The organism is Pseudomonas syringae (genome assembly GCF_021606685.1).
Lineage (GTDB): Bacteria > Pseudomonadota > Gammaproteobacteria > Pseudomonadales > Pseudomonadaceae > Aquipseudomonas > Aquipseudomonas syringae_R.
Map to the genome: position 1 here is coordinate 1 of NZ_WKCB01000028.1, position 56223 is coordinate 56223.

At 61.2% G+C, this 56223-nt stretch carries 54 protein-coding genes and 1 pseudogene (1 of these 55 only partly in view); 30 read left to right on the forward strand and 25 right to left on the reverse strand.

What is annotated here, in order from left to right:
- Positions 1-94: 94 nt before the first annotated feature.
- Positions 95-1129, reverse strand: a complete 1035-nt coding sequence (locus GIW02_RS13005) for a type IV pilus twitching motility protein PilT (protein ID WP_236415244.1) — start codon at positions 1127-1129, stop codon at positions 95-97.
- A gap of 57 nt (positions 1130-1186) precedes the next feature.
- On the opposite strand from GIW02_RS13005, the gene GIW02_RS13010 reads away from it, so the two are divergent.
- From GIW02_RS13010 to GIW02_RS13050, 9 genes are all read left to right on the forward strand, one after another.
- The gene (locus GIW02_RS13010) at positions 1187-1873 is read left to right on the forward strand and encodes a YggS family pyridoxal phosphate-dependent enzyme (RefSeq protein WP_236415241.1); all 687 of its coding nucleotides are present in this window, start codon (positions 1187-1189) and stop codon (positions 1871-1873) included.
- A 33-nt stretch (positions 1874-1906) separates the two neighbouring features.
- On the forward strand, positions 1907-2725 hold the full coding sequence (proC, locus tag GIW02_RS13015; RefSeq protein WP_236415231.1) for a pyrroline-5-carboxylate reductase: 819 nt from the start codon (positions 1907-1909) through the stop codon (positions 2723-2725).
- Between the two features lie 39 nt (positions 2726-2764).
- Positions 2765-3352 carry a YggT family protein gene (locus GIW02_RS13020; protein WP_236415228.1) on the forward strand — a complete coding sequence of 196 codons (588 nt, stop codon included), beginning with the start codon at positions 2765-2767 and terminating at the stop codon, positions 3350-3352.
- A gap of 217 nt (positions 3353-3569) precedes the next feature.
- Positions 3570-4709 (forward strand): homoserine O-succinyltransferase MetX, encoded by a 1140-nt coding sequence (gene metX, locus GIW02_RS13025; protein ID WP_236415226.1) that lies wholly within the window; start codon positions 3570-3572, stop codon positions 4707-4709.
- A gap of 7 nt (positions 4710-4716) precedes the next feature.
- Positions 4717-5337: a methionine biosynthesis protein MetW gene (gene metW, locus GIW02_RS13030; protein ID WP_105521094.1), complete on the forward strand. Its 621-nt coding sequence runs from the start codon at positions 4717-4719 to the stop codon at positions 5335-5337.
- Positions 5338-5358: 21 nt separating this feature from the next.
- The gene (locus tag GIW02_RS13035) at positions 5359-5796 is read left to right on the forward strand and encodes a DUF4426 domain-containing protein (RefSeq protein ID WP_236415225.1); all 438 of its coding nucleotides are present in this window, start codon (positions 5359-5361) and stop codon (positions 5794-5796) included.
- Positions 5793-6386 (forward strand): RdgB/HAM1 family non-canonical purine NTP pyrophosphatase, encoded by a 594-nt coding sequence (gene rdgB, locus GIW02_RS13040; protein WP_017139457.1) that lies wholly within the window; start codon positions 5793-5795, stop codon positions 6384-6386. Before GIW02_RS13035 ends, rdgB begins: the two co-directional genes overlap by 4 nt.
- Complete coding sequence (gene hemW / locus GIW02_RS13045) at positions 6383-7585, forward strand: radical SAM family heme chaperone HemW (protein WP_236415222.1); 1203 nt, start codon at positions 6383-6385, stop codon at positions 7583-7585. The genes rdgB and hemW overlap by 4 nt, the downstream gene beginning before the upstream one ends.
- An 18-nt stretch (positions 7586-7603) precedes the next feature.
- Positions 7604-7927, forward strand: coding sequence for a DUF3392 domain-containing protein (locus tag GIW02_RS13050; RefSeq protein ID WP_015886351.1), 324 nt, complete (start codon positions 7604-7606; stop codon positions 7925-7927).
- A gap of 142 nt (positions 7928-8069) precedes the next feature.
- Here the strand turns inward: GIW02_RS13050 and trmB are convergent, their stop codons facing one another.
- The 4 genes from trmB to GIW02_RS13070 form a co-directional block, all read right to left on the reverse strand.
- The gene (trmB, locus tag GIW02_RS13055) at positions 8070-8795 is read right to left on the reverse strand and encodes a tRNA (guanosine(46)-N7)-methyltransferase TrmB (RefSeq protein WP_236415219.1); all 726 of its coding nucleotides are present in this window, start codon (positions 8793-8795) and stop codon (positions 8070-8072) included.
- Between the two features lie 9 nt (positions 8796-8804).
- Positions 8805-9599: a thiazole synthase gene (locus tag GIW02_RS13060; protein ID WP_236415217.1), complete on the reverse strand. Its 795-nt coding sequence runs from the start codon at positions 9597-9599 to the stop codon at positions 8805-8807.
- A gap of 49 nt (positions 9600-9648) precedes the next feature.
- Entirely contained in the window at positions 9649-9849 is a 201-nt protein-coding gene (gene thiS / locus GIW02_RS13065) for a sulfur carrier protein ThiS (RefSeq protein ID WP_010207247.1), read from the reverse strand.
- 71 nt (positions 9850-9920) lie between these two features.
- The gene (locus tag GIW02_RS13070; RefSeq protein ID WP_236415215.1) at positions 9921-10298 is read right to left on the reverse strand and encodes a DUF423 domain-containing protein; all 378 of its coding nucleotides are present in this window, start codon (positions 10296-10298) and stop codon (positions 9921-9923) included.
- Between the two features lie 74 nt (positions 10299-10372).
- Here GIW02_RS13070 and mtgA point away from each other — a divergent pair, with 74 nt between their 5' ends.
- Positions 10373-11095 (forward strand): monofunctional biosynthetic peptidoglycan transglycosylase, encoded by a 723-nt coding sequence (gene mtgA / locus GIW02_RS13075; RefSeq protein ID WP_236415213.1) that lies wholly within the window; start codon positions 10373-10375, stop codon positions 11093-11095.
- 132 nt (positions 11096-11227) lie between these two features.
- Here the strand turns inward: mtgA and rpoH are convergent, their stop codons facing one another.
- The 4 genes from rpoH to ftsY form a co-directional block, all read right to left on the reverse strand.
- Positions 11228-12082: an RNA polymerase sigma factor RpoH gene (rpoH, locus tag GIW02_RS13080; RefSeq protein WP_003176698.1), complete on the reverse strand. Its 855-nt coding sequence runs from the start codon at positions 12080-12082 to the stop codon at positions 11228-11230.
- A 129-nt stretch (positions 12083-12211) separates the two neighbouring features.
- Positions 12212-13237, reverse strand: a complete 1026-nt coding sequence (gene ftsX, locus GIW02_RS13085) for a permease-like cell division protein FtsX (RefSeq protein ID WP_236415211.1) — start codon at positions 13235-13237, stop codon at positions 12212-12214.
- Positions 13234-13905, reverse strand: a complete 672-nt coding sequence (gene ftsE / locus GIW02_RS13090; protein WP_017737950.1) for a cell division ATP-binding protein FtsE — start codon at positions 13903-13905, stop codon at positions 13234-13236. The genes ftsX and ftsE overlap by 4 nt, the downstream gene beginning before the upstream one ends.
- Positions 13902-15311 (reverse strand): signal recognition particle-docking protein FtsY, encoded by a 1410-nt coding sequence (gene ftsY, locus GIW02_RS13095; protein ID WP_236415209.1) that lies wholly within the window; start codon positions 15309-15311, stop codon positions 13902-13904. The genes ftsE and ftsY overlap by 4 nt, the downstream gene beginning before the upstream one ends.
- Before the next feature lie 231 nt (positions 15312-15542).
- Here ftsY and GIW02_RS13100 point away from each other — a divergent pair, with 231 nt between their 5' ends.
- From GIW02_RS13100 to GIW02_RS13120, 5 genes and pseudogenes are all read left to right on the forward strand, one after another.
- Positions 15543-16898, forward strand: coding sequence for a M16 family metallopeptidase (locus GIW02_RS13100; RefSeq protein ID WP_236415207.1), 1356 nt, complete (start codon positions 15543-15545; stop codon positions 16896-16898).
- Positions 16891-18381 carry a M16 family metallopeptidase gene (locus GIW02_RS13105; protein WP_236415205.1) on the forward strand — a complete coding sequence of 497 codons (1491 nt, stop codon included), beginning with the start codon at positions 16891-16893 and terminating at the stop codon, positions 18379-18381. Before GIW02_RS13100 ends, GIW02_RS13105 begins: the two co-directional genes overlap by 8 nt.
- Positions 18381-18998 carry a 16S rRNA (guanine(966)-N(2))-methyltransferase RsmD gene (gene rsmD, locus GIW02_RS13110; RefSeq protein ID WP_236415203.1) on the forward strand — a complete coding sequence of 206 codons (618 nt, stop codon included), beginning with the start codon at positions 18381-18383 and terminating at the stop codon, positions 18996-18998. Before GIW02_RS13105 ends, rsmD begins: the two co-directional genes overlap by 1 nt.
- A 312-nt stretch (positions 18999-19310) precedes the next feature.
- Complete coding sequence (locus GIW02_RS13115; RefSeq protein ID WP_236415193.1) at positions 19311-20306, forward strand: hydrolase; 996 nt, start codon at positions 19311-19313, stop codon at positions 20304-20306.
- A gap of 143 nt (positions 20307-20449) precedes the next feature.
- Positions 20450-20659: pseudogene (locus GIW02_RS13120) on the forward strand (hydrolase); the annotation flags it as partial.
- A 120-nt stretch (positions 20660-20779) separates the two neighbouring features.
- Here GIW02_RS13120 and GIW02_RS13125 read toward each other — a convergent pair.
- Both GIW02_RS13125 and GIW02_RS13130 read right to left on the reverse strand, forming a co-directional pair.
- The gene (locus GIW02_RS13125; RefSeq protein WP_236411018.1) at positions 20780-21634 is read right to left on the reverse strand and encodes a sulfurtransferase; all 855 of its coding nucleotides are present in this window, start codon (positions 21632-21634) and stop codon (positions 20780-20782) included.
- Between the two features lie 33 nt (positions 21635-21667).
- Positions 21668-22339, reverse strand: a complete 672-nt coding sequence (locus GIW02_RS13130) for a TetR/AcrR family transcriptional regulator (protein ID WP_236411019.1) — start codon at positions 22337-22339, stop codon at positions 21668-21670.
- A 131-nt stretch (positions 22340-22470) separates the two neighbouring features.
- On the opposite strand from GIW02_RS13130, the gene GIW02_RS13135 reads away from it, so the two are divergent.
- The 5 genes from GIW02_RS13135 (at position 22471) to GIW02_RS13155 (ending at position 27294) form a co-directional block, all read left to right on the forward strand.
- Positions 22471-23913 (forward strand): coniferyl aldehyde dehydrogenase, encoded by a 1443-nt coding sequence (locus GIW02_RS13135; RefSeq protein WP_456361639.1) that lies wholly within the window; start codon positions 22471-22473, stop codon positions 23911-23913.
- A 28-nt stretch (positions 23914-23941) separates the two neighbouring features.
- Positions 23942-24487: a twin-arginine translocation pathway signal protein gene (locus GIW02_RS13140; RefSeq protein WP_236411021.1), complete on the forward strand. Its 546-nt coding sequence runs from the start codon at positions 23942-23944 to the stop codon at positions 24485-24487.
- 59 nt (positions 24488-24546) lie between these two features.
- Positions 24547-26142, forward strand: a complete 1596-nt coding sequence (locus GIW02_RS13145; RefSeq protein ID WP_236411022.1) for a GMC family oxidoreductase — start codon at positions 24547-24549, stop codon at positions 26140-26142.
- A gap of 103 nt (positions 26143-26245) precedes the next feature.
- A complete protein-coding gene (gene coaD, locus GIW02_RS13150) occupies positions 26246-26725 on the forward strand; it encodes a pantetheine-phosphate adenylyltransferase (RefSeq protein ID WP_003176711.1) in 480 nt (159 codons plus the stop codon).
- 317 nt (positions 26726-27042) lie between these two features.
- Entirely contained in the window at positions 27043-27294 is a 252-nt protein-coding gene (locus GIW02_RS13155) for a YfhL family 4Fe-4S dicluster ferredoxin (protein WP_017734768.1), read from the forward strand.
- Positions 27295-27426: 132 nt separating this feature from the next.
- On the opposite strand, the gene mutM is transcribed toward GIW02_RS13155, so the two are convergent.
- Both mutM and GIW02_RS13165 read right to left on the reverse strand, forming a co-directional pair.
- On the reverse strand, positions 27427-28239 hold the full coding sequence (gene mutM / locus GIW02_RS13160) for a bifunctional DNA-formamidopyrimidine glycosylase/DNA-(apurinic or apyrimidinic site) lyase (RefSeq protein WP_236411023.1): 813 nt from the start codon (positions 28237-28239) through the stop codon (positions 27427-27429).
- Between the two features lie 21 nt (positions 28240-28260).
- Positions 28261-29073 (reverse strand): HDOD domain-containing protein, encoded by an 813-nt coding sequence (locus GIW02_RS13165; protein ID WP_177411949.1) that lies wholly within the window; start codon positions 29071-29073, stop codon positions 28261-28263.
- Between the two features lie 277 nt (positions 29074-29350).
- Between GIW02_RS13165 and GIW02_RS13170 the strand changes: the two genes are divergently transcribed.
- The 4 genes from GIW02_RS13170 to ilvD all read left to right on the forward strand — a co-directional run bounded on the left by GIW02_RS13170 (position 29351) and on the right by ilvD (position 35511).
- Positions 29351-30547 (forward strand): class I SAM-dependent rRNA methyltransferase, encoded by a 1197-nt coding sequence (locus tag GIW02_RS13170; protein ID WP_003195152.1) that lies wholly within the window; start codon positions 29351-29353, stop codon positions 30545-30547.
- 382 nt (positions 30548-30929) lie between these two features.
- The gene (locus GIW02_RS13175) at positions 30930-32012 is read left to right on the forward strand and encodes a SagB/ThcOx family dehydrogenase (RefSeq protein WP_236411024.1); all 1083 of its coding nucleotides are present in this window, start codon (positions 30930-30932) and stop codon (positions 32010-32012) included.
- Between the two features lie 141 nt (positions 32013-32153).
- Positions 32154-33353, forward strand: coding sequence for an MFS transporter (locus tag GIW02_RS13180; protein ID WP_236411025.1), 1200 nt, complete (start codon positions 32154-32156; stop codon positions 33351-33353).
- A gap of 316 nt (positions 33354-33669) precedes the next feature.
- Positions 33670-35511 carry a dihydroxy-acid dehydratase gene (gene ilvD / locus GIW02_RS13185; RefSeq protein ID WP_236411026.1) on the forward strand — a complete coding sequence of 614 codons (1842 nt, stop codon included), beginning with the start codon at positions 33670-33672 and terminating at the stop codon, positions 35509-35511.
- Between the two features lie 186 nt (positions 35512-35697).
- Here ilvD and GIW02_RS13190 read toward each other — a convergent pair whose 3' ends face one another.
- From GIW02_RS13190 to GIW02_RS13205, 4 genes are all read right to left on the reverse strand, one after another.
- Positions 35698-38139, reverse strand: a complete 2442-nt coding sequence (locus GIW02_RS13190) for a TonB-dependent siderophore receptor (protein ID WP_236411027.1) — start codon at positions 38137-38139, stop codon at positions 35698-35700.
- 131 nt (positions 38140-38270) lie between these two features.
- Complete coding sequence (locus GIW02_RS13195) at positions 38271-39227, reverse strand: FecR family protein (RefSeq protein WP_236411028.1); 957 nt, start codon at positions 39225-39227, stop codon at positions 38271-38273.
- Positions 39224-39757 carry an RNA polymerase sigma factor gene (locus tag GIW02_RS13200; protein ID WP_236411029.1) on the reverse strand — a complete coding sequence of 178 codons (534 nt, stop codon included), beginning with the start codon at positions 39755-39757 and terminating at the stop codon, positions 39224-39226. The genes GIW02_RS13195 and GIW02_RS13200 overlap by 4 nt, the downstream gene beginning before the upstream one ends.
- A gap of 205 nt (positions 39758-39962) precedes the next feature.
- Entirely contained in the window at positions 39963-41024 is a 1062-nt protein-coding gene (locus GIW02_RS13205; RefSeq protein WP_236411030.1) for a haloacid dehalogenase-like hydrolase, read from the reverse strand.
- 241 nt (positions 41025-41265) lie between these two features.
- On the opposite strand from GIW02_RS13205, the gene GIW02_RS13210 reads away from it, so the two are divergent.
- Entirely contained in the window at positions 41266-42657 is a 1392-nt protein-coding gene (locus GIW02_RS13210) for an L-cystine transporter (protein WP_236411031.1), read from the forward strand.
- A 107-nt stretch (positions 42658-42764) separates the two neighbouring features.
- Here the strand turns inward: GIW02_RS13210 and GIW02_RS13215 are convergent, their stop codons facing one another.
- A complete protein-coding gene (locus GIW02_RS13215) occupies positions 42765-43277 on the reverse strand; it encodes a dihydrofolate reductase (RefSeq protein WP_236411032.1) in 513 nt (170 codons plus the stop codon).
- Positions 43278-43346: 69 nt separating this feature from the next.
- On the opposite strand from GIW02_RS13215, the gene GIW02_RS13220 reads away from it, so the two are divergent.
- Both GIW02_RS13220 and GIW02_RS13225 read left to right on the forward strand, forming a co-directional pair.
- Complete coding sequence (locus GIW02_RS13220) at positions 43347-44726, forward strand: DUF2868 domain-containing protein (protein ID WP_236411033.1); 1380 nt, start codon at positions 43347-43349, stop codon at positions 44724-44726.
- Entirely contained in the window at positions 44719-46086 is a 1368-nt protein-coding gene (locus GIW02_RS13225) for a DUF3482 domain-containing protein (protein ID WP_236411034.1), read from the forward strand. Before GIW02_RS13220 ends, GIW02_RS13225 begins: the two co-directional genes overlap by 8 nt.
- Positions 46087-46091: 5 nt before the next feature.
- Here GIW02_RS13225 and GIW02_RS13230 read toward each other — a convergent pair whose 3' ends face one another.
- Both GIW02_RS13230 and GIW02_RS13235 read right to left on the reverse strand, forming a co-directional pair.
- A complete protein-coding gene (locus GIW02_RS13230; RefSeq protein WP_236411035.1) occupies positions 46092-46631 on the reverse strand; it encodes a hypothetical protein in 540 nt (179 codons plus the stop codon).
- A 138-nt stretch (positions 46632-46769) separates the two neighbouring features.
- Positions 46770-49019 carry a heavy metal translocating P-type ATPase gene (locus GIW02_RS13235; RefSeq protein ID WP_236411036.1) on the reverse strand — a complete coding sequence of 750 codons (2250 nt, stop codon included), beginning with the start codon at positions 49017-49019 and terminating at the stop codon, positions 46770-46772.
- Between the two features lie 85 nt (positions 49020-49104).
- Here GIW02_RS13235 and cadR point away from each other — a divergent pair, with 85 nt between their 5' ends.
- The gene (cadR, locus tag GIW02_RS13240) at positions 49105-49542 is read left to right on the forward strand and encodes a Cd(II)/Pb(II)-responsive transcriptional regulator (protein ID WP_236411037.1); all 438 of its coding nucleotides are present in this window, start codon (positions 49105-49107) and stop codon (positions 49540-49542) included.
- 145 nt (positions 49543-49687) lie between these two features.
- Here cadR and GIW02_RS13245 read toward each other — a convergent pair whose 3' ends face one another.
- The 3 genes from GIW02_RS13245 to GIW02_RS13255 all read right to left on the reverse strand — a co-directional run bounded on the left by GIW02_RS13245 (position 49688) and on the right by GIW02_RS13255 (position 52232).
- Positions 49688-50521 (reverse strand): thymidylate synthase, encoded by an 834-nt coding sequence (locus GIW02_RS13245; protein WP_236411038.1) that lies wholly within the window; start codon positions 50519-50521, stop codon positions 49688-49690.
- A gap of 51 nt (positions 50522-50572) precedes the next feature.
- Positions 50573-51385 (reverse strand): prolipoprotein diacylglyceryl transferase, encoded by an 813-nt coding sequence (gene lgt / locus GIW02_RS13250; protein ID WP_236411041.1) that lies wholly within the window; start codon positions 51383-51385, stop codon positions 50573-50575.
- A gap of 64 nt (positions 51386-51449) precedes the next feature.
- On the reverse strand, positions 51450-52232 hold the full coding sequence (locus GIW02_RS13255; protein ID WP_236411043.1) for a sulfite exporter TauE/SafE family protein: 783 nt from the start codon (positions 52230-52232) through the stop codon (positions 51450-51452).
- Between the two features lie 122 nt (positions 52233-52354).
- Here GIW02_RS13255 and GIW02_RS13260 point away from each other — a divergent pair, with 122 nt between their 5' ends.
- Complete coding sequence (locus tag GIW02_RS13260) at positions 52355-53101, forward strand: NRDE family protein (RefSeq protein ID WP_236411044.1); 747 nt, start codon at positions 52355-52357, stop codon at positions 53099-53101.
- A 125-nt stretch (positions 53102-53226) separates the two neighbouring features.
- Here GIW02_RS13260 and ptsP read toward each other — a convergent pair whose 3' ends face one another.
- Together ptsP and GIW02_RS13270 are read right to left on the reverse strand one after the other, a co-directional pair.
- Positions 53227-55506 carry a phosphoenolpyruvate--protein phosphotransferase gene (ptsP, locus tag GIW02_RS13265; RefSeq protein WP_236411045.1) on the reverse strand — a complete coding sequence of 760 codons (2280 nt, stop codon included), beginning with the start codon at positions 55504-55506 and terminating at the stop codon, positions 53227-53229.
- A 22-nt stretch (positions 55507-55528) separates the two neighbouring features.
- Positions 55529-56008 (reverse strand): RNA pyrophosphohydrolase, encoded by a 480-nt coding sequence (locus GIW02_RS13270; protein WP_003176750.1) that lies wholly within the window; start codon positions 56006-56008, stop codon positions 55529-55531.
- A 143-nt stretch (positions 56009-56151) separates the two neighbouring features.
- Here GIW02_RS13270 and GIW02_RS13275 point away from each other — a divergent pair, with 143 nt between their 5' ends.
- A protein-coding gene (locus GIW02_RS13275; RefSeq protein ID WP_236411046.1) for a histidinol-phosphatase crosses the window boundary here: on the forward strand, positions 56152-56223 show its start. Its footprint extends 585 nt past the window's final position; the window shows 72 of its 657 coding nt (coding positions 1-72); the start codon lies at positions 56152-56154; its stop codon lies off the right edge, out of view.

The following is a 56223-nucleotide window of genomic DNA, read 5'->3' on the forward strand; positions in this document are numbered from 1 at the left end:
CGATAGCGGTGGGTCAGCTACAGATAAGCTGACTGATCCACCGCCATCGGGGGCAAGCCCCCTCCCACATTTGATTTTTATTGTGTGAAAAATCTCATATGTCTGTAGGCACCCTCGCCTGCGCCCTCGCCTCTTCGTGGCTAACCACGCCCGCAACGACCAACGCCTTCAAACTCATATCCAACGTCTTCATCCCCAGCGCCCCACCGGTCTGAATCGCCGAAACCATCTGCGCCGCCTTGTCCTCGCGGATCAAATTGCGAATGGCCGGCGTGCCCAGCATGATTTCATGGGCCGCCACGCGCCCGCCGCCGAGCTTCTTCACCAGCACCTGAGACACCACCGCCTGCAGCGACTCCGACAACATCGTGCGCACCATGGCCTTTTCCCCCGCCGGGAACACGTCCACCAGCCGGTCCACGGTCTTTGCCGCCGACGTGGTGTGCAGTGTGCCTAGGACCAAGTGCCCCGTCTCCGCCGCGGTCAGCGCCAGGCGGATGGTTTCCAGGTCGCGCAGTTCGCCCACCAGAATCACGTCCGGGTCTTCGCGCAGCGCCGAGCGCAGGGCGGTGGAAAAACTATGGGTATCGCGGTGAACCTGGCGCTGGTTAATCAGCGCGGTTTTTGGCGTGTGGATAAATTCGATAGGGTCTTCCAGCGTGAGGATGTGCTGACGACGATGCTGATTGAGGTAGTCGATCATCGCCGCCAGGGTGGTGGACTTGCCGGAGCCGGTGGGCCCGGTGACCAGCACCAGGCCGCGCGGCAACTGCGCGATACGCCGGAACATCTCCCCCAGGCCGAGGCTTTCCAAGCTGCGGACCTGGGAGGGAATGGTGCGAAACACCGCGCCCATGCCGCGATCCTGCTGGAATACGTTGACGCGAAAGCGCGCAACACCGGGCAGCTCGAAGGCAAAATCCGTATCAAGAGATGTTTCGAAATCCTTTTGTTGGTGCTGGTTGAGCAGCGGGCTCAATAAGTCCACAACGTGCGAGGGTAAAAGTACCGGCCAATCCAGGGGCCAGACCTCGCCATCGATCCTCAGCATCGGCGCCACACCGGCGGACAAATGCAGGTCCGAGGCGCCACGGCGCACGCCGGCCACCAGCAGTTCAGTGATATCCATAGGGCTTTCCATTTCCAGTAGAATGCCGCGGACTCCATATCCACGGGCGCATCTTGAATGTCGACGATAGCAGACAACATCGGCCAGGTTAGCCAGCGCATCCGCGCCGCAGCCGACGCCGTGCAACGTGACGCAAGCAGCATCCACCTGCTGGCCGTGAGCAAGACCAAACCCGCGCAAGCCGTGCGCGAGGCCTACGCCGCCGGGATGCGCGACTTTGGCGAGAATTATCTGCAGGAAGCCCTGGGCAAACAGGCTGAATTAACCGACCTGCCCTTGAGTTGGCACTTCATTGGCCCCATTCAATCGAACAAGACTCGCGCGATCGCCGAGAACTTCGCCTGGGTGCATTCCGTGGACCGCCTGAAAATTGCACAACGCTTGTCCGAACAACGCCCGGCCGACCTGCCACCGTTGAATATCTGCATCCAGGTCAATGTCAGTGGCGAAGCCAGCAAGTCCGGCTGTACGCCCGCCGACCTGCCGGCCCTGGCCAATGCGATCAGTGCGCTGCCGCGTGTAAAGCTGCGCGGTCTGATGGCGATCCCTGAGCCGACGGACGATCGGGCCGCACAGGACGCAGCGTTCGCGACGGTACGTGACCTGCAAGCCGGTTTGAACCTGGCGCTCGACACACTTTCCATGGGCATGAGCCACGACCTCGAGTCGGCCATCGCCCAAGGCGCCACCTGGGTGCGCATCGGTACCGCCCTGTTTGGCGCCCGCGACTACGGCCAGCCGTGAAATGGCTGACTTCCATCTGAGTAAGGACCTGTCATGAGCAACACGCGTATTGCCTTTATCGGCGCCGGTAACATGGCGGCCAGCCTGATCGGAGGCCTGCGGGCCAAGGGCCTGGAAGCCGCGCAGATCCGCGCCAGCGACCCCGGCGCCGAGACCCGGACCCGCGTCGCAGCCGAGCACGGCATCGACACCTTCGCCGACAACGCCGAAGCCATCCAGGGCGTCGACGTGATTGTGCTGGCGGTCAAGCCGCAAGCCATGAAAGCCGTGTGCGAAAGCCTGCGCCCGAGCCTGCAGCCGCACCAACTGGTGGTATCCATCGCCGCCGGCATCACCTGCGCCAGCATGAACAACTGGCTCGGCACGCAGCCGATCGTGCGCTGCATGCCCAACACCCCGTCGCTGCTGCGCCAGGGCGTGAGCGGCCTGTACGCCACCGCCCAAGTGAGCGCCGAACAGCGCAGCCAGGCCCAGGAGCTGCTGTCCGCCGTGGGCATCGCCCTATGGCTGGAGCAGGAGCAGCAATTGGACGCGGTCACCGCCGTGTCCGGCAGCGGCCCGGCGTACTTCTTCCTGCTGATCGAGGCCATGACCGCCGCCGGCGTGAAACTGGGCCTGAGCCGCGAAATCGCCGAGCAACTGGCCGAGCAGACGGCCCTGGGCGCCGCGCACATGGCGGTCGGCAGTGACGTGGACGCCGCCGAACTGCGCCGTCGCGTGACCTCGCCGGGCGGCACCACGCAAGCAGCCATCGAATCGTTCCAAACCGGGGGCTTTGAAGCCCTGGTGGAAAAAGCGCTGGGTGCCGCGGCACACCGTTCGGCTGAAATGGCCGAGCAACTGGGCAAATAGTCGTCCCCTACCTGCAACCGGACTCGATAGGAAACAAACATGCTCGGAATCAATGACGCTGCCGTCTTTATCATCCAGACCCTGGGCAGCCTGTACCTGCTGATCGTGCTGATGCGCTTTATCCTGCAACTGGTGCGGGCGAACTTCTACAACCCGCTGTGCCAGTTCGTGGTCAAGGCCACTCAGCCGCTGCTCAAACCGCTGCGCCGGGTGATCCCCAGCCTGTTCGGCCTGGACATGTCGTCGCTGGTGCTGGCGCTGCTGCTGCAGATCCTGCTGTTCGTGGTGATCCTGATGCTCAACGGCTACCAGGCCTTCACGGTGCTGCTGTTGCCGTGGGCGCTGATCGGGATTTTCTCGCTGTTCCTGAAGATCATTTTCTGGTCGATGATCATCAGCGTGATCCTCTCGTGGGTCGCACCGGGCAGCCGCAGCCCGGGCGCCGAGCTGGTGTTCCAGATCACCGAGCCGGTGCTGGCGCCGTTCCGCCGCCTGATCCCCAACCTGGGCGGCCTGGATATCTCGCCGATCTTCGCGTTTATCGCGATCCAGCTGCTGCAAAGCTGGGTGATCCCGCGCCTGGCGTTCTATGCGTTCATGCCTAAGGAACTGTTCGGCCTGATCTGACACGCGGTAAAAAATGTGGGAGGGGCGGTGCGACGACTCGACTTGCTCCCGATTGTGGTGGATCAGTCAGCTCATCTGTAGCTGACCCACTGCAATCGGGAGCAAGCCCCCTCCCACATTTTATATCTGTGTATGAATTGAATCCGTGCAGGCCTTTGCTTGCCGCTAGGGTCCCCGCTCTTTAGACTTACGCCTCATTTAAACGAGAGCAGGGTCGATGCCAGCTGCCTTTCCCCCCGATTCTGTTGGACTGGTTGCGCCCCAAATGGCGCACTTCAGCGAACCCCTGGCCCTGGCCTGCGGCCGTTCGCTGCCTGCCTATGACCTGATCTATGAAACCTATGGCCAGCTGAACGCCACGGCGAGCAACGCCGTGCTGATCTGCCACGCCTTGTCCGGCCATCATCACGCTGCCGGTTTCCACTCGGTCGACGAGCGCAAGCCTGGCTGGTGGGACAGCTGCATCGGCCCCGGCAAGCCCATCGACACCAATAAGTTCTTTGTGGTCAGCCTGAACAACCTCGGCGGCTGCAACGGCTCCACCGGCCCCAGCAGCCTCAACCCGGAAACCGGCAAGCCGTTCGGCGCCGACTTCCCGGTGCTCACGGTGGAAGACTGGGTGCACAGCCAGGCGCGCCTCGCCGACCTGCTGGGCATCAACCAATGGGCCGCCGTGATCGGCGGCAGCCTCGGCGGTATGCAAGCCCTGCAATGGACCATCACCTACCCGGACCGCGTGCGCCATTGCCTGGCCATCGCCTCGGCGCCAAAACTGTCGGCGCAGAACATCGCCTTCAACGAAGTGGCGCGCCAGGCCATCCTCACCGACCCCGAGTTCCACGGCGGGTCGTTCCAGGAAGCCGGTGTGATCCCCAAGCGCGGGCTGATGCTGGCGCGGATGGTCGGGCATATCACCTACCTGTCCGATGACTCCATGGGCGAAAAATTCGGCCGTGGGCTCAAGAGCGAAAAGCTCAACTACGACTTCCACAGCGTCGAGTTCCAGGTGGAAAGCTACCTGCGTTATCAGGGCGAGGAGTTCTCCGGCCGTTTCGACGCCAACACCTACCTGCTGATGACCAAGGCCCTGGACTACTTCGACCCGGCCGCCAACCACGACGACGACCTGGCGAAAACCTTCGAGGGCGCCACGGCCAAGTTCTGCGTGATGTCGTTCACCACCGACTGGCGTTTCTCGCCAGCCCGCTCACGTGAGCTGGTGGACGCCTTGATGGCCGCCCGTAAAGACGTCTGCTACCTGGAGATCGATGCACCGCAAGGCCACGACGCCTTCCTGATCCCGATCCCGCGCTATCTGCAGGCCTTTGGCAACTACATGAACCGCATAACTCTGTGAGAACGCCATGAGAGCCGACCTGGACATCATCCAAGAATGGATACCCGCCGGCAGCCGCGTGCTCGATCTGGGCTGCGGCGATGGCGAACTGCTGAGCTGGCTGCGCGACAACAAGCAAGTCACCGGCTACGGCCTGGAAAACGACCCGGACAACATCGCCCAGTGCGTGGCCAAGGGCATCAACGTGATCGAGCAGGACCTGGACAAGGGCCTGGGCAACTTTGCCAGCAACAGCTTCGACATCGTGGTGATGACTCAGGCCCTGCAGGCGGTGCACTACCCGGACCGGATCCTCGACGAAATGCTGCGCGTCGGCCGCCAGTGCATCATCACGTTCCCCAACTTCGGGCACTGGCGCTGCCGCTGGTACCTGGCCACCAAGGGCCGCATGCCGGTGTCGGACTTCCTGCCCTACACCTGGTACAACACGCCGAACATCCACTTCTGCACCTTCGAAGACTTCGAAGCGCTGTGTGGCGAGCGTGAGGCCAAGGTGATCAACCGCCTTGCCGTCGATCAACAGCACCGCCATGGCTGGGCGAGTAAGCTATGGCCCAATCTGTTGGGCGAAATCGGTATTTACCGGGTCAGCAGTCCTGGCCTGACGGACCACAAGATTGCCGTCTAATCATTTTCAAGAGGGACGATCATGAGTCGCCTGGCTGTTTTTCTACTCACCGCCTGCCTGGGCGCCAGCGCCGTGGCCGCGGACGCTATCGACGGTAACCGCCAGAAAGAATTCGGCGATATCACCGTGCATTACAACACCTTCACTTCCAGCTTCCTGCAGCCGGAAACCGCCCAGGCCGTCGGCGTGGTGCGCAGCAAGAACAAAGGCTTGATCAATGTGTCGGTGGTCAAGGGGGTGACCCCGGTGGCCGCGCAGGTGACCGGCACCATCAAGGACTTGAGCGGCAAGAGCGAAATACTCACGTTCAAGCAGATCACCGAGAAAGGTGCGATCTATTACCTCGCGCCCTACTCCGTGCCGCAGCAGGAATACAGGACGTTCACCATCAATGTTGAAAGCGGGGGCAAGGCCCACGGTTTCAGTTTCGTCCAAGAACTTTTCCCGGCCGACAAATGAACCTGACACAACTCGTACTGGCCAGCCATAACGCCGGCAAACTCAAAGAACTCCAGGCCATGCTCGGCGACTCCGTGCAATTGCGCTCGATTGGCGAGTTCAGCCAGGTGGAGCCGGAAGAAACCGGCCTGTCGTTCGTCGAGAACGCCATCCTCAAGGCGCGCAATGCCGCACGCATTTCGGGCCTGCCGGCGCTGGCGGATGACTCGGGGCTGGCTGTGGATTTTCTCGGCGGCGCGCCCGGCATCTACTCGGCACGTTATGCCGACGGCAAAGGCGACGCGGCCAACAACGCCAAGCTGCTCGACGCGCTCAAGGACGTACCGGACGCGATGCGCGGCGCACAGTTCGTCTGCGTGCTGGCCCTGGTGCGCCATGCCGATGACCCGCTGCCGATCTTGTGCGAAGGCCTGTGGCACGGGCGCATCCTGCACGCGGCCAGTGGTGAGCACGGTTTTGGCTATGACCCGCTGTTCTGGGTGCCGGAACGTAACGTTTCCAGCGCCGAACTGAGCCCGGCCGACAAGAACCAGATCAGCCACCGCGCCCGCGCAATGGATTTGCTGCGCCAACGCCTGAGCCTGAAATGACCCAGAACACCTCTGCGCAGCCGCTGATCCACGGTGGCGCGCAAACACCTCGGGCGGCCCTGCCTGTGCTGCCGCCTCTGGCGCTGTATATCCATATCCCGTGGTGCGTGCGCAAATGCCCCTATTGCGACTTCAACTCCCACACCGCCAGTAAAGTGCTGCCGGAAGAAGAGTATGTGGACGCGTTGCTGGCGGACCTTGATCAAGACCTGCACGCGGTTTACGGGCGCGAGCTGAGTTCGATCTTCTTTGGCGGCGGTACGCCGAGCCTCTTCAGCGCGGCCGCGCTGGGCCGCTTGCTCAAGGGCGTGGAAGCGCGTATTGCGTTTGCAGCCGATATCGAAATCACCCTGGAAGCCAACCCCGGCACGTTCGAACAAGAGAAGTTCGTGGCGTACCGCGCTCTGGGGATCAATCGCCTGTCGATCGGCATCCAGAGTTTCCAGCAGCAAAAGCTTGAGGCCCTGGGCCGCATCCACAATGGCGACGAAGCCGTGCGTGCCGCCGGCATGGCCCGCCAGGCCGGGTTCGACAACTTCAACCTGGACCTCATGCATGGCCTGCCCGATCAGTCTCTGGAAGATGCCCTGAGCGACCTGCGCCAGGCCATCGCGCTCAAGCCCACGCACTTGTCCTGGTATCAGCTGACCCTGGAGCCCAACACCGTGTTCTGGAACCAGCCGCCCGCGCTGCCGGAGGACGACACCTTGTGGGATATCCAGGAAGCCGGCCAGGCACTGCTCGCCGAACACGGTTATGCGCAATATGAAGTGTCGGCTTATGCCCAACCGGGCCGCCCGGCGCGGCATAACCTGAACTACTGGGCCTTCGGTGACTTTATTGGCATCGGCGCCGGTGCACACGGCAAGCTCAGCCATCCGGACGGGCGCATTGTGCGCACCTGGAAAACCCGAGCGCCGAAGGACTACCTCAACCCAGCCAAAAGCTTTCAGGCGGGTGCGAAGGAGCTGACCAACGAGGAGCTGCCATTCGAGTTCCTGATGAACGCGTTGCGCCTCACCGAAGGCGTCGACGCGAGGCTCTACGCCGAGCGTACTGGCCTCGATCTGGCCAGCCTGGATGAAGGCCGTCGCGAGGCAGAACAAAGTGGCTTAATGCAGGTCGAACCGTCACGCCTGGCGGCGACCGACCGCGGGCAACTCTTTCTCAATGACCTGTTGCAGAAGTTTTTGAGCTGATCGCTCTAAGGAAATCGAATGGATTTGGTACTCGACCTGCTCGCCACCGTATCCCGCTGGAGCCGCAGCAACCTGTCGGAAATCTCCCTGGCCCTCGTCGGCTGCCTGCTGGTGCTGTTTGGCGCCGATATCAAAGGCTGGGTGGAAGCGCGCTTGGGCAGCATCGCAGGCGCATTGCGCGTCCCGTTAATGGCATTGGTGTGCATGATCGGCAGCGGCGCGGCGTTGATCTACGCCACGCCGTGGATTGTACGGGGGTTGAGCCAGTTCAATAACTACAGCCTGGCGCCGGTGTTGATCGTGGTACTGGTACTGATCGGTGTAGTCGCCGACCGCCGCTGATCCTGAGCAAAACGTCGATACAAATGTGGGAGGGGGCTTGCCCCCGATGGCGGTGGACCAGTCACTGTTTGTGGTGACTGACACTCCGCTATCGGGGGCAAGCCCCCTCCCACATTTGATTGCATTTCAAGCTAATGGTGAGTTACGCCAACTTCTCGAACTTCAGATCCCACACCCCATGCCCCAACCGCTCGCCACGGCGTTCGAACTTGGTGATAGGGCGTTCAGCCGGGCGTGGCACGCATTTGCCGTCTTCCGCCAGGTTGCGATAGCCGGGGGCGACGTTCATCACTTCCAGCATGTATTCCGCGTAGGGTTCCCAGTCGGTGGCCATGTGCAGGATACCGCCCACTTTCAGCTTGCTGCGCACCAGCTCCGCGAAGGAGGCCTGGACGATGCGGCGCTTGTGGTGGCGGGCTTTGTGCCAGGGGTCCGGGAAGAACAGCATCAGGCGGTCGAGGCTGTTGTCGGCGATGCAACGGTTGAGCACTTCGATCGCGTCGCAGTCATACACGCGCAGGTTGGTCAGGCCTTGGGTCAGCACACCGTTGAGCAGCGCGCCGACACCTGGGCGGTGAACTTCCACGCCGATAAAGTCCTGGTCCGGCGCAGCAGCCGCCATTTCCAGCAGGGAGTGGCCCATGCCGAAGCCGATTTCCAGGGAGCGCGGGGCCGAACGGCCGAACACCTGGTCGTAGTCCACCGGCGCATCCGCCAGCGGCAACACGAACAGCGGCGTACCTTGCTCCAGGCCTTTTTGCTGGCCTTCGGTCATGCGACCGGCGCGCATCACAAAGCTCTTGATGCGGCGGTGCTTGGACTCGTCACCTTCTTCCACGGTGTTCGGCGTTTCGTTTGATTCAGTCATCAATGGCTCTTACTTGATCAGACCATCCAGCGGCGAGGAGGCGCTGGCGTAGAGTTTTTTCGGCATGCGACCGGCGAGGTAGGCCAGGCGGCCTGCGACGATCGCGTGGTTCATGGCTTGCGCCATCAGAATCGGTTGCTGGGCGTGGGCGATGGCCGAGTTCATCAGCACCGCGTCGCAGCCCAGTTCCATGGCGATGGTGGCGTCGGAGGCAGTGCCCACGCCCGCGTCCACCAGCACAGGGATCTTGGCTTCTTCGAGGATGATCTGCAGGTTGTACGGGTTGCAGATGCCCAGGCCCGAGCCGATCAGACCGGCCAGCGGCATCACCGCGATGCAGCCGATTTCCGCCAGTTGACGGGCGATGATCGGGTCATCGCTGGTGTAGACCATCACGTCGAAGCCTTCCTTGACCAGTGTTTCAGCGGCCTTGAGGGTTTCGATCACGTTGGGGAACAGGGTTTTCTGGTCAGCCAGCACTTCCAGCTTCACCAGGTTGTGGCCGTCGAGCAGCTCACGGGCCAGGCGGCAGGTGCGCACGGCTTCGATGGCGTCGTAGCAACCGGCAGTGTTCGGAAGGAAGGTGTAGCGGTCCGGTGACAGCACTTCGAGCAGGTTCGGCTCGCCTTCAATCTGGCCAAGGTTGGTGCGGCGCACGGCAAAGGTGACGATCTCGGCACCCGAGGCTTCGATGGCCAGGCGGGTTTCTTCCATGTCGCGGTACTTGCCGGTGCCGACCAGCAGACGGGACTGGTAAGTACGACCGGCCAGGACGAAGGGCTTGTCGCTACGAACGATGCTCATGGGAAATCCTCGTAATGGGGTGAGGTTCTGCAGAATCCGGGGTAAGCGACTAGCCGCCGCCGATGGCGTGCACCACTTCGACCTGGTCACCTTCGGTGAGGGCGGTGTCGGCGTGCAGGCTACGCGGGACGATATCCAGATTGAGCTCTACTGCGACGCGACGCCCGGTCAAATCCAGACGGGTCAGCAGGGCCGCAACGGTTTCACCGTCGGGCAGTTCAAAGGATTCGCCGTTCAACTGAATGCGCATGCCACGGGCCGCCATCGTTTTTAGGGGCCCGCATTCTAGCCCGATTGAGGTTGTGGGCCCAAGCCCCCCGGTCAGATGGCTTGCAGGCGCCAGGCGGCCAAGCCAAGGAAGAACCAGCCGAGCAAGAACGCCAAGCCGCCAAAAGGCGTAATGATCCCAAGCTTGCTGATGCCGGTCATGGTCAACACATACAGGCTGCCGGAGAACAGCAGGATACCGACGACAAAGGAGATACCGGCCCAAGTGACCATTCGGCCAGGAATATGTGCCGCCAACAACGCCACGCCAAACAGCGCCAGGGTGTGCACCAGTTGGTAGGTTACGCCGGTGTGGAAAATCGCCAGGTACTCGGTGCTCAAGCGGTTTTTAAGGCCGTGGGCGGCAAAGGCGCCAAGGGCAACACCCGTGAAGCCAAAAAAGGCAGCCAGCATCAGAAAGCTACGCAGCATGAGGAACTCCAGTCAGACTCATTGGGCAGGGTCTGTATAATGGCCCGCTCAACGGGTTCGGCCAAGCCATCTCTATGCTGCGTCTCCTCTTCAAACGCTTTCTCAACGTCGTGAAATGGTTTGCCATCGGCAGTGTGCTGCTGGTGCTGCTGTTTCGTGTCATCCCGCCGCCGTTCACCGCATTGATGGTGGAACGCAAAGTCGAATCCTGGTTCGACGGCGAGCCCATTGACCTGCAACGCACCTGGGTGCCGTGGGACGAAATCTCCGACGACCTCAAAGTGGCGGTGATGGCCGGTGAAGACCAGCGCTTCCCGCAGCATTGGGGCTTTGACTTCGGTGCGATCCAGGCCGCCATCCTGCACAACGAGCGCGGCGGTTCGATTCGTGGCGCCAGCACGTTGAGCCAGCAGGTGTCGAAAAACCTGTTCCTGTGGGCCGGCCGTAGCTATCTGCGCAAGGGCCTGGAGGCGTGGTTTACCGGGTTGATCGAGGTGCTGTGGCCCAAGCAGAGAATTCTTGAGGTGTACCTCAACAGCGTGGAGTGGGATGACGGGGTGTTTGGCGCAGAAGCGGCGGCGCGGCATCACTTTGGGGTGAGTGCCAAGGGGCTTTCGCGGCAGCAGGCGAGTTATCTGGCGGCAGTATTGCCCAACCCTCGGGTATGGAGTGCGAGCCATCCAACCGCGTATGTGGCAAGGCGCGCGGCGTGGATTCGTCAACAGATGAGCCAGTTGGGTGGTGATGGTTACTTGGTCGAACTGAACAACTCCCGAAAAGCCCCCTGGTCCGACTGACACGACACAGAAACAACTGTGGGAGGGGGCTTGCTCCCGATAGCGGTGGATCAGTCACGTTGATGTCGACTGACACTCTGCTATCGGGAGCAAGCCCCCTCCCACATTTTTGACCCCGTGCTGCCTGCTGGATCAGGCGGCGATCGACAACTTCAGCTTGTTCATCGCGCTTTTCTCAAGCTGACGAATCCGCTCGGCCGACACGTTGTACTTCTGCGCCAGGTCGTGCAGCGTGGCTTTTTCTTCCGCCAGCCAACGCTGGTAGAGGATGTCACGGCTGCGATCGTCCAATACTTCCAGCGCTTCGTGCAGGTTGTGGTTGGAGTTGTCGCTCCAGTCGGCGTCTTCCAGTTGACGCGCCGGGTCGTACCGGTGGTCTTCCAGGTAGTTGGCCGGCGATTGGAAGGCGCTGTCGTCGTCCGCTTCCGCGGCCGGGTCGAAGGCCATGTCATGGCCGGTCAGGCGACTTTCCATCTCGCGCACTTCACGCGGTTCCACGCCGAGGCTTTCGGCCACGCGGTGGACTTCCTCGTTGTTCAGCCACGCCAAGCGTTTTTTCTGGCTGCGCAGGTTGAAGAACAGCTTGCGCTGGGCCTTGGTGGTCGCGACTTTCACGATGCGCCAGTTGCGCAAGATGAACTCGTGGATTTCCGCCTTGATCCAGTGCACGGCAAACGACACCAAGCGCACACCCATCTCAGGGTTGAAGCGCTTTACAGCCTTCATCAGGCCGACGTTGCCTTCCTGAATCAGGTCAGCCTGGGCCAGGCCGTAGCCGCTATAGCTACGGGCGATATGTACGACAAAACGCAGGTGGGCGAGCACCATCTGCCGAGCCGCCCCCAAATCCTGCTCATAGTAGAGACTCTCGGCCAGTTCACGCTCCTGCTCGGGCGTCAGCAATGGAATGCTGTTGACCGTGTGCACATAGGCTTCCAGGTTTGCACCCGGTACCAAGGCATAAGCAGGTTGCAAAGAAGTGGTCATACGAAAAAACCTCCGACTCACATAACTCGTGCAGTTCAGCACTGCGAAAATTGACCGGGAACCGTAGGACAAGTTCCCTAAACCACTGATACGGTCAATACAAACGAAACCACATTAATCTGACATTAACTACTTGGGCGCCAACTCACGTAAATGCCGTGCGACCGCAATCCAAGCACCGATATACCCCAACAAGACTGCGCCAAGCAAGAGTGACAGACCATCGGCAACCGGCACGCCGGCCAACGCGAAATCACTGCCGTACAAGCCGGCAAGCCCGACAACCGCGTCGTTCAGCCAGTCAAGGCCGAAAGCCAGTACGCCCCAGGACAAAATCCCGGCGCCAAAGCCATAAAGCGCGCCCATGTACAGAAAAGGCCGACGCACATAGCTGTCCGTGCCGCCGACGAGTTTAATCACTTCTATCTCGGTGCGGCGGTTTTCAATATGAAGACGAATGGTATTACCTATCACCAAAAGTAATGCAGACACCAACAGCACCGTCAGGCCGAACACAAAGCGGTCGCCCAGCTTGAGGATCGCCGCCAGGCGCTCTACCCAGACCAGATCAAGTTGCGCCTGCTGCACCTTGGGCATTTCTGCCAGTTTCTGTCGCAGGGCCTCAAGCGCCGGCTTGTCGACTTCATTGGGCGTGACTAACACCACGCCCGGCAGCGGGTTCTGCGGCAGCTCTTTAAGCGCCTCGCCCAGGCCGGACTGTTGCTGGAACTCTTCCAACGCCTGATCGCGACTGATGTACTCGGCCTCAGCAACGCCCGGCAGGTTCTTGATGTCATCGCGCAGGGCTTCGCCCTCTTTGGCGCTGGCATCGATGTTCAGGTACAGCGAAATCTGCGCCGCACGCTGCCAGGAGCCACCCAGACGCTCCACATTATTGAGCAATAGCGACAGGCCCATTGGCAGGCTCAGGGCCACGGCCATCACCAGGCAGGTGAAGAAGCTGCCAATCGGCTGCTTGCCCAGGCGACGCAGGCTGTCGAGCAGGCTGGCGCGGTGGCTTTCGATCCAGGCACGCAACAAGGTGCTGAAGTCCGGACCGTCGTCATCGTGATCGTGTTTTTTCTTCTGCGGTTGCGGGTCAGCCGGTTTCGGCGCCACGCGTTCAGAAACTTTGGGGCTGCGTGTGGCACTCATACGCCGGCCTCCCCGTCACCGATCAGGCGGCCGCGCTGCAGGGTCAGCATGCGATGGCGCATGCGTGCGATCAGCGCCAGGTCGTGACTGGCAATCAACACGCTGGTACCCAGGCGGTTGATGTCTTCGAACACGCCCATGATCTCGGCCGCCAGGCGCGGGTCGAGGTTACCGGTGGGTTCGTCCGCCAGCAGCAGGGCCGGGCGGTGGACGATGGCGCGGGCGATGCCTACACGCTGCTGCTGGCCGGTGGACAAGTCACCCGGGTACAGGTCGGTCTTGTCCGACAGCGCCACGCGCTCCAGGGCCGAATCCACGCGCTTGACGATCTCGGCCTTGGACAGCCCGAGAATCTGCAACGGCAAGGCGATGTTGTTGAACACGGTGCGATCGAACAGCAACTGATGGTTCTGGAACACCACGCCGATCTGGCGGCGCAGGTAGGGAATCTGCGCATTGCTGATGGTGGCCAAGTCTTGGCCGGCCAACAGCAATTTGCCGGTGGTTGGGCGCTCCATGGCCAGCAGCAAACGCAGCAAGGTGCTTTTGCCGGCGCCCGAATGGCCGGTTACAAACAAAAATTCGCCGCGACGCACTCGAAAGCTCAGCTCATGCAAGCCCACATGCCCGTTGGCATAGCGTTTACCGACCTGTTCGAATCGAATCATGAACGCTCCCGCTCGGCAAAGAGTGCCTGTACAAAGGGTTCGGCTTCAAAGGTGCGCAGGTCGTCGATGCCTTCACCGACACCGATGTAACGAATCGGCAACCCGAACTGTTTGGCCAGGGCGAAAATCACGCCACCCTTGGCCGTGCCGTCGAGCTTAGTCAATGCCAGGCCGGTCAGTTGCACGGTCTGGTTGAATTGTTTGGCCTGGCTGATAGCGTTCTGGCCAGTGCCCGCATCGAGCACCAGCAGCACTTCGTGCGGGGCGTCGGCGTCGAGCTTGCTGATCACGCGGCGCACTTTCTTGAGTTCTTCCATCAAGTTATCTTTGGTGTGCAGGCGACCGGCGGTATCCGCGATCAGCACATCAATGTTGCGCGCCTTGGCAGCTTGCACGGCATCGAAGATCACCGAAGCCGAATCAGCGCCAGTGTGCTGGGCGATCACCGGGATCTTGTTGCGCTCCCCCCACACCTGCAATTGCTCCACGGCAGCGGCGCGGAAGGTATCACCGGCCGCGAGCATGACCTTCTTGCCTTCCGACTGCAGCTTCTTGGCGAGTTTGCCGATGGTGGTGGTCTTGCCGGCGCCGTTGACGCCCACCACCAGAATCACGAAGGGTTTGTTCGGCGTGATCACCAGTGGCGCTTCCACCGGATTGAGCATTGCGGCCAGCTCGGCCTGCAGGGATTTGTAGAGCGCGTCGGCGTCGGTCAGCTGCTTGCGCGCGACCTTCTGAGTGAGGCTCTGGATGATCACGGCAGTGGCTTCGACGCCCACGTCGGCGGTCAGCAGGCGGGTTTCGATGTCTTCCAGCAGTTCGTCATCGATGACCTTCTTGCCCAGGAACAGGCTAGCCATGCCTTCGCCGATACTGGCGCTGGTTTTGCTCAGGCCCTGCTTGAGGCGAGCAAAGAAGCCGGACTTGCTGGTTTCGGCGGCAACGGGGACCGGCTCCGGCTCGACAACGGCGGGAGCCGCGACCAGCGCAGGCGCAGGCACAACAACAGGCACTTGCTCGACGGGTGGCGCCTGGACCACCACTGCAACGGGCTCAACCACCGCTGGAATCGGCGGGGCCACGTGCTCGGCCTGTACATCTTCAACCAGTGCCACGGGCTCTTCAGCCACCGGCAGTTCCGGCCAGGGTTTGTGCTCTGGCTCTGGCTCTGGCTCGACCTCGACCTCGACCTCGGCCACCGGCTGCAGCACCGGCTCGGCCATGGGCAATACAACCGGGGCCGGGGCAACCGGTTCGGCTTCTACTATAGGCTCGGGGATAGGTTCAGCGTGAACCTGCGGCTCTTCGGCAACGGTTTCCTGCGGCTTTTTGCGCAGCCATCCGAACAGGCCTTTCTTCTCGCCAGCCGCAGCTGGGGTCTTCTTGTCGTCGTTGGAACCAAACATGGAGACGGCTATCTCAAGGTAGCGACGCGCCAAGGGGCGCGCCGGTAAATAAAATTCGATGCGTAACAGACTGTTTTTTAGCCAGCTCGTTCATGCGCAACATTTTGTAAGGCCAAATAGAGCCTTAACAAGACAGCCACAGTGGCCGTCCCTAGGTCGGATCAGTATCCTAGCACCTCCTCGCCCGCTGACGCTAAGACCAAGCGGGCAGCCCAACAGGTTTAAAAACGAATGAATGCTCTAGCCCGCCGCGCCGCAGGCCTGCTGTTCAGCACAGTTTGTCTGCCTCTCACAGCCTTGGCTGCCGACCCACAACCCACCCATGAATTCACCCTGGATAACGGCCTCAAGGTGGTCGTACGCGAAGACCATCGCGCGCCGGTGGTGGTTTCCCAGGTCTGGTACAAGGTCGGTTCGAGCTACGAAACCCCAGGCCAGACCGGTTTGTCCCATGCCCTGGAACACATGATGTTCAAGGGCAGCGCCAAGGTCGGCCCCGGCGAAGCCTCGCTGATCCTGCGCGACCTCGGCGCCGAAGAAAACGCCTTTACCAGCGACGACTACACCGCCTACTACCAGGTGCTGGCCCGCGACCGCCTGGGCGTGGCCTTCGAGCTCGAAGCCGACCGCATGGCCAGCCTGCGCCTGCCGGCAGACGAGTTCAGCCGCGAGATCGAGGTCATCAAGGAAGAACGCCGCCTGCGTACCGACGACAACCCGATGTCCAAGGCCTACGAGCGCTTCAAGGCCATGGCCTTCCCCGCCAGCGGCTACCACACGCCGACCATCGGCTGGATGGCCGACCTGGACCGTATGAAAGTCGAAGAGCTGCGCCATTGGTACCAGTCCTGGTACGTGCCGAACAATGCCACGCTGGTGGTGGTGGGCGACGTGACCCCGGACGAGGTTAAAACCCTGGCCCAGCGCTATTTCGGCCCGATTCCCAAGCGCGACGTACCACCGGCCAAGGTCCCGATGGAGCTGGCAGAACCCGGCGAGCGCCAGCTGACCCTGCATGTGCAGACCCAACTGCCGAGTGTGCTGCTGGGCTTCAACGTACCCGGCCTGGCCACCGCCGACGACAAACGCTCGGTTCAGGCTCTGCGCCTGATCTCTGCCTTGCTGGACGGCGGCTACAGCGCACGTATCTCCGAGCAGTTGGAACGCGGTGAAGAGCTGGTCTCTGCTGCGTCCACCAACTACGACGCCTATACCCGCGGTGACACTCTGTTCATGTTGAGCGCCACACCCAACCAGCAGAAAAAGAAAACCGTCGCCCAAGCCGAAGCCGGCCTGTGGCGCCTGCTGGACGAGCTGAAGGCCAAGCCGCCAACCGCCGAAGAGCTGGAACGCATCCGCGCCCAGGTCATCGCCGGCCTGGTCTACCAGCGTGACTCCATCACTAGCCAGGCCACGGCCATCGGCTCCCTGGAAACTGTCGGCCTGTCCTGGAAGCTCATGGACAGCGAGCTGGCCGACCTGCAAAGCGTGACGCCGGAAGATATCCAGAAGGCCGCGCGTACCTATTTCACCCGCGAGCGTCTGAGCGTCGCCCATGTTCTGCCTGAGGAGACCGCTCATGAGTAATCGCAACGGCAGCCGCCTGACCCTACTCCTGCTGACGATCATCGTCGTAATCGCGGGGAGTTGCGTGTACATCGTCCGCCCGGGCGAATCCGTCGCCAGCCAGGCGCTGGACAAGGCCGAATCAGCCAACAAACTGCAATCGCTGGCAGAGCTGGACGGCAAGGCGCCGACCAACCGCAAGCTCGACGTGCAAACCTGGACCACCGCCGAAGGCGCCAAGGTGCTGTTTGTCGAAGCCCATGAACTGCCGATGTTCGACGTGCGCATCCTGTTCGCCGCCGGCAGCAGCCAGGACGGCAACGTACCGGGCCTGGCGCTGATGACCAACGCCATGCTCAACGAAGGTGTGCCGGGCAAGGACGTTAGCCAGATCGCCCGCGAGTTCGAAGGCCTGGGTGCCGACTTTGGCAATGGCGCATACCGCGACATGGCGCTCGTGTCCCTGCGCAGCCTGAGCGACAGCGACAAACGCGACGCCGCGCTTTCCCTGTTTGATGACGTGATCGGCAAGCCGACCTTCCCCGCCGACTCCCTGGCGCGGATCAAGAACCAGATCCTGGCCGGCTTCGAATACCAGAAACAGAACCCCGGCAAGCTGGCGAGCCTTGAGCTGTTCAAGCGCCTGTACGGCGACCATCCTTACGCGCACCCGAGCGAAGGCACGCCAGAGAGCGTCCCCACGATTACCCTCGCGCAGCTGCAGGCGTTCCACGCCAAGGCTTACGCAGCAGGCAACGCGGTGATTGCGGTGGTCGGCGACCTGACCCGCGCCGAAGCCGAAGCCATGACGGCCAAGGTTTCCGCATCGCTGCCCAAGGGCCCGGCGCTGCCAAAAATCGCCCAGCCGACCGAACCCAAACCGGGCCTGAGCCGTATCGAGTTCCCGTCCAAGCAGACGCACTTGCTGTTCGCCCAACTGGGCATCGACCGTGCCGACCCGGACTACGCAGCCTTGTCGCTGGGTAACCAGATTCTCGGCGGCGGTGGCTTCGGCACCCGTTTAATGAGCGAAGTGCGCGAAAAACGCGGCCTGACCTACGGCGTGTACTCCGGCTTCTCGCCGATGCAGGTGCGCGGCCCGTTCATGATCAACCTGCAGACCCGCGCCGAAATGAGCGGCGGCACCCTGCGCCTGGTCGGGGATGTGGTGGCCGACTACCTCAAGACCGGCCCGACGCAAAAAGAGCTGGATGACGCCAAGCGCGAGTTGGCGGGCAGCTTCCCGCTGTCCACCGCGAGCAATGCGGATATCGTCGGGCAGCTGGGCGCCATGGGGTTCTATAACCTGCCGCTGAGCTATCTTGAGGATTTCATGAAACAATCCCAGGCCCTGACCGTAGAGCAGGTCAAGGCTGCCTTGAACAAACACTTGAGCGCCGACAAGATGGTCATCGTGACCGCCGGCCCGACGATTGCGCAAAAGCCACTACCGCCCCCCACTGATAAACCCGCCGAGCAGCCGCTCGGGGTTCCGGAGCATTAATGGCCAGTTCATCTCGCCCGAAAAAACCTGTCCACAACGTACACAACGGTGTGGGCCAACTGCGCATCATTGGTGGCGAATGGGGCAGCCGCAAGCTGAGTTTCCCCGACGTCGTAGGCCTGCGCCCAACGCCGGATCGCGTGCGTGAAACCCTGTTCAACTGGCTGGCGCCGTACATCGGCGGGGCCAAAGTGCTGGACCCGTTTGCCGGCAGCGGCGCGCTGTTCCTGGAGGCGCTGTCACGTGGTGCTTCCCAGGCCCAGGCACTGGACGCGAGCAATGTGGCGGTTTCCAGCCTCAAGGAACACCTGGGCACCCTGCGTTGCACCACGGGCCAGGTTCAAACGGCTGACGCGCTGCGCTACCTGGAAACCCAGCCAGCCAGCGAATACGACGTGGTCTTCCTCGACCCGCCGTTCAACCAGAACCTGCTGCCGACCGTGTGTACTTTGCTCGAAGAGCGCCAGTGGCTGGCACCCGACGCGTGGATCTACACTGAAAGCGAGACGGCGCCATCCACCCTCGGCTTGCCAGGCAGCTGGCGCTTGCACCGGGAGCAGAAGTCGGGTCGGGTGTATTACGCGCTGTGGCACCGCTTGGTCGAAAGCGCCGCTTAACCCTCTGCTCGCTGGGCCTCTGTGGCAACCAAGCTTTAGTGGCAAGCAGCCCTGTTGTAACAAACAGGCTTGCTGTGGCAGACAAGCCTGTTGTGGCAAGCAGGCTTAGATGTGGCAAGCAGGCTTGTTGTGGCGAGCGGGCTTGCCCGCGTTGGGCTGCGTAGCAGCCCCATCAAGACCGCCTCAGTGTGTCAGACCTACCGAGTCACCTGGTTTCAGGGCTGCTTCGCACCCCAACGCGGGCAAGCCCGCTCGCCACAAATCACAATAAGCTCGCTCGCCACAGCCATGTAACTCATCACCGAGATCTTCATGACCCCTTCCGCCGACCTGTTCACCCCCGCCTTCGGCCTCGGCAACCCCCACCTGCAAACGCTGTGGGGACCGCTGTGGCGCCCCACCACCCATATCGAACGCCAACGCGAACGACTGTGGTTGGAGGACGGCGACTTCCTCGACCTCGACTGGCATGGCCCGCATGACGCGCAAGCGCCGTTGGTGCTGGTGCTGCACGGGCTGACCGGCTCCTCCAACTCGCCCTATGTCGCCGGCCTGCAAAAAGCCCTCGCCGCGCAAGGGTGGGCCAGTGCAGCGTTGAACTGGCGTGGCTGCTCGGGCGAGCCGAACCTGTTGGCGCGCAGCTATCACTCGGGCGCCAGTGAAGACCTGGCGGCGGCCATTGCGCACCTGCGCGCGAAGCGGCCCTTGGCGCCGCTGTATGCGGTGGGCTACTCCCTGGGCGGCAATGTGCTGCTCAAACACCTGGGCGAAACCGGCGAGGCGTCGGGGTTGCAGGGCGCCGCGGCGGTGTCGGTGCCGTTTCGCCTCGACCAATGCGCCGATCGCATCGGGCTGGGCTTTTCGCGGGTGTATCAAAAGCACTTCATGCGCGAGATGGTGGCGTATATCCGCGTCAAACAGAGCCGCTTTGTACAGGATGGTCGCGCAGACGGGCTGAAAACCCTGGAATCACTGGGATCTCTGGAAAAAATGCGCACGTTCTGGGACTTCGACGGGCGAGTGACCGCACCGCTGCACGGTTTCCTCAGTGCCGAGGACTATTACCGCCGTGCATCCAGCCGTTATTACCTGGGCGCTATCCGCACACCGACCCTGATTATCCAGGCAGCCGATGACCCGTTTGTGTTCGCCCACAGCCTGCCCGAGGCCAGCGAACTCTCGGACTGCACCGAGTTCGAGTTACTGGCCAAGGGTGGGCATGTGGGCTTTGTAGAGGGTTCGCTCAAGCGCCCCGGATATTACCTGGAGCGCCGCATCCCCCAGTGGTTACTGGCACAACACGCTTAAACATGTGGGAGGGGGCTTGCTCCCGATAGCAGTAAGTCAGCCAATAATGTATCGACTGAGACTATGCCATCGGGAGCAAGCCCCCTCCCACATTTTGATTGGGTTTACAGGCCTGGCGCTCAATCGCCTGTCGCGATCTGCCGATACGCACACCAACCCTGATTATCCAGACAGCCGATGACCCGTTTGTGTTCGCCCACAGCCTGCCCGAGGCCAGCGAACTCTCGGACTGCACCGAGTTCGAGTTACTGGCCAAGGGTGGGCATGTGGGATTTGTAGAGGGTTCGCTCAAGCGCCCCGGATATTACCTGGAGCGCCGCATCCCCCAGTGGTTACTGGCACAACACGCTTAAACATGTGGGAGGGGGCTTGCTCCCGATAGCAGTAAGTCAGCCAATTATGTATCAACTGACACTATGCTATCGGGAGCAAGCCCCCTCCCACATTTTGATTGGGTTTACAGGTCTGGTGGCTCAGTCGCCGGTAGCAATTTCCCGCGCCGGGTCGGTAATCCACTCGCTCCACGACCCCGCATACAGCTTGCCCAACGGGTAGCCTGCCAGGCTCAAGGCGAACAGGTTATGGCACGCCGTCACGCCTGAACCGCAGTACGCCACCAGCTCATCCGGCGAACGCCCGCGCAACTGTGCGGCGAACCGCTGCTGAAGCTGATCTACCGGCAGAAAGCGGCCGTCACTGCCCAGGTTTTCGTTGAAGGCCGCGCACTGCGCGCCGGGAATGTGCCCCGCCACCGGGTCGATGGGCTCCACCTCGCCGCGAAAACGCGGTTGGGCGCGAGCATCGATCAGGGTCAGGCCGGGTTGACCCAGGCGTTTTTGCAGATGTTCGGCATCCAGCAACAGGCGGTTGTCCGGCGTACCGGCAAAGCTACCCGGTTCGATCACCGGCGCATCCAGGCTCAGCGGGAACCCGGCGGCGTGCCAGGCCTTGAGGCCACCGTCGAGGATAAACACACCTTCGCGCTTGCCCAGCCAGGTCAGCAGCCACCAGGCCCGAGCGGCATAGGCACCGGGGCCATCGTCGTAAAGCACGACGTCGGTATCAGCATTTACACCCCAGGCCCGCAATTGCGCGGCGAAGGTATGCGCCGCCGGCAGCGGGTGACGGCCGGTCACGCCCTTGGTCACCGGGCCACTGAGATGACGCTCCAGGTCAGCATATTGCGCCCCTTCGATATGCCCTTCGGCGTAACTGCAAAGCCCGTAATCCGGGTCTTCCAGGGCAAAACGACAATCAAGGATCACCAGCCCCGCCGACTGCTGGCGTTCGGCCAATTGCTGGGGGCTGATCAGTTGGGCAAGCGGCATGACGGACTCCTGTGAACAGATTCGGGAAAGGTCCTACTTCACTTCTTCCAGTGCCTGACTTAACGGCACGTAAAACTCTTTGAACAGCGCATCCACCGCCTCTTTCGCCTGCGGTGTGACAAACCCGGCCTCCAGCACCAGTACCTGATACACCCCGCGCTTGATCGCTTCGGCGCTCAAATGCGCGGAATTTTCATTGGTGGTGCACAGGAAGCGCACCCAAGAGGTGAGGATGATCCAGGCATTGAGGGTCAGGGCTTCGGTTTGCACCGGGTCCATGTTGAGAATGCCGGCATCGACAAACCCCTGGTAAATGGCGTTGCCCTGGGTCAGGCAGCGCTGGGAAAACCGCCGATAGCCGGTGGCCAGTTCCGGGTCGCTTTCCAGCAGGTGTTCGAGGTCGCGGTGCAGGAAGCGGTAGCGCCACATGCCGGCCAGTACCGCCTGCAGGTAGAAACGCTTGTCTTCGACGGTTACCGCGCGGCCTTGGGGCGGGCGCAGGAAACTGTCCACCAGCGCTTCGTATTCGCGAAACAGCACGGCGATGATCGCCTGCTTGTTGGGGAAGTGGTAGTACAGGTTGCCCGGCGAAATGTCCATGTGGGCGGCAATATGATTGGTGCTCACACTGCGCTCGCCCTGCTGGTTAAAAAGCTCCAGGCTGGTTTGCACAATGCGCTCGCTGGTCTTTACTCGTGGGGCCATAGGGGATCAGCTTCTGTACACGTGATGAGGCATCTTACGGCCTATCCTTGCCGGGTTAAAACCGGATGTTGCTGCAATGACATTTGACAATTTAGAGTAATGACTCTAAAAATTCACGCAGACCTATAACAATCGGGAACTGCGCCATGTCTGCCAACATTGCCTATCTGCAAGATTCCCAGGCGCTGGATCAACTCCAGGACCTGTTCGACGCCCAACGCCGCGCCTACGCCGCCAACCCGATGCCGCCGGCCGCGCAGCGCCAGCAATGGCTCAAAGCCTTGCGCGAACTGCTCAGCGACGAACGCCAAGCGCTGATCGAGGCGATCAGCCAGGACTTCAGCCACCGCAGCGCCGACGAAACCCTGTTCGCCGAACTGATGCCCAGCCTGCATGGCATTCATTACGCCAGCAAACACCTCAAGCGCTGGATGAAACCTTCCCGCCGAGCTGTAGGCATCGCCTTCCAACCGGCCTCAGCCAAAGTGATTTATCAGCCACTCGGCGTGGTCGGTGTGATCGTGCCCTGGAACTACCCGTTGTACCTGGCGATGGGTCCGTTGGTCGGCGCATTGGCTGCCGGCAACCGGGTGATGCTCAAGCTCAGCGAGTCCACCCCCACTACGGGCGAATTGCTCAAGACGCTGTTGGCGAAGATTTTCCCTGAGGACCTGGTGTGCGTGGTGCTCGGCGAGGCAGAAGTGGGCATGGCATTTTCCAAGCTGCGCTTCGATCACCTGTTGTTTACCGGCGCCACCAGCATCGGCAAGCACGTTATGCGCGCCGCGGCTGAACACCTCACGCCGGTGACCCTGGAGCTGGGCGGCAAGTCACCGGCCATCGTGTCTGCCGATGTGCCGCTGCAGGACGCCGCCGAACGCATTGCCTTCGGCAAAGCCTTGAATGCCGGGCAAACCTGTGTGGCGCCGGACTACGTGCTGGTGCCGGAGGATCGCGTCGAAGGTTTCGTCGAAGCCTACAGCAAGGCGGTGCGCGGGTTTTATCCGACGCTGGCCGACAACCCGGACTACACCGCAATCATCAACGAGCGGCAACTGGCCCGGCTGAATGCCTACGTCAAGGACGCCACCGACAAAGGCGCCACCCTCATTGCGCTGTACGACCAGGGCCAGGCTCGACGCATGGCCCACAGCGTGTTGCTGAATGTCAGCGACGAAATGACGGTGATGCAGGACGAAATCTTTGGCCCGGTGCTGCCGATCGTGCCTTATCGCGGCATTGACCAGGCCTTTGCCTACATTAACCAGCGCCCTCGCCCACTGGCCCTGTATTACTTCGGCTACAACAAAGGCGAGCAGAATCGCGTGCTCCACGAAACCCATTCGGGCGGCGTGTGCCTGAACGACACCCTGCTGCACGTGGCCCAGGACGACATGCCCTTTGGCGGCATAGGCCCATCCGGCATGGGCCACTACCACGGGCACGAAGGTTTCCTCACGTTCAGCAAAGCCAAGGGTGTGTTGGTGAAACAGCGCCTGAACGCGGCGAAGCTGATCTACCCGCCCTACGGCAAAACTATCCAGAAGTTGATCCAGAAGCTGTTCGTTCGCTGATACCGCCACCCACGGGATAACAATAACAATGAACCCTAGCCTCACGGATTCACCCGCGCTGTCACGGCGCGGTGTCTTGAAAATCGGCCTGTGCGCCAGTGCTTTCCTGGCCACCGCCGGGCTTGGCGCCAGCCTCAGCGGCTGTTCCAGCAGCACGCCGGCCAGCGGTTTTGCCATGTTGCGCAGCAGTGACCTGCCGTTCCTGCGCGCGGTCATTCCGGTTTTGCTGGAAGGTGTAGCCAGCACCCAGGCAGTGGTTGCCGGGATTGAAGACACCCTGAAGAAACTCGACTTCAGCCTGCAGCACCTGTCGCCGGAGATGTTCAAACTCACCCAGCAACTGTTCGACGTATTGGGCATGGGCATCACCCGTGGGCCATTGACGGGCATCTGGGGCAGCTGGGAAAACGCCAGCGCGGAGCAGATCCGCAACTTCCTGCAGCGCTGGGAAAACAGCTACCTCAACCTGCTGCGTATGGGTCAGGGCTCGCTGCTCAAGCTGGTGATCATGGCCTGGTATTTCCAACCGGCCGCCTGGGCCCAGTGCGGCTACCCCGGCCCGCCAAAAATCTAGGCCTTGGTAACCCTCCCACATTTGATTGCAACTTCATACAAAAATAAGAGTGCATTTCTATGCCCGTACCCGATCTGTTCCGCGAGGGCCTGGCCCGTGGCTGGAAAACCCACAATGGCGCCGCCCTCGACCATGACCTGACCCTGGAAGCCGACGTGGCCATCATCGGCAGCGGCGCCGGTGGCGGCACCACCGCCGAAATCCTCAGCGCCGCAGGCTACAAGGTGCTGCTGATCGAAGAAGGCCCGCTCAAGACCAGCAGCGACTTCAAACTGCTCGAAGACGAGGCCTACACCAGCCTGTACCAGGAAGGCATCGGCCGCATGAGCAAGGACGGCGCGATCACCATCCTGCAGGGCCGCGCGGTGGGCGGCACCACGCTGATCAACTGGACGTCGAGCTTTCGCACGCCGGACGCGACTCTTTCCCACTGGGCCAGTGAATACGCGGTAAAAGGCCACGGCAGCGCCGAAATGGCGCCGTGGTTCGAAAAAATGGAACAGCGCCTGGGCATCGCGCCCTGGGCCGTGCCGCCCAACGCCAACAACGATGTCATCCGCAAGGGCTGCGAACAGCTCGGCTACAGCTGGCACGTGATACCACGCAACGTACGCGGCTGTTTCAACCTGGGGTATTGCGGCATGGGCTGCCCGGTAAACGCCAAGCAGTCGATGCTGGTGACCACCATCCCCTCGACCCTCGAAAAAGGCGGCGAGCTGCTCTACCTGGCCCGCGCTGAACGCCTGGTCTACAACGGCGACAGCATCAGCAGCCTGGAATGCGTGGCCATGGATGAGCGCTGCGTAGCGCCGACCGGGCGCAAAATCACGGTGAAGGCCCGGCATTACGTGCTGTCTGGTGGCGGCATCAACAGCCCGGCGCTGCTGATGCGCTCGGACGCCCCGGACCCGCATTCGCGGCTGGGCAAGCGCACCTTTTTACACTTGGTGAATTTCTCCGCGGCCCTGTTCGACGAGGTGATCAATCCGTTCTACGGCGCGCCGCAGTCGATCTATTCCGACCATTTTCAATGGCAGGACGGCACCACCGGCAAAATGTCCTACAAACTCGAGGCGCCACCGCTGCACCCCGCACTGGCCAGTACGCTGCTCGGCGGCTACGGCACCCAGAATGCGCTGGATATGAGCCAACTGCCCAATACCCACGCCATGCTGGCCCTGCTGCGCGACGGCTTCCACCCCGACAGCCCCGGCGGCAACGTGGAACTGCGCGGCGATGGCACGCCGGTGCTCGACTATCAAGTGTCGGACTACGCCTGGGACGGCCTGCGCCGGGCCTTTCACAGCATGGCCGAGATCCAGTTCGCGGCGGGCGCCAAGTCGGTCAAGCCACTGCACCACGATGCTCGCTACGTGAAGACCCTGGCAGAAGCCCGCACGCTGATCGACGGTTTGAACCTGGAGCTGCACCGCACCTGCCTGGGCAGTGCCCATGTGATGGGCGGTTGCGCCATGGGCGAAGACCCGAAAAACGCAGTCGCCGACAGCCTCGGTCGCCATCATCAGTTGCGCAACCTGTCGATCCACGATGGCTCGTTATTCCCCACCAGCATTGGGGCCAACCCGCAATTGTCGGTGTATGGATTGACCGCGCAACTCGCGACCGCCTTGGCCGAACGTCTTAAAACGGCATGAAAAAACCGGGTAATCGCGGTATCTATCTACATAAGTCGACTTGGCCGACCGGGATGGCTGCGATACCATCCGGTTCCCCAACGGACTCCGCCAGGACGACGCGATGAACCGAGTGTTGTACCCAGGTACCTTCGACCCGATTACCAAAGGCCATGGCGATCTGGTCGAACGTGCCTCTCGCTTGTTCGACCATGTGATCATCGCGGTCGCGGCCAGCCCCAAGAAAAACCCGCTGTTTCCCCTGGAACAGCGCGTGGAGCTGGCGCGTGAGGTCACCAAGCACCTGCCCAACGTGGAAGTGGTGGGCTTTTCGACACTGCTGGCGCATTTCGCCAAGGAGCAGAACGCCAATGTGTTCCTGCGTGGCCTGCGCGCGGTGTCGGACTTCGAATACGAATTCCAATTGGCCAACATGAACCGCCAACTGGCGCCGGACGTGGAAAGCCTGTTTCTCACACCGTCGGAGCGTTATTCGTTCATTTCCTCGACGTTGGTGCGTGAAATCGCCGCTTTGGGCGGAGATATCACCAAGTTCGTGCACCCAGCCGTGGCCGATGCACTGACGCTGCGCTTCAAGAAGTAAGGCTGCTTCGCAAGCAGGGCGCGCTGGACCACCCTGCTTTTGTGGCGAGCGGGCTTGCCCGCGTTAGGCTGCAAAGCAGCCCCGATCAACACCCCGCGTAGTTTCAGGTAGGCCTGCAGCGCCTGGTTCTGGGGGCGCTACGCGCCCCAACGCGGGCAAGCCCGCTCGCCACAAAAAGCGTGCTCACTACAACTGGCCCGCTCGCCACATAATCAAAGGCCACAGGTCAGACCTGCTCGCACTGCGGGCGCCAATGCGGCACAATTGCGCGCATTCGTTTTCAGATGCCCTGGCTGACGGCCCTGGCAGGAGTTTCCATGTCCCTGATCATCACCGACGATTGCATCAACTGCGACGTCTGCGAACCCGAGTGCCCGAACGCTGCGATTTCCCAGGGCGAAGAGATCTACGTGATCGACCCCAACCTGTGCACCCAGTGTGTCGGCCACTACGACGAGCCCCAGTGCCAGCAAGTATGCCCGGTGGATTGCATCCCGCTGGATGAGGCGCACCCCGAAACTGAAGAGCAGTTGATGGATAAGTACCGGAAGATTACCGGTAAGGCCTGAAGCTCTGCAGCGTCTGTTCAGGCATCTTCGCGAGCAAGCCCGCTCCCACAGTTAACTGAGTTCCAACATGAGAATGCGGTCGAGGGTGGGAGCGGGCTTGCTCGCGAAGGCGGCGTCAGCCTTCACACAGAATCAGCGCTGACACTTGGGGCAAAACACACTCGCCCGCTGCCCCAGCACCACATTGCGCAACTCGCTCCCACAGACCTTGCACGCCTCGCCGCCTCGGCCATAGACGAACAGTTCCTGCTGGAAATACCCCGGCTGCCCATCGCCACCGATAAAGTCGCGCAAGGTGGTGCCGCCGCGCTCAATGGCGGCCGCCAGAATGCGCTTGATCTCAATCGCCAGCTTCAAATACCGCGCCCGTGAAATACCGCCCGCCTCGCGACGCGGGTCAATCCCGGCCGCAAACAGCGCTTCCGTCGCATAGATATTGCCCACGCCCACCACCACCGCGTTGTCCATGATGAACGGCTTCACCGCCATCGACTTGCCACGGGACAACTGGAACAAGCGTTCGCCGTCAAACAGGTCGGTCAGCGGCTCCGGCCCCAGGCGCAGCAGCAGCTCGTGGTTGTGCGGGTCCTGGCTCCAGAGCATCGCGCCGAAACGCCGAGGGTCGGTGTAGCGCAGGGCCAGGCCGGATTCGAGTTCGATGTCCACGTGCTCATGCTTGGCCGCTGGCATACCGACTTCCACCAGGCGAAGGTTGCCCGACATGCCCAGATGGCTGATCAAGGTGCCCACCTCGGCATTGATCAACAGGTATTTGGCCCGCCGCTCCACCAGCACGATGCGCTGCCCCGACAGGCGCACATCCAGGTCCTCTGGGATCGGCCAGCGCAGGCGCCGCTCACGCACCACCACGCGGCTGACCCGCTGGCCTTCCAGGTGCGGTGCAATACCGCGTCGGGTGGTTTCGACTTCTGGCAACTCGGGCATGTGTACCTCTTGAATAACGGGTCAGTGCGCGCCCAGTTCGCGGATCGACAACTTCATGCTTTCGAAGTCGTATTCCGACAAGCCTACGTAGTCCAGCACCAGGTGGCCTACGGCATTCCACTCATGGTCAACCGACTGATTGCCCAGTACCCGGTAGGACGAGCAGATATGCTCGGCCATCTTGAGGATCGCCAGCAGGTTTTTAAGTTGAGAATTGCGCGACGACTCATCGCTGAAAATCGCCAGGGCGTTGTGGTGGTTGGCGATGGCGTCGGTCACATGCTCCGGCAGGCGCCAGGACTTGGCCGTGTAGTAGCCGACCACGGCATGGTTGGTGTTGAACGCGTTGTTTTCGGTGTCGACCACGCGGCAGTCAGGGCCGGCGTTGGCGTAGGCCTGCTCGAGCACCGACATGTAGTTGGGGAAGCGCTTGAGCATCAGCGGCACGCCGCAATCGTGGAACAGCCCCAGGGCATACGCCTCGTCCACAGCCTGGGCGCCGGTGCGCTTGGCCAGGGTCAGGCAGGTCATGGCCACATCCTGGGCGGTGTCCCAGAAGCGATTGAGGGTAACGATGGTGTCGTCGCTCATCTCGCCCTTGATCGACAGGGCGTTGATCAAGTTGATGATCGAACGGCTGCCCAGCAGGTTCACCGCACGCTGGATCGAGGCAATCTTGTTGCTCAGCCCGTAATACGAGGAGTTGACGATCTTCAGCAATGCACCGGACAGGCCTGGATCCTGGGAGATCAACCGCGCGATCACCTCCAGGTCCGGGTCGGGCATGTACTGCTCCATCTGCAAATCCACCATGATTTGCGGCTGCGGCGGCACGCTGATGCCTTGCAGGGCCTGTTGGATCTGTTCGGCGGAAAGCTCTTGGGACATAAGTACACACTCTGGGCTAGGCGAGGATTCTAACCCCTAAGCAAAGATGACTGACACCCAAATGCCCGATTGAAATCGGACTAAATGTGGAAGGGGGCTGGCCCCCGATAGCATCACCGCCGTACGTCAGATACACCCCGTTGCCTGCATCGCGGGCAAGCCCCCTCCCACATGAACCGCGCCGCAACAGGTATACTCCCGCTCTTTTTTCCGGAGCGACGTCATGTCCCTGCCAAGCCTGCGTCTCAAAGCCAACGCCGATCGTCGTTTGCGCAACGGCCACCTGTGGGTCTACAGCAACGAAATCGACGTGGCCGCCACCCCACTTCACGGCTTTCAGGCGGGCGACCAGGCCATCCTGGAAGCGGCCGGCGGCAAGACCCTGGGCATCGTGGCCATGAGCCCGAACAACCTGATCTGCGCACGCCTGCTGTCGCGTGACATCAAGTTGCCGCTGGACAAGTCGCTGCTGGTGCACCGCTTGAACGTCGCCCTGTCGCTGCGTGACCGTCTGTTCGACAAGCCGTTCTACCGCCTGGTCTACGGCGATTCCGACCTGCTGCCGGGCCTGGTGGTCGACCGTTTTGGCGACATTCTGGTGGTACAGATCGCCTCGGCGACCATGGAAGCGCATAAAGAAGACGTGATCGCCGCCCTGACCCAAGTGCTCAAGCCGAGCGGCATCCTGTTCAAGAACGACTCCGCCGCACGCGACGCCGAAGGCCTCAACCGCTACGTCGAAACCGTGTTCGGCCTGGTGCCGGAGTGGGTCGCGCTGGAAGAAAACGGCGTGAAATTCGAAGCCCCGGTGATCCAGGGCCAGAAAACCGGCTGGTTTTACGACCACCGCATGAACCGCGCCCGCCTGGCCCCGTATGCCAAAGGCAAGCGCGTGCTGGACCTGTACAGCTACATCGGCGGCTGGGGCGTGCAAGCTGCAGCCTTCGGCGCCAGTGAAGTGTTCTGCGTCGACGCTTCGGCCTTCGCCCTCGACGGCGTTGAGCGCAACGCCGCGCTGAACGGCTTTGCCGAGAAAATGACCTGCATCGAAGGCGACGTGTTTGAAGCCCTCAAAGAGCTCAAAGCCAGCGAAGAACGTTTCGACGTGATCGTCGCCGACCCACCGGCCTTCATCAAACGCAAAAAAGACATGAAAAACGGCGAAGGCGCCTACCGCCGCCTGAACGAGCAAGCCATGCGCCTGCTCAGCAAAGACGGCATCCTGGTCAGCGCCTCGTGCTCCATGCACTTGCCGGAAGACGACCTGCAAAACATCCTGCTGACCAGCGCCCGCCACCTGGACCGCAATATCCAGATGCTCGAACGCGGCGGCCAGGGCCCGGACCACCCGGTGCACCCGGCGATTGCCGAGACGCGTTATATCAAGAGCATTACGTGCCGGTTGTTGCCCAATAGCTAACCCACTTCTCGAGTGGTACTGCACGACTTGTTTCGCGCAGTACCATCGTCCGAAAACACTTCATTCCAAATAGCAATAACCAGACAGACCCTCTTCATGAGTTCTAAAAAATAGAGGGCTTCAACGTTACAGCAAAAACAGACTACATCCCTTCCAGAACCCTCCTACAACTTTCGACTAGATTATTTAAAAGTCAACGCCTAGCCTAGTTCTGTCACGACCTTTTACGTGACAAAACTTAGCTTAATGGAGAGTTGATATGAAAACAGTAATCCTTGAGTCAAAAGAATTGGCAGCATTTTCCCTGATTGGAATGCCTAAGTAGGTCGTTGATAATGAACTGGGCTGCACGCCAGCTCAGTTCCAACACAGGGGATAAACAATGCGAATAAATCCAAACCTATTTTTCCTGTCAAAACCACCGTCCTTCGTTATCTGGAACTACCAAACGCACAAACAATTCGAGCTGGATCTGGCGCACTCACAGCGCTTGATAGAACTCATCCATGATATTTCCCGGTATAACCCTAATCTTGCAATTGACTCAACCCTTTTTACCAATGCCATTATCCAACATACGACCGAGAGTGACGGTCACGCTTGGGGCTGGGACGACCTATCAAGAATATTTCATATCGGCACAAAGGATCTCACTCACTCAGAACAGCCTAAGGGTAGCAAAGAGTGGGCCGCTCAATATTGGGTCCATTGCCAGGAGGTAATGAACACCGAGCCTCCAACGCCAAATCGGTTCGCCAACTTTCAGCAAGAAGACCTGATCAGCCTACCACCACCATTACCCAACAAGGCGCTTAACGAAGCCGCCTCGTTGGAGCAGGCACTGCTTAACAGAAAAACCTGTCGTTCTTACTCAAACAAAAGTATTACGTTAGAAAATATCAGCACATTACTATACTTATCACTCGGTCACCTTAAAGAGCGTGAATCAGATAGTGTTCACCTAACACCTCTCGCGTTCCGCGCCAGAAGAAGCAGTCCTTCGGGTGGCGGGTTAAGTTCAAGCGAAGGTTATTTGTACGCTTACAACATCAGAGAATTAAGCCCTGGACTTTACTACTACCATCCTGGCCTGCATGGACTCAGGCTAATTCGCAGAGCTAAAGAGCCACTAGGCGCTTTTTTGCAAGGGCAGCACTTTGTGGACAACCTTCCGTTCGGGATCTTCATCACATCACAATTCGACAAGCTTTGGTGGAAGTACCCACACTCCAGAGCTTATAGAGTTGCGTTATTGGAAGCAGGACATATTGCGCAAACAGTCCAACTTGTCGCGACAGCAATGGGACTAAATACATGGCTCTCCGCCGCAATTAATGACACCGAAGCCGAGAGAGCCCTTGGCATACAAGATCTGAGGGAGCAGCTGCTTCTTTTCGTCGGTGGTGGCTACAGCGATGGAAATGTCTTTTGCAATGAGTTCGAAGCCCTACTAATGGGGAATTAATATCGCGGAGAGGCGATTACAACTACGCTCCCAGAATAAGACTACGCGCGGCAGGAATTCAGCCTACTCCATTTTTTTATTGAATTTCCAAATTCGCAGACTAGTATCGGTTTCTGGTACAACTCCGGAAAAAAAACAACAATGTCTGAGTTCAACTGTTCGCCCCCACTCAATGACGAGATCAAACGTCAACACCTCTCTGGCTTCATCCTCATCACCTGCATTTCCCTGATCAGCTTCTTCCCGATCAATATCCTGCTGCCTTCGTTCCCCGCCCTGTCTGTGCAATTCGACGCGCCTAGCGCCGATATCGCCCTGTCCATCAGCCTGTTCACCCTGGTGTTCTCGATTTCCCAACTGGTCGCAGGGCCATTGTCGGATAAATGGGGTCGCAAGGAAGTGCTGCTCGGCTGCATCAGCCTGTCAATCCTGGGCGCGATAGGTTGCGCAATGGCGACTGACTACCTGACCTTCATGCTATTTCGTTGCATACAGGCCATGGGCTGCGGCTTTTTCGTGTTGGGTCATGCGCTGGTGGAAGACATGTTCGACGAACAGGACCGAGCCCGTGTTCGCCTGTTTTACATGACCCTGAGTGGTTCGTTTGTGGCGCTGTCACCGCTGATCGGCTCCTGGCTGCAAACCACCTTCGATTGGCAGGGCAGCTTTTACGGGTTCGCACTGATGGCGCTGGGCATGTTGATCCATGCGCTTTGCATCCTGCCGTCCAAGTCCGCCAGTTCGCCGCGTGCGCCGGTTTCGATTTTCGACACCCTTAAAGCCGTCGCACACAACCGGGACTTCCTGCGTTATTGGTGGATCGCCGCACTGGTCTTCGCCTGCTACTTCGCCTTGATCAGCGTGACGCCGCTGATTTTCATGGACGCGCTGAAGCTCTCCGAATACCAGTACGCGCTGGTGCTGATGGTGTACGGCGTGGCCTATCTGATGGGCGGGGTGGCAGCGTCATACCTGCAAAAACGCATTTCGCTGTCCCGACAAATCGATATCGGCCTCGGCCTGCTGCTTATCGCAGGCGTCCTTTTAGCACTGGTCATCAACCTTGAAGCCATCACGACCGTAACCTTGCTGATTCCGATGCTGATCAGCGCTCTGGCTGTGACGCTGGTGCGGCCGGCCGCGATTTCCGCAGCGATGCTGCTGTTTTCAAGCAGTGCCGGCACGGCAGCATCGGCGGGCAACAGCATCATGTTCCTCACCGCCGCCGTCAGCAGCGCCGCCCTCGCGCAAACTGGCAGCCACTTGCTGATGACCATCGCCGCAAGCTTCATCATTTTCAGTGTGTGGGGCAGGTGGACGAATACGCGAGTCGGGCGTTAGAGCCCTCCACTGTGGCAAGCAAGCTTGCTTGCGTTGGGGTGTGAAGCGCCCCCAAAGAAGTCGGCGCCTGCTTCGCCACTGAGCGGGAGCAAGCTCCCTCGCCACAGACGGCCATTCCCTCCAGCCGCCAGCGGTGTAGAATCGGCCTATTCATCGCCAGTCATCCCCCGGCGGGTTTATGAGCTCGAGGCCCAAGCAAGCGGCGATCCCGCGACGCAAGTGGCAACTTCCGGACACCACGGCCATTTTTCGGGTGTTCCAGACGTCAATAGAAGCTCACTCCCTTTTGATACCGATTAGCCGCCCGGAGTGCTCCATGCCAGATTACCGCTCGAAAACATCCACCCACGGCCGCAACATGGCCGGCGCGCGCGCGTTGTGGCGTGCCACGGGGATGAAAGATGACGACTTTAAAAAGCCGATCATCGCGATTGCCAACTCGTTCACCCAATTCGTACCGGGCCACGTCCACCTCAAAGACCTGGGCCAGCTGGTCGCCCGCGAGATCGAACGCGCCGGCGGCGTGGCCAAAGAATTCAACACTATTGCCGTGGATGACGGCATCGCCATGGGCCATGACGGCATGCTGTATTCCCTGCCGAGCCGCGAGATCATCGCTGACTCCGTGGAATACATGGTCAATGCTCACTGCGCCGACGCCATTGTGTGCATCTCGAACTGCGACAAGATCACCCCCGGTATGCTGATGGCCGCCCTGCGCCTCAACATCCCGGTGATCTTCGTGTCCGGCGGCCCGATGGAAGCCGGCAAGACCAAGCTCGCCTCCCACGGCCTCGACCTGGTCGACGCCATGGTCATCGCCGCCGATTCCAGCGCTTCTGACGAGAAGGTTGCGGAATACGAGCGCAGCGCCTGCCCGACCTGCGGTTCGTGCTCCGGCATGTTCACCGCCAACTCGATGAACTGCCTGGTCGAAGCCCTGGGCCTGGCCTTGCCGGGCAACGGTTCCACCCTGGCCACCCACAGCGACCGCGAGCAGCTGTTCCTGCAGGCCGGCCGCACCATCGTCGAGTTGTGCAAGCGTTACTACACCGAGAACGATGAGTCGGTGTTGCCGCGCAATATCGCCAACTTCAAGGCGTTCGAGAACGCCATGACCCTGGACATCGCCATGGGCGGTTCCACCAATACCATCCTGCACTTGCTGGCCGCGGCCCAGGAAGCCGAGATCGATTTCGACCTGCGCGACATCGACCGCCTGTCCCGCCACGTGCCGCAGTTGTGCAAAGTCGCGCCGAACATCCAGAAGTACCACATGGAAGACGTGCACCGCGCCGGCGGGATCTTCTCGATCTTAGGCTCGCTGGCCCGTGGCGGCCTGCTGCACACCGACCTGCCGACCGTGCACAGCGCGAGCATGGCCGAAGGCATCGCCAAATGGGACATCACCCAGACTGACGACGAAGCCGTGCACCACTTCTTCAAGGCCGGCCCGGCCGGCATCCCGACGCAAACCGCGTTCAGCCAGTCGACCCGTTGGGACACGCTCGACGACGACCGTGAAAACGGCTGCATCCGCAGTGTCGAGCACGCTTACTCGCAAGAAGGCGGCCTGGCCGTGCTGTACGGCAACATTGCCCTGGATGGCTGCGTGGTGAAAACCGCCGGTGTGGATGAGTCCATCCACGTCTTTGAAGGTCGCGCCAAGATCTACGAAAGCCAGGACAGCTCGGTTCGCGGCATCCTCGCCGACGAAGTGAAAGAAGGCGACATCGTGATCATCCGCTACGAAGGCCCGAAAGGCGGCCCGGGTATGCAGGAGATGCTCTACCCGACGTCCTACCTGAAATCCAAAGGCCTGGGCAAAGCCTGCGCACTGCTGACCGACGGCCGTTTCTCCGGCGGCACCTCGGGCCTGTCTATCGGCCACGCTTCACCCGAAGCTGCTGCCGGTGGCGCGATTGGCCTGGTGCAGGATGGCGACAAAGTGCTGATCGACATTCCGAACCGTTCGATCAACCTGTTGATCAGCGACGAAGAACTGGCCGCGCGCCGCGTTGAGCAGGACAAGAAAGGTTGGAAGCCGGTTGAGAAACGCCCACGTAAAGTGACCACCGCGCTGAAAGCCTATGCCCTGCTGGCCACCAGTGCCGACAAGGGTGCTGTGCGTAACAAAGCCATGCTCGACGGCCTGTAAGCCTCGCGCATAAAAAAGCCCCGCCTTGTGCGGGGCTTTTTTATGCCTGTCGAAAAGCTCCAAAACACTGGGATCAACTGTGGGAGGGGGCTTGCCCCCGATGAGGGAGCGTCAGTCGAAATCTATCTGACTGAGCCACCGCCATCGGGGGCAAGCCCCCTACCACAGGGGTCAGGTGTGAGGCCTTTAGAACTGTGGTGTGTAGGTCAGGGTAAACATCACGTTGCGCGGATCGCCATAGTAGTTACTGCCCCAGTTCGCGTTATACGCAGGGATGTAGTACTTCTTATCGAACATGTTGTACAGATTCGCCGCAACGGTGAATTCCTGGTTGATCTTGTAAGCCACGCGCGAATCCCACAGGGCATTGCCCGGTACGCTGAAGGTGCGGTCGTAGGCTTCGGTGCTGCTTTGCGCCGTCACGCCCGCGCCGACGCTGACTTTGTGCCAGTCGCCCGGCAACTGGTAATCACCCCAGACTTTGAGCAGGTGCTTGGGCGTCCAGGTGCTGAAAATTTTGCCCTCGTAGGTATCGTCCTTGAGGAATTTAGTGGTGTTGTAGGTATAGCTGGAAGCCAGCTGCAAGCCCGGCAGCACTTCACCGCTCAAGGTGGCTTCAAAGCCCTGGCTGCGAACCTTGCCCGAGGCCATCGAGCAGTACCAACCATCACACTCCTTGCCCCCGGCTACGTCCTGGACCGCGCGGTTTTGCTGGTCGTAACGGAAGATCGCGAACGAGGTATTGAGGCGACCGTCGGCCAGTTCGCCCTTGATGCCCAGCTCGTAGTTCTTACCTTCGATAGGCTTGAGGATGGCGTGGGAAGTGTCCTGGCTGGTTTGCGGTTCGAACGCATCGGCATAACTGGCGTAGGCCGACCACTGTTCATCAAGGGCATAGACCAGGCCCGCGTACGGCGTGACCTTGCCATTGGACTGGGTGGTGCTGCCCTCCGGTACACCATAGACGCCGTTGAAACCACTCTGGCCGATATAGGAGTAGTCATACCAACTGCTGCGTGCACCGACGATCAAGGTCAGGGGGTCCAGGACTTTCACGCGCCAGGTGCCGTAGATGCCTTTCTGACGGATGTCATACCAACTGTTCGAGGCGGCACCGTCCTTGAACAGTTGGTATTTGTCGCGCTGCGGGCGGTTGTGGTCGATGTTGAAGATATCCGCACCGGGATTGGAAGCCCGTGCCCACTGGTCATCGGTGGTGAGTTTGGAATAGTTGGCGCCCAGCACCATTTCCTGCTGGAAGCCCAGCCCCTCGAATTTGCCGTTTACATACACGTCCGCGCCACGGCTCTTGGTGTTGAAGTCGGTGACCCAATCGACATAGGGCACCGGGCCACCCCCGACGGGCACCGTGTCCCACGTCGCTTGGTAGGTAGCGTCGTTGTGCTCATCCATCGCCACCAGCGCGGCTTTAACCTTCCAGTCATCGTTGAAGCGATGCTCGATGTCGGCAAACACCTGGGTCTGGTTGTTGACGTTGCGGTTCCAACTGGCGCCGACGAACGTCGAGCGCGGCAGGCCGATATCGCTGCCGTCGGCGTAACGGGGCAGCGACATGAAGTTGGGGCGCGAATGGCCCTTCTGGTTGCTGACCCCTACGCCTACAGTGGTGTCGGGAGTGAAGTCGTAGTCGACCGCGCCATAAACCGTCTGATTCCAGCCGCCCACGTAGTCGACAAAGGAATCGGTGGTGTCGTAATCCACCACGAACCGACCGCGCAAAGTGCCTTGCTCGTTCAGCGGCCCCCCGGCGTCAACCTGGGTGCCGTAGTGGTCCCACGAGCCGGCCTTGGCGGTGATAGTCACGGTCGGCGCCTGTTGGCCACGCTTGCGCACCAGGTTCATGGTGCCACCCGGGCTGTTGGCGCCTTGCAGCAACGCAGCCGGGCCGCGCAGGGTTTCGACGCGATCGTAGATCGCCATGTTTTCGGTGAGGTAGCTGCCCAGCGTGTAGGTGTTACGCGGGATGCCCACGCCATCGTATTGCAGGGTGCCGACCTCGAAACCACGGGAGAAAATGAACATGCCCGGGCCCGGGGATTTGGTCGCGGTCAGGCCAGGCGTGCGCTTGACCACCTCGGAGAGTTTTGTGGTGTTTTGGTCATCCATTTGTTTGCGGGTCATGACGCTGACCGACTGCGGGATGTCCTTGAGCTTTTGTTCGCCCTTGCCCAAGGTGACTGCACCGGTGGTGTAGGAGCCTGTGCCTTCGGTCGTTACCCCCAGGTGCTCGGCGCTGATGGTCGTGGCGCCGACTTCGATGGCATTGCCGGTGTCCACGCGTTTTTCCAGGGTGACGGTATCGGCGTTGATAAACGCCGCGCTCAAGCCCGTGCCGCCGAGCAACTGCGCCAAGGCTTCACGCTGGCCTAGAGTGCCGGCCACGCCTGGCGACACCACGCCTTGGGTCAACTCACCACTCACCAACACCTGCACCCGCGTCACCGCCGAAAACGCCGCCAGTGCGCCATCCAGGCTTTGCCCCGGAATGTCGAAACGGTACGTTTGGGCCTGGCTGGTTTCGGCGGCCTGCAGGTACAGCGGCGCGGTGCTGCTGGCCAATGAAATAGCCAATGCCAGCAAGGGCCGTGCGGCGAATCGGTGTGCCATGGATGGTGCTCCCCGGTGCAAAAAGTCTGTGATCGGCGCCGCACTACTTGAGAGTGCTTACTATTTACGCCTCAGTGATCAAGGACGACCGCCCGTGGAGAAACCCTGAAAGTTTTTTCAAATAGTTGCGATTACGATGCCTTACCTTCGCGCAACACCAGCACATACGGGGTGTAGTGCTCGGCGCGCAGGTTGAGGGTGTACTCCAGCGCCTTGATCACCGCCTCGGGCTTGTCGATTTCGAACACGCCCGATACCACACGGTTACGCAGCGCATCGCCCAGCACCAGGGTCGTGCCCGGCCAATAGCGGTTCAGTTCGCTGACCACTTCCGACAGCGGCTGTTGGCGAAACACCAGTTGCCGCTGACGCCAGGCAAACCCGCTGGCCGGGTCAAAGCCGTGGACCTGCGCCAATTGCTGGCCCTGATATTCCACTGCCCGGCCCGGCTCCAGGTACACCGCTGCGCCGTTGCCCGCGCTCACCTGCACCTTGCCCTGCGCCACCTGTACCCGCGTTTGCGCATCCCGCCGCGCCACGCTGAACTGGGTGCCGACCACCTTGACCCAGCCGTCGCCCGACGCCACCACAAAGGGCCGCGCCGGGTCTTTGGTCACCTCGAAGAACCCTTCGCCACGCAACAACCGAATGTGCCGCTCACCCGCGCTCATGCGGATTTGCACCGCACTGTCGGTGTTGAGTTGCAGGTGGGAGCCGTCGGCCAGTTCGATGCTGCGCGATTCGCCGGTGCCGGTGGCATAGTCCGCACGCAAGCGGTCAAGCCAGGGGGTGTTGTGCACAGTGAGACCCACCGCCAGCAACACAGCAGCGACACACGCCCACCGTTGCCAACGACGTACCGGCTGGCGCCACGCCGCCTGCTCGGCGCGGCGAATAACCCGCGCCGGTTCGCGCAAGCCACCGAGCATCGCCTGCACTTCCTGCCAAGCGTCGTCGTGGGCCTGGCCCTGCCCCAGCCAGCTGGCGAAGGCGTCCATTTCGGCCGCCGTCACGTCCTCGGCCTGCAGACGGAAATACCAGCCGGACGCTTCTTCGAACAACACGTCGGCAGTGGGTATGGCAGTCATGACCGACGTCCTTGTTCATCGCAGGCAAGCCGCGTCTTGATGTAGGCGCGGCATTCAATCAAGGCGCGACGCAATTGGTATTCCACACTGCGCGGGGTAATCGACAGACGTTCACCAATCTCGCGGTAGGAAAGTTCGTCGACATGATAGAGCAGGAAGATCTGCCGAGTCGCCTCGGGCAGCGCCAGGATTGCGTCCTGCATCAGTTGCTCCTGCTGATAGGCGGCCAACTGTTCGTCGGCACCGGGGTTGCCGCAAGGCAGTTCTTCACTCGGCTCGCCGGCGTCCAGGCGCTCACGGCGGATGGCCTGGCGTTGATGGTCACGTACCAGGTTACTGGCGATGGTGAAGAGAAAGGCTGGCAGGTTGTCGATCTTCTCGCCGGAATCCAGGCGGGCCAGGCGCAGGAATGATTCCTGGGTCAGGTCGGCGGCCACCTGGGCGCTGCCGGTGCGGCGTGTGACGAAGGCTTCGAGGGCTTTCTTCTGCTCCGCGAACAGGCGCGCAATCTGCGAATTCCAGGAGGACACAGCACTACCTTGAGAAGAACGGAGGGTTCAGGAAGTGCGCACGCTAGCAGAGGATGAGATTGGTTCGCAATTGATATCTATTTTTGCACAGACCTTGTGGTGCTCTTGAGGCCGCCATCGGGGGCAAGCCCCCTCCCACACTTTGCAAGTATTCACAGATCAAAATGTGGGAGGGGGCTTGCCCCCGATTACAGGCGACTCGGTGTTACTGAATCTCCTCCGGCTTGACGATCACCCAGTTCTTGTCCGCCGTCACCGGCAAACCTTCCTTGGCCTGCGCCGCCGCATGTTTGGCCATCATGCCGTTGAGCTGGGTCATGTATTTGTCTTTGCGGTTGATCCACAGGTGGATGCCGCCCTTGGCCACGTCCACATCGTGGAACAGCATGTAACCGTCGCTGGTGGGCGTGTCGCCGCCGACGATCACCGGTTTTTTCCACTCGTCGATGTAGGTCAGGATCGCCGCGTGCTTGCCGGCCATCCAGGTCGCCGGGGTCCACAGGTAGGGGGTCAGTTCCAGGCCAAGGTTGGCTTTTTCGTCATACTTTCCGGCGGCGATCTGTTTGCGCGCGGTGGTCAGCTCGCCGGTCTTGCGGTCCTTGAGCAGGGTCGTCACGCCGATGACGTTCTCGGGTTTGACGTTGTAGCCGTACTTGGGATCAGCCGCGACCATGCGCACCAACTCCTCAGACGCGGCGGTCATCACGTACACCTCGATGCCGTTCTCCATCAGCTTGTTGTACAGCTCGGCCTGGCCGGTGAAGACCTTGGGGGGCTGCACCTCGGACTGCTTCACCACGTCGCCTTCGAAGTAGCTGACCGGCACCGGCTTGCCCGAGGCCATCAACTCGTCGACCTGGACCTTGAGTTCCTTGAGGGTGAAGCCTGAAAACACTTGAGCGACCCACGGGTAGCAGACCATGTCGTCCACTTCGCAAAGGCGATAGTAGTAACTGAACAGGCTTTCCTTGTGCTCGGCGGTGTCTTTGAACGGGATCAACTTGAGTGACGGGTCGAGGCTCTCGCGGGTGATCAGGCCCTTGTTTTCCATGAAGGGCAGCAGCGACTCTTCAAGGTCGTAGCGGTAGCTGGTGTTGTCCATGTCGAACACCGCGTAATTACCCTTGTTGGCGTTGGCGGCGATCATTGCGTTGAGTTGCTTGGCGGCAGGCGCCGGCCAATGCTTCAGCTCGGTGGCGGCAAACGCCTGGCTGGCGAGCCCGAGGCAAAATGCGGCGGACAGAAGAAATTTCGGCGCAAGCTTCATAGGCGTGTCTCCCTGGGTGAAAGACATCGACGCTAACAAATCCCTGTGACACTTCCCACATTGAGCACGACCGTGTGCGTCCTGATCCCGCCAACGGCATATGCCTGAGCGTCAAAAGCTTATTCCAAAAACGACAGTGACCATTCCATAACGGTATTAAATCAATATATTTCAAGCTGTTAGGATTTCCGGTTCGCAATCGCAGGCTCACGCGATTGGCTGCCTTCTCAACGGAGCTTCAATGAATCTGCCCCTGATTCTCAACGTACTGGTGTTCGTGGCCCTGCTGCTGGGCCTGGCACAAACCCGTCACACCCACTGGAGCCTCGCCAAGAAGGTGTTGTTCGCCTTGGTGCTGGGCGTGCTGTTTGGCGCGGCGCTGCACACGATTTACGGCGACGGCAACCCGGTGCTCAAAGCCTCCATCGGCTGGTTCGACCTGGTCGGTAATGGTTACGTACAACTGCTGCAAATGATCGTGATCCCGCTGGTATTCGCCTCGATCCTCAGCGCCGTGGCGCGCCTGCATAACGCCGCGTCCCTGGGCAAAATCAGCTTCCTGACCATCGGCACACTGTTGTTCACCACCGCGATTGCGGCGGTGATCGGCATCAGCCTGACCAACCTGTTCGGCCTCACCGCTGAAGGTTTGGTGGCTGGCACCCAGGAAATGGCGCGCCTGCAGGTGATCCAAAGTGATTACGCGGGCAAGGTTGCCGACCTGAATATCCCGCAGTTGCTGCTGTCATTCGTGCCGGCCAACCCGTTTGCCGACCTGGCCCGCGCCAAGCCGACGTCGATCATCAGCGTGGTGATCTTCGCCGCCTTCCTCGGGGTTGCCGCGCTGCAACTGCTCAAGGACGACGTGGAAAAAGGTCAGAAAGTACTCAACGCCATCGACACCCTGCAAGCCTGGGTGATGCGCCTGGTACGCCTGGTGATGAAGCTGACGCCGTACGGCGTGCTGGCACTGATGACTAAAGTGGTCGCCGGTTCCAACCTGCAAGACATCATCAAGCTCGGCAGTTTTGTGCTGGTGTCGTACCTGGCCCTGGGCCTGATGTTTGTGGTGCACGGCCTGCTGCTGTCGTTGGCGGGGATCAACCCGCTGCGGTTCTTCCGCAAGGTATGGCCGGTGCTGACCTTTGCCTTCACCAGCCGCTCCAGCGCGGCGGCGATCCCGCTGAGCATTGAAGCGCAGACCCGTCGCTTGGGGATTCCGCAATCCATCGCCGGTTTCGCCGCCTCGTTTGGCGCGACCATCGGCCAGAACGGTTGCGCGGGCCTCTACCCTGCGATGTTGGCCGTGATGGTAGCGCCGACCGTGGGCATCAACCCGCTGGACCCGCTGTGGATCGCGACCCTGGTGGCGATTGTGACCTTGAGTTCGGCCGGTGTGGCCGGCGTGGGTGGCGGCGCTACTTTCGCCGCGCTGATCGTACTGCCGGCCATGGGCTTGCCGGTGTCCCTGGTGGCGCTGCTGATTTCCGTGGAACCGCTGATCGACATGGGCCGCACGGCGCTGAACGTGAACGGTTCGATGACGGCGGGGGCGATTACCAGCCAGATCATGGGGCAGACGGATAAGGCGCTGTTGGATGCGGATGAGCATGCTGAGCTGGCGCAGGTTTAGCGGCGCCTGTTAGATCGCCTTCGCGAGCAAGCCCGCTCCCACATTTTGACCGCATTCTCATGTTGGAACGCGGTTGAAATGTGGGAGGGGGCTTGCCCCCGATGCTTTTAGGCTTTTTCCCAAACCTCAAAGTTGTAAGCCGGCTTATCCCCCTCAGCCGGATTCTCCAGATTTGACACCAGTTTCCACTGGCCCCGATCAAACTCCGGAAACCACGCATCCCCTTCCGGGCTCAGCGCCACGCGCGTGAGGTACAGGCGATCCGCCTGCTCCAGCCCCTGCGCGTACAGCTGCGCGCCGCCGATCAGCATCAGCTCATCCACGCCCTGCTCCAGCGCCCACGCCTCGGCGCGCTCGACCGCGGCTTCAAGTGACGGAAAAACTTGCGCACCTTCCAGCACCAGATCGGTCTGACGACTGACCACCAGGTTCAAGCGCCCCGGCAGCGGTCGGCCCAGTGAGTCCCAGGTCTTGCGCCCCATGATGATCGGCTTGCCGAGCGTGGTGGCCTTGAAATATTTGAAATCCCCCGGCAAATGCCAGGGCATGCTGTTGTCGACGCCGATCACACGGTTTTCACCGAGGGCTGCGATCAGGCTTAAAGGGAGAGTTTTTTTCATGGCGACGAGAATACCAGAGCAACGACCCAGCGGTTATGCTCCAGGCTCACTGATACGACAGGAAGGCGCGTGACTGCACTGACCCCGCTGCACAAACTCTGGCTGACCGAAACCGTGCGCCTGCGTGAAGAACACGCCGGCCCCCTGGAAGACCTGGAAGCCAACCGCCTGGCCCGCACCGCCGGCGGCGATTTGCCCGCGCGCATCCAGCACCGCTCCCTGCACCTGGCCGAGCGTGATGGCCTGACCGCCGCCCTCGCCCGCTGGCTGCAAGGTGCGCGCCTGGCGCTGGTGCTGCTGGCGATTGTCGCCGTTGTCAGCGGTGCCGGCCTGGCCTTCGCCGCGCTCGGCAACGGGTTGACGCCGGTCAATGTGTTCTGGGCCCTGGGCAGCCTGCTCGGCTTGAACCTGATCCTGCTGCTCAGTTGGGCCCTGGGCCTGCTGTTTGCCGGTGAGCACAGTGCCAGCCTTGGGCGCCTGTGGTTGTGGCTCAGCGAAAAACTCGCGCGTGACGCCAAAGCCGCCCAACTGGCGCCTGCTTTGCTGCTGCTGTTGCAGCGGCGCAAACTCAATCGCTGGGCCGTGGGGGTACTGGTCAACAGCCTGTGGCTGTTGGCCCTGCTCAGTGCCCTGGTGATTCTGTTGACCTTGCTCGCCACCCGTCGCTACGGTTTTGTGTGGGAAACCACCATTCTTGGCGCCGATACCTTCGTTGCCGTGACCCAGGCCCTGGGCACCCTGCCCGCCCTGCTCGGCTTCAATGTGCCGACGATCGAGATGATCCGCGCCAGCGGCGACTCTGCGCTGAATATCGAAAGCGCCCGCCAAGCCTGGGCCGCCTGGCTGGTAGGCGTGCTGCTGGTCTACGGCCTGCTGCCCCGCTTGATCCTCGCCGTGCTGTGCTTGTGGCGTTGGAAGCGCGGGCGCGCCGCCTTGCGCCTGAACCTCAACCTGCCCGGCTACAGCCAACTGCGCGAACGCCTGATGCCCAGCAGCGAACGGCTTGGGGTCAACGATGCCGCGCCGCAGCAACTGCATCAGGTCAGCGGCGGCATCAGTGAGTTGCAAAGCGACGGCGCCCTGCTGGTGGCCATCGAGCTGGACGACCAACACCCCTGGCCACCCAAGCTACCAGCGCAAGTGAAAAACGCCGGCATCCTCGACAGCCGCGAGTCACGCAACAAGCTGCTGGAACAACTCACGCGCTTCCCTCCCGCTCGGCTGGCCATCGCTTGCGACCCACGCCGCTCGCCCGACCGTGGCAGCCTGGCCCTGATCGCCGAACTCGCACGCAGCGCCACCGCCACCCGCGTATGGCTGCTGCAAGCGCCGTCCGGCCAGGCGCTGGACGCCGAGCGCCTGGGCGACTGGCACAGCGCGCTGCAACAGCTGGAGCTGCCCTTCGCCGATTGCGCGCCGCTGACGTGGCTGGAGACCGGTCATGACTAAACCGCTGAAACTCGCCGTGGTCGGCCATACCAATGTCGGCAAGACCTCGTTACTGCGCACGCTCACCCGTGACGTGGGCTTCGGCGAAGTGTCCCATCGCCCCAGCACCACGCGGCATGTGGAAGGCGCGCGCTTGTCGGTGGACGGCGAAGCCTTGCTGGAGCTGTACGACACGCCCGGCCTGGAAGACGCCATCGCCCTGCTCGACTACCTGGAACGCCTGGATCGCCCCGGCGAACGCCTCGACGGCCCAGCGCGCCTGGCGCGGTTCCTCGACGGCAGCGAGGCGCGCCAACGTTTCGAACAGGAAGCCAAGGTGCTGCGCCAACTGCTGGCCTCGGACGCCGGCCTGTATGTGATCGACGCCCGCGAGCCGGTCCTGGCCAAGTACCGTGACGAGCTGCAAGTGCTGGCCAGTTGCGGCAAACCGTTGCTGCCGGTGCTCAATTTTGTCAGCAGCAGCGATCACCGCGAGCCGGACTGGCGCGAAGCCCTGGCGCGCCTGGGACTGCATGCGCTGGTGCGTTTTGACAGCGTGGCGCCGCCGGAAGACGGCGAGCGCCGACTGTATGAAAGCCTCGCGCTGCTGCTGGAAAACGCGCGACCGCAACTGGAACGGCTGATCCTCGACCAGGCCGCCCAACGCCAGGCGCGCCAGCAAAGCGCCGCGCGCTTGATCGCCGAACTGTTGATCGACTGCGCTGCGTGCCGGCGCAGCGTGCTCACCGAAGATGAGCAGCAAGCCATCGGCGACTTGCGCAAGGCCGTGCGCCAGCGTGAACAAAAGTGTGTGGAAGCCCTGCTCAACTTGTTCGGCTTCCGCGCGCAGGATGCGGCCGCCAGCGACTTGCCCTTGCTGGACGGGCGCTGGGGCGATGACCTGTTCAACCCGGAAACCCTCAAGCAGCTGGGTGTGCGCGTCGGTGGCGGGATCGCTGCTGGCGCAGCCGCCGGAGCTGGTGTGGACTTGTTGGTCGGCGGTCTGACCCTCGGTGCCGCCGCCATCGCAGGCGCCATTGCCGGTGGCGCCCTGCAAACCGCACGCAGTTATGGCAGCCGCCTGCTGGGCAAACTCAAGGGCCAGCGTGAGCTGACGGTCGACGACAGCGTGTTGCGCCTGCTCGCCCTGCGTCAACGCCAGTTGCTCAAGGCCTTGAACCTGCGCGGCCATGCAGCGATGCACAGCATCAAAGTCGACACGCCCCAGGACAAAACCTGGCGCGAAGGCAAGCTGCCGGACGCGCTGCACAAGGCCCGCGCCCATCCGCAGTGGTCGTCGCTCAACCCGCACGCCAAGGTGAGCCAGGCCGAGCGCCAGGAACAGGTCGAAGCGCTGGCCACGCGACTTGATGAAGCGTGAGGCGGTTATACCTCGTACCACTCAAACGCCAGAAAAGTCGTACATAACGTGCGAATCAGCGCTTTATCCGCTTTGTCAGCGACACCGTTGCGGTCGATATCAGTATTGGTAAAAGACTCCAACACCCCGTCGCTGTCACCGTCATAGGCAGCGGCCGTGTAGATAAGCGACCCTTTGCACTGACGTGTCGTGCGCTCATGGAAATCCAGCTTGATGGCATTCGGCCGCGCTGTTTTCCCGTAGTGATCGGCATACATCGTGAGCGTACGCTGCCAATGGCTGCGTTTATTGAACCAATTCAACTTCAAAAACGCATCGGCGAAGACATCTACCCGCTGCTTTTCAAGCATCTGTGGCCGGCTGATAGGGTTGAGGTCGTCGGCCCATTGAAGATCGACCCTGCCATCCGCGCTCATATCTACCGCGAAAATCTCGTGGACCAATTCGTCAGGACAGCCGACCTGCTGCTGGTAAAAGTGCAGGATGACCGTATCTGCGTGACCGTTGCCGCTCATATCCTGGGCAGCCACTTTCAAGTAGCGCATCTGCATTGCTCCTTTGATTGAAGAAGCAAGCACCTTAGTGACACGACAACCGCAGCTCCAGACGGCGAGTCTGCGATTACCGTAAGGCCCGTCTACGCGGCCAGTAGTCGTGAGGCCTTGAATCTGATCAGTTTAATGTCAGCTATTGCGCAACAGGCGCAGGCCATTGAACACCACCAGCAGGCTCACGCCCATGTCGGCGAAGACTGCCATCCACATGGTCGCCATGCCCAGGAACGTGACCGCAAGGAAGATCGCCTTGATCACCAGCGCCAGGGCGATGTTCTGCTTGAGCACAACCGACGTTTGCCGGGAAAGCCGAATGAACGCCGGGATCTTGCGCAAATCGTCGTCCATCAAGGCCACGTCGGCCGTCTCGATGGCCGTGTCGGTGCCTGCAGCGGCCATGGCAAAGCCAATTTCGGCGCGGGCCAGGGCCGGGGCGTCGTTGATGCCGTCGCCGACCATGCCCACGCGGTGGCCTTGGCCGTAGAGGGTTTCGATAGCGTGCAGTTTGTCGGTGGGCAACAGATCGCCTTGGGCCTGGTCGATGCCGACCTGAGCCGCAATCGCCTGGGCGGTGTGGGTGTTGTCACCGGTGAGCATCAGGGTCTTGATGCCCAGCTCGTGCAGTTGCGCGATGGCTTCGCGGCTGCTGTCCTTGACCGTGTCGGCCACGGCGAACAGCGCCAGCGGGCCGGACTTGTCGAGCAGCAACACCACGGACTTGCCCTGTTTTTCCAGGGCGAAGAGTTTTTCTTCCAGCGCCGATGAGCACAGGCCGAGGTCTTCCACCAGGCGGTGGTTGCCCAGGTAGTAGGTTTCGCCGTCGATATCCCCACGCACACCACGACCGGCCAACGCCTCGAAGTTATCCACAACGTGGGCCGACAGGTTTTTATCCACAGCCGCGTTGGCAATTGCCAGCGACACCGGGTGATCGGAACGCCCGGCCAGGCTGGCGGCCAGCGCCGGAGCACGCTCCTCAACGTTGGGAAACAACGCCAGGTAATCGGTTTGCACGGGCTTGCCGTGGGTGATCGTGCCGGTCTTGTCGAGGGCCAGGTAGTCGAGCTTGTAACCGCCCTCCAGGTACACGCCGCCCTTGATCAGGATGCCTTTGCGCGCCGCCGCCGCGAGGCCGCTGACGATGGTTACCGGGGTGGAGATCACCAGGGCACATGGGCACGCGACCACCAGCAGGACCAGGGCGCGGTAGATCCAGTCGAACCAGGCGCCGGCCATGAACAACGGTGGGATCACCGCCACGCCCAAGGCAAACAGGAATACCGCCGGGGTGTAGATTTTCGAGAAGCTGTCGACAAAACGCTGGGTCGGCGCGCGGGCGCCTTGGGCCTGTTCCACGGCGTGAATGATGCGCGCCAGGGTCGAGTTGTTCGCCGCGGCGGTGACCCTGTATTCCAGGGAACCGGCCTGGTTGATGGTGCCCGCGAAGACCTTGTCGCCCACGGTCTTTTCAATCGGCAGGCTTTCACCGGTGATCGGTGCCTGGTCGATGGTGGACTGGCCGGCGGTGACTTCACCGTCCAGGCCCACGCGCTCGCCAGGTTTTACCCGCACAATGGCGCCCAACTCGATGCTTTTGATCTCCTTTTCAACCCAACTACCATCAGCTTGCTGCACCGTGGCCTGTTCCGGGGCCATTTGCATCAGCCCGCTGATGGCATTGCGCGCACGGTCCAGAGACTTGGCTTCGATCAACTCGGCCACGGTAAACAGGAACATCACCATCGCCGCTTCCGGCCACTGGCCAATCAGCACCGCGCCGGTGACCGCGATGCTCATCAGCGCGTTGATGTTCAGGTTGAGGTTTTTCAGGGCAATCCAGCCCTTTTTATAGGTCGTGAGGCCGCCGCTGAGGATCGACACCAGCGCCACAATGGCGATGACCCAGGTGGGCGCGGCGTCGGTGAAGTGCAGCACTTCGGCAGCCAACGCACCCACGCCGGACACTGCCAGCGGCCACCAATGTTTCTTGGCCGGTGGCTCGGCGGCAGGTGTGCCCTCTTCGATAGGGTCGGCCTGCATGCCTAAGGATTTGATCGCGTCGATGATCGGCGCGGTGCTCGGCAGGTCATGGGTGACGCCGAGGATGCGGTTGATCAGGTTGAATTCCAGTTGCTGCACGCCGGCGAGCTTGCCCAGTTTGTTCTGGATCAGCGTCTGCTCGGTGGGGCAGTCCATGGCTTCGATGCGGAAAGTGCTCAGGCGCGAGCCGGCGGTGGGCGCTTCGCTCAGTTGCACCAGCGCGGGGGCTGGGCTGGCGGCGCAGCATGAACCGCCATGGTTATGCACAGGCGTGAGTTTCTTAGGTTCATGGTCATGGTCATGATCGTGTTTGTGCGGGATGTGGATGGAATCGCTCATTCTGTCGCGTCCGTAAAGGTGCCTGTTGCCAAGTAAAGACCCTGTAGCCACTATAGGGTCAAGCACCCATTTGGAGATTGCTGCGATGAAGATCGGCGAACTGGCCAAGCTGACCGACTGCCCGGTGGAAACCATCCGCTATTACGAGAAGGAAGGCCTGCTGCCGCCCCCGGCACGCACCGACGCCAACTACCGCGTGTACACCCAGGCGCACAGCGAGCGGCTGATCTTTATCCGCAACTGCCGCAGCCTCGACATGACCCTGGAGGAAATCCGCAGCCTGCTCGGGCTGCGCGACAGCCCACAGGACCAGTGCGAAAACGTGAATGCGTTGATCGACGAGCATATCCACCATGTGAAAGCGCGGATCGATGGGTTGTTGGCGTTGCAGGAGCAATTGCTGGACCTGCGTCAACGCTGTGGTGGCGGACCGGAATGCGGGATTTTGCAGCGGCTGGAAGTCAGCGGGAGCGTGACCAATGATGCAGAGCCTTCACACGTGGGCAGGAGCCACGGGCACTGAACTCAAGTGAACATAGTTCAAAGGTGGGAGGGGCGGTGCGACGATTCGACTTGCTCCCGATGGCGGTGTACCAGTCTACATATCTGCAAACTGACACTCCGCTATCGGGAGCAAGCCCCCTCCCACATTTTGAACCGGTTGACCTTTAGATCGCCACGTCGGCCTTGATGCTTGGGTCGGCGTCGTAACCGACAATCTCGAAGTCTTCGAACTTGTAGTCGTAGATCGACGCAGGCTTGCGCTTGATCACCAGCTCCGGCAGCTTCTTGGGCGTGCGCGCCAGCTGGGTCTGGATCTGTTCCATATGGTTGCTGTAGGCATGGGTGTCGCCAGTGGTGACGATGATCTCGTGGGGGATCAGGTCGCACTGCTGCGCCAGCATATGGGTGAGCAACGCCAGCGCGGCGGTGTTGTAGGGCAGGCCGAGGAACACGTCGGAGCTGCGGATATACAACTGCATCGACAGATGGCCGTCGTGCACGAATGCCTGGTACAGCAGGTGGCAAGGCGGCAGCGCCTGCTTGCCGTTGCGCGCATTCTCCTGCGGGCTCTTGGTTTCGTCCGGCAGGTACTCGACGTTCCAGCCGTGGAACAGGATGCGGCGGCTGTTGGGGTTGGTCTTGAGCGTGTGCACCATGTAATCGATCTGGTTGATCGTGCCGCCGTCCTTGGTCGGCCAGGCGGTCCACTGCTCGCCGTACACCGGACCGAGGTCACCGTCTTCGGTGGCCCACTCGTCCCAGATTTTCACGCCGTTTTCGTTGAGCCACTTGATGTTGGTGTTGCCGCTCAACATCCAGATCAGCTCGTTGGCGATGCTTTTGAAGTGAAGCTTCTTGGTGGTCAGCAGCGGGAAGCCGTCGGCCAAGTTATGCCGATACTGACGGGCGAATACGGCCTTGGTGCCGGTGCCGGTGCGATCGCCCTTGGTCAATCCATTGGTCACGACGTCGTTCAGTAGCTCGAGATATTGCTTCATTTTTTTACCCGTATCGTTGAAGCCGAGACTCGCAAGCCTCGGCGTTCGAATTTAAAGCGCGGTGTTCTTCAGCGGCTGCGGGCGGTTGTAAGCCCACCACAGCAAGCCCAGGCCGCCCAGGATCATCGGCAGGCTGAGGACCTGGCCCATGGTCACCCAACCAAACGCCAGGTAGCCCAGTTGCGCATCCGGTACACGCACGAACTCGACGATGAAGCGGAAGATCCCGTAGAACAGCGCGAACATGCCCGACACCGCCATGGTAGGGCGCGGCTTGCGCGAGAAGATGTACAGGATAAGGAACAGTGCCACGCCTTCCAACGCGAACTGGTACAGCTGCGACGGATGGCGCGGCAGTTGCGCCGGGTCGCTGAACGGCGGGAACACCATGGCCCAAGGCACGTCGGTTGGCTTGCCCCACAACTCGGCGTTGATGAAGTTACCGATACGCCCGGCGCCCAGGCCGATGGGCACGAACGGCGCAACGAAGTCCATCAGTTGGAAAAACGACTTGCCGTTACGGCGACCAAACCACCAGGCGGCAATCATCACGCCGATAAAGCCACCGTGGAACGCCATGCCGCCCTTCCACACTTCGAAGATCAGCGTCGGGTTGGCGATATACGCAGACAGGTCGTAGAACAGCACATACCCCAGGCGCCCGCCGACGATCACGCCCATCGACATCCAGAACACCATGTCGGAGAGCTTCTCCTTGGTCCAGGTCGGGTCGAAACTGTTCAGGCGCCGGGAAGCCAGCAGCCAGGCACCGCCGATGCCGATCAGGTACATCAACCCGTACCAGTGGATTTTCAGCGGACCGATGGCCAGGGCCACCGGGTCGATCTGCGGGTAAGGCAGCATTGCGACTCCTCGTTAAATCATTCGTTATGGCGCCGGACCATGCCGGGGCGCGATTAAGCCTGCATTACAACAAAAAGTTTATGCCGACACAGAACAGCAATCCGGCAAACAGCCGCTTGAGCAATCGCGGCGACAACCGATGCGCCAAGCGTGCGCCGAAGCGCGCAAACACCATACTGGTCAGGGCAATGCCCAGCAGTGCCGGCAAATACACGAACCCTAGACTATGAGCAGGCAACAGTGGGTCATGCCAGCCCAGAATCATGAAACTTAAAGCGCTGGCCAGCGCAATCGGCAGGCCGCAGGCCGATGAGGTGGCCACCGCCTGCTGCATCGGCACGCTGCGCCAGGTCAGGAACGGCACGGTCAGCGAGCCGCCGCCAATCCCGAAAATCGCCGAGGCCCAGCCAATCACCGTGCCCGCGAGGGTCAGGCCGACCTTGCCCGGCACCGTGCGGCTGGCCTTGGGCTTGACCTCCAGGGCCAGTTGCACGGCGATAATCAACGCGAACACACCGATAATTTTCTGCAAATGGGGGCCGGAAATCGCCTCCGCGGTCAGCGCGCCAAAGCCGGCGCCGATCAGGATGCCCAGGGTCATCCACATGAAAATCGGCCAGCGCACCGCGCCACGCCGGTGGTGCTCGCGCACGGCATTGACCGAGGTAAAGATGATGGTCGCAAGCGACGTCCCCACAGCCAGGTGGGTCAGCACCTGCGGGTCAAAGCCCTGCAGGGTGAAGCTGAACACCAGCACCGGCACGATGATGATCCCGCCGCCCACGCCGAACAGCCCGGCGAGCACGCCCGCACAGGCGCCGAGCAGCAAATAGAGCAGAAATTCCATGGGAGCCCCCAAACCAAGTCCGGCATGTTAACGGATGGAAGGCATACGACCCAACTGGATACGATGGAACGCCTGAGCCCGAGTGGGTAGAGTGGCTAAAAACACAAAAAGGGAATCGCCGGATGTGCCTGATTGTTTTCGCCTGGCGGCCGGGCCACGCCCAACCGCTGATCGTCGCGGCCAACCGTGACGAGTTCTACGCCCGCCCCAGCCTGCCGCTGGCCCAATGGCCAGACGCGCCGGACGTCTACGCCGGTCGCGACCAGGAAGCAGGCGGCACCTGGCTGGGAGTGAGCGCTGACGGGCGCTTTGCCGCCCTGACCAATATTCGCGACCCGCACCAGCCGCCGGCACGCAAATCGCGTGGGGAGTTGGTGGCGCGTTTTCTCAACGGTTCGCTGCCGATTGATCAATATTTGGCCGATGTTAACGGTCGTTCGATTGAATATGCCGGGTTCAACCTGCTGGTGGGGACACGGGATGAGTTGTGGCATTACAACGCCAATCACACCGAACCCACGCAGTTGAAGGCTGGGGTTTATGGCTTATCCAATGCCGGGCTGGATACGCCGTGGCCCAAGCTGCTCAAGGCCAGGGCGGCGTTGAGCGAATTGCTGGAAGATCCACAGCCGCAAGCCTTGCTCAGCATTTTGAGTGACCCGCAGACGGCAGCATTCGCCGAGTTGCCGGATACCGGCGTTGGGTTGGCGACGGAAAGCCTGCTGTCGAGTGTGTTTATCGCCAGCCCCAGTTATGGAACGCGGGCGAGCACAGCGCTGATTGTGAATGCCGACGGGACGCGGCGGATGCTGGAGCGCAGCTTTGGGCCGCATGGTGGGCGGCTGGGTGAGGTAGAACTCACTCTCTAGCCACACCGCAAAACCAATGTGGGAGCGGGCTTGCTCGCGAATAGGGAGTGTCAGGCACTGAGTTTGTGTCTGATACACCGCATTCGCGAGCAAGCCCCCTCCCACATTTTGATCGGCGCCAAACGCTACAAAGTCTTTGCTGAGGCCGGGTTGATCATCCGCGTCAGCCCCAAATTCTTCAGCGCCAGTTGCAGCGAGCTGTGGATAACTTGCGGGTTGTCGATGGTCATCAACTCCGCCAGCAAGTCCTTGGCCATGCTCAGCTCAACCTGGCGCAGCATCCACTTGACCTTGGGCAGGTTGGTGGCGTTCATCGACAGGCTGTCAAAGCCCATCGCCATCAACAGCACCGCCGCCGCCGGGTCACCGGCCATTTCACCGCAGATGCTCACCGGCTTGCCTTCGGCATGGGCGTCGCGCACCACGTGTTGCAGGGCTTGCAGCACCGCCGGGTGCAGGTAGTCGTAGAGGTCGGCCACCCGTGGGTTGTTGCGGTCCACGGCCAGCAGGTACTGGGTCAGGTCGTTGGAGCCTACCGAGAGGAAATCCACTTGCCGCGCCAGTTCCTTGGCCTGGTACACCGCCGCCGGGATTTCGATCATCACGCCAATCGGCGGCATCGGCACGTCGGCGCCTTCGTCGCGCACTTCGCCCCAGGCACGGTGGATCAGGTGCAGCGCCTCTTCCAGCTCATGGGTGCCGGAGATCATCGGCAGCAGGATGCGCAGGTTGTTCAGGCCTTCGCTGGCCTTGAGCATCGCGCGGGTCTGCACCAGGAAGATTTCCGGGTGGTCGAGGGTCACGCGGATACCGCGCCAGCCGAGGAAGGGGTTGTCTTCCTTGATCGGGAAATACGACAGCGACTTGTCGCCACCGATGTCCAGGCTGCGCATGGTCACCGGCAAGGGGTGGAAGGCCGACAGCTGCTCGCGGTAGATCGCCAACTGCTCCTTCTCACTCGGGAAACGCTGGTTGATCATGAACGGCACTTCGGTGCGGTACAGCCCAACCCCTTCGGCGCCGCGCTGTTGCGCGCGGGCCACATCGGCGAGCAGGCCGGTGTTGACCAGCAGCGGCACGCGGTGGCCGTCAAGGGTCACGCAGGGCAGCTCGCGCAACGAATCGAGGCCCAGCGCCAGTTGTTTCTCTTCTTCCACCACCTCGGCGTATTGCTTGCGCAGCAATTCGCTGGGGTTGGTGAAGACTTCGCCGCGATGGCCATCGACGATCATGTCGATGCCGTCGACCTTCGAATACGGCAGGTCCACCAGGCCCATTACCGTCGGAATACCCATGGCCCGGGCCAGGATCGCGACGTGGGAGTTACCCGAACCCAGTACCGACACCAGGCCCACCAGTTTGCCTTCCGGCACTTCGCCGAGCATGGTGGCGGTCAGTTCTTCACTGATCAGGATGGTGTTGTCGGGGTAGACCAGGTTGGTGGTGCGGTCTTCCTGCAGGTAGGCCAGCAGACGGCGACCGAGGTCGCGCACATCCGAGGCGCGCTCGCGCAGGTAGGCGTCGTCCATCAATTCGAAACGGTTGACGTGATCGGTGACCACCTGGCGCAGCGCGCCCTGGGCCCACTGGCCGGTCTTGATCACGGTTTTGACTTCGTTACCTAGGGACGCGTCATCGAGCATCATCTGGTACACGTCGAACAACGCGCGCTCTTCGGGGCGCAGCTGCGTGGCCAGCTTGGTCGACAGGTTGCGCATGTCGGCGCGCACGCCTTCGAGGGCGGTTTTGAACAGTTTGATCTCGGCGTCGATGTCTTTGACGATCTTGTCCGGCACCACATCGAGGTCAGCAGGCGGCAACATGACCACCGCAGTACCGACCGCCGCGCCAGGCGAACCCGGCACACCGACGAACTTGGCTTCCTGGATGCCTTTACCCTCGCGCCCCAGGCCGCGAATCGACCCCGTGGCTTCGGCGTGGGCAATAACCCCGGCGAGCTGCGCGCTCATGGTCACGAGGAAGGCTTCTTCACCTTCGTCGAACTGGCGGCGCTCTTTTTGCTGGATGACCAACACGCCGACAACGCGGCGGTGGTGAATGATCGGTGCGCCGAGGAACGAGGCGTAACGCTCTTCGCCGGTTTCGGCAAAGTAGCGATAACGCGGGTGATCGGCCGCGTTTTCAAGGTTCAGGGGTTCTTCACGCGTCCCCACCAGGCCCACCAGACCTTCATTGGGCGCCATGCTGACTTTGCCGATGGAGCGCTTGTTCAAGCCCTCCGTGGCCATCAGCACAAAACGGTTGGTCTCGGGGTCCAGCAGGTAAACCGAGCAGACCTGGCTGCCCATGGCTTCCTTGACGCGCAACACAATAATCCCCAACGCCGCTTTGAGATCCTTGGCGGAGTTAACTTCCTGGACGATCTTGCGCAGCGTATTGAGCATGGCTCGGGGTCGAACTCCGTCGTCAGTCGCGCGCTAAAAGGCGCGGGGCAAGCTCTTTGAGAGCGCGACGATAAACCTCGCGCTTGAATGTCACCACCTGGCCCAACGGGTACCAATAGCTGACCCAACGCCAGCCATCGAACTCCGGTTTACCGGTCAAATCCATCCGCACCCGCTGCTCGTTGGAGATCAGGCGCAGGAGAAACCATTTCTGTTTCTGGCCGATGCACAGCGGTTGGCTGTGGGTACGCACCAGGCGTTGCGGCAAACGATAGCGCAACCAACCACGGGTACAGGCCAGAATTTGCACATCTTCGCGCTCAAGGCCGACTTCTTCATTCAACTCACGGTACAAGGCGTCTTCAGGGGTTTCATCGGGGTTGATTCCGCCTTGAGGAAACTGCCAGGCATCTTGGTTGATTCGGCGAGCCCATAGCACCTGTCCGGCATCATTCGTAAGAATAATCCCGACATTAGGACGGAAACCATCGGGGTCGATCACGGCAACAACCTCGCAAACGCATGTCGCCGCATTGTTCCACAAAGGTTGATACAGCGGCAACGAGGCTTCTTACCTTATGTGCACTCTTGTGAAAAGACCGTATTCTGGACGCCTTTTTACAGACTTTTCAGCGAGTAACTGCAATGCGCCTGGCTTTATTCGACTTGGACAACACCCTTCTCGGCGGTGACAGCGACCACGCCTGGGGCGATTAC

Excerpts from the sequence above, each read along its gene's own strand:
- GIW02_RS13005 (WP_236415244.1), bottom strand. The coding sequence starts at position 1,129 with ATGGATATCACTGAACTGCTGGTGGCCGGCGTGCGCCGTGGCGCCTCG.
- GIW02_RS13010 (WP_236415241.1), top strand. The coding sequence starts at position 1,187 with ATGTCGACGATAGCAGACAACATCGGCCAGGTTAGCCAGCGCATCCGC.
- proC (WP_236415231.1), top strand. The coding sequence starts at position 1,907 with ATGAGCAACACGCGTATTGCCTTTATCGGCGCCGGTAACATGGCGGCC.
- GIW02_RS13020 (WP_236415228.1), top strand. The coding sequence starts at position 2,765 with ATGCTCGGAATCAATGACGCTGCCGTCTTTATCATCCAGACCCTGGGC.
- metX (WP_236415226.1), top strand. The coding sequence starts at position 3,570 with ATGCCAGCTGCCTTTCCCCCCGATTCTGTTGGACTGGTTGCGCCCCAA.
- metW (WP_105521094.1), top strand. The coding sequence starts at position 4,717 with ATGAGAGCCGACCTGGACATCATCCAAGAATGGATACCCGCCGGCAGC.
- GIW02_RS13035 (WP_236415225.1), top strand. The coding sequence starts at position 5,359 with ATGAGTCGCCTGGCTGTTTTTCTACTCACCGCCTGCCTGGGCGCCAGC.
- rdgB (WP_017139457.1), top strand. The coding sequence starts at position 5,793 with ATGAACCTGACACAACTCGTACTGGCCAGCCATAACGCCGGCAAACTC.
- hemW (WP_236415222.1), top strand. The coding sequence starts at position 6,383 with ATGACCCAGAACACCTCTGCGCAGCCGCTGATCCACGGTGGCGCGCAA.
- GIW02_RS13050 (WP_015886351.1), top strand. The coding sequence starts at position 7,604 with ATGGATTTGGTACTCGACCTGCTCGCCACCGTATCCCGCTGGAGCCGC.
- trmB (WP_236415219.1), bottom strand. The coding sequence starts at position 8,795 with ATGACTGAATCAAACGAAACGCCGAACACCGTGGAAGAAGGTGACGAG.
- GIW02_RS13060 (WP_236415217.1), bottom strand. The coding sequence starts at position 9,599 with ATGAGCATCGTTCGTAGCGACAAGCCCTTCGTCCTGGCCGGTCGTACT.
- thiS (WP_010207247.1), bottom strand. The coding sequence starts at position 9,849 with ATGCGCATTCAGTTGAACGGCGAATCCTTTGAACTGCCCGACGGTGAA.
- GIW02_RS13070 (WP_236415215.1), bottom strand. The coding sequence starts at position 10,298 with ATGCTGCGTAGCTTTCTGATGCTGGCTGCCTTTTTTGGCTTCACGGGT.
- mtgA (WP_236415213.1), top strand. The coding sequence starts at position 10,373 with ATGCTGCGTCTCCTCTTCAAACGCTTTCTCAACGTCGTGAAATGGTTT.
- rpoH (WP_003176698.1), bottom strand. The coding sequence starts at position 12,082 with ATGACCACTTCTTTGCAACCTGCTTATGCCTTGGTACCGGGTGCAAAC.
- ftsX (WP_236415211.1), bottom strand. The coding sequence starts at position 13,237 with ATGAGTGCCACACGCAGCCCCAAAGTTTCTGAACGCGTGGCGCCGAAA.
- ftsE (WP_017737950.1), bottom strand. The coding sequence starts at position 13,905 with ATGATTCGATTCGAACAGGTCGGTAAACGCTATGCCAACGGGCATGTG.
- ftsY (WP_236415209.1), bottom strand. The coding sequence starts at position 15,311 with ATGTTTGGTTCCAACGACGACAAGAAGACCCCAGCTGCGGCTGGCGAG.
- GIW02_RS13100 (WP_236415207.1), top strand. The coding sequence starts at position 15,543 with ATGAATGCTCTAGCCCGCCGCGCCGCAGGCCTGCTGTTCAGCACAGTT.
- GIW02_RS13105 (WP_236415205.1), top strand. The coding sequence starts at position 16,891 with ATGAGTAATCGCAACGGCAGCCGCCTGACCCTACTCCTGCTGACGATC.
- rsmD (WP_236415203.1), top strand. The coding sequence starts at position 18,381 with ATGGCCAGTTCATCTCGCCCGAAAAAACCTGTCCACAACGTACACAAC.
- GIW02_RS13115 (WP_236415193.1), top strand. The coding sequence starts at position 19,311 with ATGACCCCTTCCGCCGACCTGTTCACCCCCGCCTTCGGCCTCGGCAAC.
- GIW02_RS13125 (WP_236411018.1), bottom strand. The coding sequence starts at position 21,634 with ATGCCGCTTGCCCAACTGATCAGCCCCCAGCAATTGGCCGAACGCCAG.
- GIW02_RS13130 (WP_236411019.1), bottom strand. The coding sequence starts at position 22,339 with ATGGCCCCACGAGTAAAGACCAGCGAGCGCATTGTGCAAACCAGCCTG.
- GIW02_RS13140 (WP_236411021.1), top strand. The coding sequence starts at position 23,942 with ATGAACCCTAGCCTCACGGATTCACCCGCGCTGTCACGGCGCGGTGTC.
- GIW02_RS13145 (WP_236411022.1), top strand. The coding sequence starts at position 24,547 with ATGCCCGTACCCGATCTGTTCCGCGAGGGCCTGGCCCGTGGCTGGAAA.
- coaD (WP_003176711.1), top strand. The coding sequence starts at position 26,246 with ATGAACCGAGTGTTGTACCCAGGTACCTTCGACCCGATTACCAAAGGC.
- GIW02_RS13155 (WP_017734768.1), top strand. The coding sequence starts at position 27,043 with ATGTCCCTGATCATCACCGACGATTGCATCAACTGCGACGTCTGCGAA.
- mutM (WP_236411023.1), bottom strand. The coding sequence starts at position 28,239 with ATGCCCGAGTTGCCAGAAGTCGAAACCACCCGACGCGGTATTGCACCG.
- GIW02_RS13170 (WP_003195152.1), top strand. The coding sequence starts at position 29,351 with ATGTCCCTGCCAAGCCTGCGTCTCAAAGCCAACGCCGATCGTCGTTTG.
- GIW02_RS13175 (WP_236411024.1), top strand. The coding sequence starts at position 30,930 with ATGCGAATAAATCCAAACCTATTTTTCCTGTCAAAACCACCGTCCTTC.
- GIW02_RS13180 (WP_236411025.1), top strand. The coding sequence starts at position 32,154 with ATGTCTGAGTTCAACTGTTCGCCCCCACTCAATGACGAGATCAAACGT.
- ilvD (WP_236411026.1), top strand. The coding sequence starts at position 33,670 with ATGCCAGATTACCGCTCGAAAACATCCACCCACGGCCGCAACATGGCC.
- GIW02_RS13190 (WP_236411027.1), bottom strand. The coding sequence starts at position 38,139 with ATGGCACACCGATTCGCCGCACGGCCCTTGCTGGCATTGGCTATTTCA.
- GIW02_RS13195 (WP_236411028.1), bottom strand. The coding sequence starts at position 39,227 with ATGACTGCCATACCCACTGCCGACGTGTTGTTCGAAGAAGCGTCCGGC.
- GIW02_RS13205 (WP_236411030.1), bottom strand. The coding sequence starts at position 41,024 with ATGAAGCTTGCGCCGAAATTTCTTCTGTCCGCCGCATTTTGCCTCGGG.
- GIW02_RS13210 (WP_236411031.1), top strand. The coding sequence starts at position 41,266 with ATGAATCTGCCCCTGATTCTCAACGTACTGGTGTTCGTGGCCCTGCTG.
- GIW02_RS13215 (WP_236411032.1), bottom strand. The coding sequence starts at position 43,277 with ATGAAAAAAACTCTCCCTTTAAGCCTGATCGCAGCCCTCGGTGAAAAC.
- GIW02_RS13225 (WP_236411034.1), top strand. The coding sequence starts at position 44,719 with ATGACTAAACCGCTGAAACTCGCCGTGGTCGGCCATACCAATGTCGGC.
- GIW02_RS13230 (WP_236411035.1), bottom strand. The coding sequence starts at position 46,631 with ATGCGCTACTTGAAAGTGGCTGCCCAGGATATGAGCGGCAACGGTCAC.
- GIW02_RS13235 (WP_236411036.1), bottom strand. The coding sequence starts at position 49,019 with ATGAGCGATTCCATCCACATCCCGCACAAACACGATCATGACCATGAC.
- cadR (WP_236411037.1), top strand. The coding sequence starts at position 49,105 with ATGAAGATCGGCGAACTGGCCAAGCTGACCGACTGCCCGGTGGAAACC.
- GIW02_RS13245 (WP_236411038.1), bottom strand. The coding sequence starts at position 50,521 with ATGAAGCAATATCTCGAGCTACTGAACGACGTCGTGACCAATGGATTG.
- lgt (WP_236411041.1), bottom strand. The coding sequence starts at position 51,385 with ATGCTGCCTTACCCGCAGATCGACCCGGTGGCCCTGGCCATCGGTCCG.
- GIW02_RS13255 (WP_236411043.1), bottom strand. The coding sequence starts at position 52,232 with ATGGAATTTCTGCTCTATTTGCTGCTCGGCGCCTGTGCGGGCGTGCTC.
- GIW02_RS13260 (WP_236411044.1), top strand. The coding sequence starts at position 52,355 with ATGTGCCTGATTGTTTTCGCCTGGCGGCCGGGCCACGCCCAACCGCTG.
- ptsP (WP_236411045.1), bottom strand. The coding sequence starts at position 55,506 with ATGCTCAATACGCTGCGCAAGATCGTCCAGGAAGTTAACTCCGCCAAG.